This is a genomic window from Streptomyces virginiae, assembly GCF_040638905.1.
Taxonomy (GTDB): domain Bacteria; phylum Actinomycetota; class Actinomycetes; order Streptomycetales; family Streptomycetaceae; genus Streptomyces; species Streptomyces virginiae_B.
In genome coordinates this window covers 110,494-168,164 of sequence record NZ_JBEZYV010000015.1, presented here as the reverse complement: position 1 = coordinate 168,164, position 57,671 = coordinate 110,494, and the positions used below count along the sequence as shown (strand labels likewise).

Annotated in this window: 41 protein-coding genes (2 of these 41 only partly in view); 26 read left to right on the top strand and 15 right to left on the bottom strand. The window is 73.0% G+C overall.

Annotated features, from left to right (window positions below):
- The 3 genes from AB0F82_RS22170 to AB0F82_RS22160 form a co-directional block, all read left to right on the top strand.
- A protein-coding gene (locus AB0F82_RS22170; RefSeq protein ID WP_362630364.1) for an nSTAND1 domain-containing NTPase crosses the window boundary here: on the top strand, nucleotides 1-917 show its 3' portion. 2,941 nt of this gene lie to the left of the window's left edge; 917 of the gene's 3,858 nt are visible here — the last part of the coding sequence; the start codon falls outside the window, past its left edge; its stop codon occupies nucleotides 915-917.
- Nucleotides 918-1,221: 304 nt separating this feature from the next.
- Entirely contained in the window at nucleotides 1,222-1,773 is a 552-nt protein-coding gene (locus tag AB0F82_RS22165; protein WP_362630399.1) for a streptavidin, read from the top strand.
- A 205-nt stretch (nucleotides 1,774-1,978) separates the two neighbouring features.
- Nucleotides 1,979-3,223 carry a cytochrome P450 gene (locus AB0F82_RS22160; RefSeq protein WP_362630361.1) on the top strand — a complete coding sequence of 415 codons (1,245 nt, stop codon included), beginning with the start codon at nucleotides 1,979-1,981 and terminating at the stop codon, nucleotides 3,221-3,223.
- 87 nt (nucleotides 3,224-3,310) lie between these two features.
- Here AB0F82_RS22160 and AB0F82_RS22155 read toward each other — a convergent pair whose 3' ends face one another.
- The 6 genes from AB0F82_RS22155 to AB0F82_RS22130 form a co-directional block, all read right to left on the bottom strand.
- Nucleotides 3,311-4,510, bottom strand: a complete 1,200-nt coding sequence (locus AB0F82_RS22155; RefSeq protein ID WP_362630358.1) for a thiolase family protein — start codon at nucleotides 4,508-4,510, stop codon at nucleotides 3,311-3,313.
- Nucleotides 4,507-6,048 carry an AMP-binding protein gene (locus tag AB0F82_RS22150; protein ID WP_362630355.1) on the bottom strand — a complete coding sequence of 514 codons (1,542 nt, stop codon included), beginning with the start codon at nucleotides 6,046-6,048 and terminating at the stop codon, nucleotides 4,507-4,509. The genes AB0F82_RS22155 and AB0F82_RS22150 overlap by 4 nt, the downstream gene beginning before the upstream one ends.
- A gap of 51 nt (nucleotides 6,049-6,099) precedes the next feature.
- Entirely contained in the window at nucleotides 6,100-7,263 is a 1,164-nt protein-coding gene (locus tag AB0F82_RS22145; protein ID WP_356812359.1) for an 8-amino-7-oxononanoate synthase, read from the bottom strand.
- Nucleotides 7,264-7,279: 16 nt separating this feature from the next.
- Nucleotides 7,280-8,461 carry a beta-ketoacyl-[acyl-carrier-protein] synthase family protein gene (locus AB0F82_RS22140; protein ID WP_362630352.1) on the bottom strand — a complete coding sequence of 394 codons (1,182 nt, stop codon included), beginning with the start codon at nucleotides 8,459-8,461 and terminating at the stop codon, nucleotides 7,280-7,282.
- On the bottom strand, nucleotides 8,461-8,703 hold the full coding sequence (gene acpP, locus AB0F82_RS22135; RefSeq protein WP_356812355.1) for an acyl carrier protein: 243 nt from the start codon (nucleotides 8,701-8,703) through the stop codon (nucleotides 8,461-8,463). Before acpP ends, AB0F82_RS22140 begins: the two co-directional genes overlap by 1 nt.
- Nucleotides 8,704-8,805: 102 nt before the next feature.
- Nucleotides 8,806-10,032 carry an MFS transporter gene (locus AB0F82_RS22130; RefSeq protein ID WP_362630349.1) on the bottom strand — a complete coding sequence of 409 codons (1,227 nt, stop codon included), beginning with the start codon at nucleotides 10,030-10,032 and terminating at the stop codon, nucleotides 8,806-8,808.
- A gap of 953 nt (nucleotides 10,033-10,985) precedes the next feature.
- Here AB0F82_RS22130 and pabB point away from each other — a divergent pair.
- The 18 genes from pabB to AB0F82_RS22040 all read left to right on the top strand — a co-directional run bounded on the left by pabB (nucleotide 10,986) and on the right by AB0F82_RS22040 (nucleotide 39,018).
- Nucleotides 10,986-12,995 (top strand): aminodeoxychorismate synthase component I, encoded by a 2,010-nt coding sequence (gene pabB, locus AB0F82_RS22125; RefSeq protein ID WP_362630347.1) that lies wholly within the window; start codon nucleotides 10,986-10,988, stop codon nucleotides 12,993-12,995.
- A complete protein-coding gene (locus tag AB0F82_RS22120; RefSeq protein WP_356812351.1) occupies nucleotides 12,992-13,480 on the top strand; it encodes a GNAT family N-acetyltransferase in 489 nt (162 codons plus the stop codon). Before pabB ends, AB0F82_RS22120 begins: the two co-directional genes overlap by 4 nt.
- Nucleotides 13,477-14,418: a hypothetical protein gene (locus tag AB0F82_RS22115; protein WP_362630344.1), complete on the top strand. Its 942-nt coding sequence runs from the start codon at nucleotides 13,477-13,479 to the stop codon at nucleotides 14,416-14,418. Before AB0F82_RS22120 ends, AB0F82_RS22115 begins: the two co-directional genes overlap by 4 nt.
- Nucleotides 14,415-14,735 carry a chorismate mutase gene (locus AB0F82_RS22110; protein ID WP_053631241.1) on the top strand — a complete coding sequence of 107 codons (321 nt, stop codon included), beginning with the start codon at nucleotides 14,415-14,417 and terminating at the stop codon, nucleotides 14,733-14,735. The genes AB0F82_RS22115 and AB0F82_RS22110 overlap by 4 nt, the downstream gene beginning before the upstream one ends.
- Nucleotides 14,732-15,319, top strand: coding sequence for a hypothetical protein (locus tag AB0F82_RS22105; protein ID WP_362630341.1), 588 nt, complete (start codon nucleotides 14,732-14,734; stop codon nucleotides 15,317-15,319). The genes AB0F82_RS22110 and AB0F82_RS22105 overlap by 4 nt, the downstream gene beginning before the upstream one ends.
- Entirely contained in the window at nucleotides 15,316-16,476 is a 1,161-nt protein-coding gene (locus tag AB0F82_RS22100; RefSeq protein WP_362630338.1) for a LeuA family protein, read from the top strand. Before AB0F82_RS22105 ends, AB0F82_RS22100 begins: the two co-directional genes overlap by 4 nt.
- A complete protein-coding gene (locus tag AB0F82_RS22095) occupies nucleotides 16,473-17,249 on the top strand; it encodes a class I SAM-dependent methyltransferase (RefSeq protein ID WP_362630335.1) in 777 nt (258 codons plus the stop codon). Before AB0F82_RS22100 ends, AB0F82_RS22095 begins: the two co-directional genes overlap by 4 nt.
- Complete coding sequence (locus AB0F82_RS22090) at nucleotides 17,239-18,486, top strand: GNAT family N-acetyltransferase (protein WP_362630332.1); 1,248 nt, start codon at nucleotides 17,239-17,241, stop codon at nucleotides 18,484-18,486. The genes AB0F82_RS22095 and AB0F82_RS22090 overlap by 11 nt, the downstream gene beginning before the upstream one ends.
- Nucleotides 18,483-20,510: an aconitase family protein gene (locus AB0F82_RS22085; RefSeq protein WP_362630329.1), complete on the top strand. Its 2,028-nt coding sequence runs from the start codon at nucleotides 18,483-18,485 to the stop codon at nucleotides 20,508-20,510. The genes AB0F82_RS22090 and AB0F82_RS22085 overlap by 4 nt, the downstream gene beginning before the upstream one ends.
- Nucleotides 20,507-21,574 (top strand): isocitrate/isopropylmalate dehydrogenase family protein, encoded by a 1,068-nt coding sequence (locus AB0F82_RS22080; RefSeq protein ID WP_362630326.1) that lies wholly within the window; start codon nucleotides 20,507-20,509, stop codon nucleotides 21,572-21,574. The genes AB0F82_RS22085 and AB0F82_RS22080 overlap by 4 nt, the downstream gene beginning before the upstream one ends.
- Nucleotides 21,575-21,579: 5 nt before the next feature.
- Complete coding sequence (locus tag AB0F82_RS22075; RefSeq protein WP_362630324.1) at nucleotides 21,580-22,488, top strand: aminotransferase class IV; 909 nt, start codon at nucleotides 21,580-21,582, stop codon at nucleotides 22,486-22,488.
- Entirely contained in the window at nucleotides 22,485-23,855 is a 1,371-nt protein-coding gene (locus AB0F82_RS22070) for a hypothetical protein (RefSeq protein ID WP_362630321.1), read from the top strand. Before AB0F82_RS22075 ends, AB0F82_RS22070 begins: the two co-directional genes overlap by 4 nt.
- Nucleotides 23,852-25,123, top strand: coding sequence for an MFS transporter (locus AB0F82_RS22065; RefSeq protein WP_362630318.1), 1,272 nt, complete (start codon nucleotides 23,852-23,854; stop codon nucleotides 25,121-25,123). The genes AB0F82_RS22070 and AB0F82_RS22065 overlap by 4 nt, the downstream gene beginning before the upstream one ends.
- A gap of 73 nt (nucleotides 25,124-25,196) precedes the next feature.
- Nucleotides 25,197-26,414 carry a 3-deoxy-7-phosphoheptulonate synthase gene (locus AB0F82_RS22060; protein ID WP_362630315.1) on the top strand — a complete coding sequence of 406 codons (1,218 nt, stop codon included), beginning with the start codon at nucleotides 25,197-25,199 and terminating at the stop codon, nucleotides 26,412-26,414.
- 61 nt (nucleotides 26,415-26,475) lie between these two features.
- Entirely contained in the window at nucleotides 26,476-31,587 is a 5,112-nt protein-coding gene (locus tag AB0F82_RS22055) for an amino acid adenylation domain-containing protein (protein ID WP_362630312.1), read from the top strand.
- Nucleotides 31,588-31,607: 20 nt separating this feature from the next.
- Nucleotides 31,608-37,004 (top strand): type I polyketide synthase, encoded by a 5,397-nt coding sequence (locus AB0F82_RS22050; RefSeq protein ID WP_362630309.1) that lies wholly within the window; start codon nucleotides 31,608-31,610, stop codon nucleotides 37,002-37,004.
- A complete protein-coding gene (locus AB0F82_RS22045; protein WP_362630306.1) occupies nucleotides 37,001-37,753 on the top strand; it encodes a thioesterase II family protein in 753 nt (250 codons plus the stop codon). Before AB0F82_RS22050 ends, AB0F82_RS22045 begins: the two co-directional genes overlap by 4 nt.
- Complete coding sequence (locus AB0F82_RS22040; protein ID WP_356812334.1) at nucleotides 37,750-39,018, top strand: MFS transporter; 1,269 nt, start codon at nucleotides 37,750-37,752, stop codon at nucleotides 39,016-39,018. The genes AB0F82_RS22045 and AB0F82_RS22040 overlap by 4 nt, the downstream gene beginning before the upstream one ends.
- On the opposite strand, the gene AB0F82_RS22035 is transcribed toward AB0F82_RS22040, so the two are convergent.
- On the bottom strand, nucleotides 38,978-39,688 hold the full coding sequence (locus tag AB0F82_RS22035; RefSeq protein WP_362630303.1) for a 4'-phosphopantetheinyl transferase family protein: 711 nt from the start codon (nucleotides 39,686-39,688) through the stop codon (nucleotides 38,978-38,980). The two genes, AB0F82_RS22040 and AB0F82_RS22035, sit on opposite strands and share 41 nt — an antisense overlap.
- A gap of 131 nt (nucleotides 39,689-39,819) precedes the next feature.
- Here AB0F82_RS22035 and AB0F82_RS22030 point away from each other — a divergent pair, with 131 nt between their 5' ends.
- Nucleotides 39,820-41,175: a cytochrome P450 gene (locus AB0F82_RS22030; RefSeq protein ID WP_362630301.1), complete on the top strand. Its 1,356-nt coding sequence runs from the start codon at nucleotides 39,820-39,822 to the stop codon at nucleotides 41,173-41,175.
- A gap of 53 nt (nucleotides 41,176-41,228) precedes the next feature.
- Here AB0F82_RS22030 and AB0F82_RS22025 read toward each other — a convergent pair whose 3' ends face one another.
- From AB0F82_RS22025 to AB0F82_RS21995, 7 genes are all read right to left on the bottom strand, one after another.
- Nucleotides 41,229-42,938: an AMP-binding protein gene (locus AB0F82_RS22025; RefSeq protein WP_362630298.1), complete on the bottom strand. Its 1,710-nt coding sequence runs from the start codon at nucleotides 42,936-42,938 to the stop codon at nucleotides 41,229-41,231.
- Nucleotides 42,935-47,647, bottom strand: a complete 4,713-nt coding sequence (locus tag AB0F82_RS22020; protein WP_362630295.1) for an amino acid adenylation domain-containing protein — start codon at nucleotides 47,645-47,647, stop codon at nucleotides 42,935-42,937. The genes AB0F82_RS22025 and AB0F82_RS22020 overlap by 4 nt, the downstream gene beginning before the upstream one ends.
- Nucleotides 47,648-47,672: 25 nt before the next feature.
- Complete coding sequence (locus AB0F82_RS22015; protein ID WP_362630292.1) at nucleotides 47,673-48,515, bottom strand: SDR family NAD(P)-dependent oxidoreductase; 843 nt, start codon at nucleotides 48,513-48,515, stop codon at nucleotides 47,673-47,675.
- 31 nt (nucleotides 48,516-48,546) lie between these two features.
- On the bottom strand, nucleotides 48,547-49,695 hold the full coding sequence (locus tag AB0F82_RS22010) for an MFS transporter (RefSeq protein ID WP_362630289.1): 1,149 nt from the start codon (nucleotides 49,693-49,695) through the stop codon (nucleotides 48,547-48,549).
- Nucleotides 49,696-49,924: 229 nt separating this feature from the next.
- Complete coding sequence (locus tag AB0F82_RS22005; RefSeq protein ID WP_362630286.1) at nucleotides 49,925-50,500, bottom strand: streptavidin; 576 nt, start codon at nucleotides 50,498-50,500, stop codon at nucleotides 49,925-49,927.
- Between the two features lie 208 nt (nucleotides 50,501-50,708).
- Nucleotides 50,709-52,274 (bottom strand): hypothetical protein, encoded by a 1,566-nt coding sequence (locus AB0F82_RS22000; RefSeq protein WP_362630283.1) that lies wholly within the window; start codon nucleotides 52,272-52,274, stop codon nucleotides 50,709-50,711.
- Between the two features lie 132 nt (nucleotides 52,275-52,406).
- The gene (locus tag AB0F82_RS21995; protein ID WP_030820628.1) at nucleotides 52,407-52,601 is read right to left on the bottom strand and encodes a hypothetical protein; all 195 of its coding nucleotides are present in this window, start codon (nucleotides 52,599-52,601) and stop codon (nucleotides 52,407-52,409) included.
- Nucleotides 52,602-53,175: 574 nt separating this feature from the next.
- Between AB0F82_RS21995 and AB0F82_RS21985 the strand changes: the two genes are divergently transcribed.
- Together AB0F82_RS21985 and AB0F82_RS21980 are read left to right on the top strand one after the other, a co-directional pair.
- A complete protein-coding gene (locus AB0F82_RS21985; protein WP_362630281.1) occupies nucleotides 53,176-54,141 on the top strand; it encodes a fibronectin type III domain-containing protein in 966 nt (321 codons plus the stop codon).
- 64 nt (nucleotides 54,142-54,205) lie between these two features.
- A complete protein-coding gene (locus AB0F82_RS21980; RefSeq protein ID WP_362630278.1) occupies nucleotides 54,206-56,305 on the top strand; it encodes an ATP-binding protein in 2,100 nt (699 codons plus the stop codon).
- Between the two features lie 155 nt (nucleotides 56,306-56,460).
- Here the strand turns inward: AB0F82_RS21980 and AB0F82_RS21975 are convergent, their stop codons facing one another.
- Nucleotides 56,461-56,646, bottom strand: a complete 186-nt coding sequence (locus AB0F82_RS21975) for a DUF5999 family protein (protein ID WP_030820612.1) — start codon at nucleotides 56,644-56,646, stop codon at nucleotides 56,461-56,463.
- 154 nt (nucleotides 56,647-56,800) lie between these two features.
- Here AB0F82_RS21975 and AB0F82_RS21970 point away from each other — a divergent pair, with 154 nt between their 5' ends.
- Together AB0F82_RS21970 and AB0F82_RS21965 are read left to right on the top strand one after the other, a co-directional pair.
- A complete protein-coding gene (locus tag AB0F82_RS21970; RefSeq protein ID WP_362630275.1) occupies nucleotides 56,801-57,238 on the top strand; it encodes an SRPBCC family protein in 438 nt (145 codons plus the stop codon).
- Nucleotides 57,239-57,314: 76 nt separating this feature from the next.
- A protein-coding gene (locus tag AB0F82_RS21965) for an LppU/SCO3897 family protein (RefSeq protein ID WP_362630272.1) crosses the window boundary here: on the top strand, nucleotides 57,315-57,671 show its 5' end (the start). The gene runs 372 nt beyond the window's last position; only the first 357 of its 729 coding nucleotides appear in the window; its start codon is at nucleotides 57,315-57,317; its stop codon lies off the right edge, out of view.

The following is a 57,671-nucleotide window of genomic DNA, read 5'->3' as shown; positions in this document are numbered from 1 at the left end:
AGCTGCTGGCCACCGCGGAGGCGGATCACGCGGTGCGGTTGTGGGACGTCGCGGGGCGCCGGGTCGTGGCCACTTTCGAGGGGCACAGCGAGACGGTGTTCTCGGTGGACTTCTCGCCGGACGGTCGGACGCTGGCCTCGGCCGGTTCCGACGGCACGGTCCGCCTGTGGGACGTCTCGGCGGGGGGACCGGCGGCCACCCTGGCCGGCCAGGGCGGGACCGTGTTCGCAGTGGACTTCGCACCCGACGGGCGAACGCTGGCCTCGGCCGGATCGGACGGCACGGTCCGGCTGTGGGACGTCGCCTCGCGCCGTCGGCTCGCCACGCTCAGCGGGCATACGGATTTCGCCAACGACGTGGAGTTCAGTCCCGACGGGCGCACCCTCGCGAGCGCCGGCGACGATCTGACCGTCCGCCTGTGGGACGTGGCCGGCCGCCGGCCGCTGGCCGCCCTCACCGGACATACGGGTGCGGTCCGGGGGGTGGCCTTCAGCCCCGACGGACGGACGCTCGCCACCAGCGGCAACGACGGGACCGTACGGCTGTGGGACGCGCGGCGCCACCGCTTCGAGGCGTCGCTGGCCGGCCACACCGGCTCGGCGCGGGGCATCGCCTTCTCCCCCGACGGCCGGACGCTCGCGAGCAGCGGCAACGACCGGACGGTGCGGCTGTGGGACGTGGCCGACCGGCGCACGCTGGCGGCGCTTTCCGGACACACGAACGCGGTGTGGGGTGTTGCCTTCGCGCCCGACGGCGGGACGGTGGCGAGCAGCAGTACGGACGGCACCGTACGGCTGTGGAACCTGGACGTGGGGGCGCGGTTGGCGGTGGTCGACCGGTTGCGGGAAGGGCCGGCCGACGCACCCTCCCAGGGCGTCCGGGCCACCCGCAGTGGGGCCCTTTTCAGCCGCATTTGACGCAGCGACCATAAAGACTCGGCCAGAGTTTGGCTGAAACTCCTTTGCAGAAAACGTTGTTGAAAACCCGCCAATCGATAGTACGATTTACACCGAACATGTGCCCTTGGCAACCATCGACCGGGACCTCGACCATCCAGATCTTCCGCCAAAGGCGCATGCCGCATTGCTGTTCGTCCACCGGCACCGTCAGGTGCCCGGCCGAGGTCACAAACCTTGACGGGCGGGATGCGGGCGACGCGCACATCATGCACGCCGCCCGTCCCCCGCCGGCAACAACTAGGGGAGATTTTTCGTGTCGCACATGCGCAAGATCGTCGTTGCAGCCATTGCCGTTTCGCTGACCACCGTCGGTATTACGGCCAGCGCCTCCGCGGACCCGTCGAAGGACTCCAAGGCCCAGGCCGCCGTCGCCGAGGCCGGCATCACCGGCACCTGGTACAACCAGCTCGGTTCGACCTTCATCGTGACCGCGAACGCGGACGGCAGCCTCACCGGCACCTACGAGTCGGCCGTCGGCAACGCCGAGAGCCGCTACGTCCTGACCGGTCGTTACGACAGCGCCCCGGCCACCGACGGCAGCGGCACCGCCCTCGGCTGGACGGTGGCGTGGAAGAACAACTACCGCAACGCCCACTCCGCCACCACGTGGAGCGGCCAGTACGTCGCCGGCTCCGAGGCCCGCATCAACACCCAGTGGCTGCTGACCTCGGGCACCACCGCGGCCAACGCCTGGAAGTCCACGCTCGTCGGCCACGACACCTTCACCAAGGTGAAGCCGTCGGCCGCGTCCATCGACGCCGCCAAGAAGGCCGGCGTCAACAACGGCAACCCGCTCGACGCCGTCCAGCAGTAGAAGCGTCCGGGCACCCAGGGTGCCGAGACGCCGGACCGAACACGCGCGGGCGGTCCGGAGGCATGCCCTCCGGACCGCCCGCCGTCGGCGGACCGCCAGGGCGGCGTCCGCACGAGACGCGTCTCACAGGATTCTTCCCCGGCTGGTATTCAGCGTGATCGCGACGACTTGGTACCGTCGACCGGGGGAAGGTGGAATTGACGTGATGGCAATGCCCGTTGACAGTGTGGACCTGTTCGACCAGGGGTATGCGCTGGACCCGTATCCGGCGATGGCGGCGCTCCGAGAACACGAACCCGTGAAGTTCGACGAGAACACGGGGCTTTGGCTGATCAGCCGCTACGAGGACGTGCGCGCCATTCTGCTCGATCCGGAGAATTTCCTTCCGGACAATGCGATCGACGCAATAGGACGATTCTCCGTACAGACGCTCCGTGTCCTGGCGCGGGTCAAGTTCGACCTCCCGCAAACACTCGCAAACAACGGTTCCGACAGCCACGCCGGCTATCGGCGCATCATGACCAAGCTGTTCAACGCCCAGGCCGTGAGCGCCTCGGTGCCGATGGTCGAGAAGGTCGTCGCGGAGGCGCTCGACGACGTCGAGCAGCGGCTCGCCGCCGATGGCGTCTGCGATCTGGCGACGACCATCGCCCGGGACGTTCCGTTCCGGGTGATGCTGCGGCTGCTCGGCCTGGAAGCGGCCATCGACGTGGACATCGACACCCTCGCCCGCTGGAGCGACGCCTCCCTGGAGCTCTTCTGGGGACGGCCGCGCGGGGAGCGCGAGGTGGCGCTGGCCCGCGAGGCCGCCGAGTTCTACGCCTGGCTCACCGACCTGGTGTCGAAGCCCGCGTCCGAGGAGGGCACGCTCCTCGGCGCACTGGGCGCGCACCGGCTGCCGGACGGGGAGCCGCTGGGGGTGACCCAGAAGGCGGCCGTGGTCTACTTCATGATCATCGCCGGTCAGATGACGACCACCCAGATGCTGAGCACCATGTACCGCAGGGCGCTCCGGGAACCCGGCCTGTGGCAGCGGTTCGCCGCCGAGCCGGCGGCCGTGGAGCCGTGGACCGAGGAGGTGCTGCGGCGGGACCCGCCCATCACCACCTGGCGCCGGGTCACCGGCCGGCCGATGACGCTGTCCGGTGTCGACCTCCCGGCAGGGGCTCCGCTGCTGCTGATGCTGTCGTCCACCGGCTCGGACACCGAGGTCTTCGAGAACCCCGAGCAGATCTGTCCGCACCGGGCCAACGTGCGCAAGCACCTGTCCTTCGGCATCGGACGCCACCGCTGCTCAGGCGCCGAACTGGCCAGGATGGAGGCCGACGTGGTGATGCGGATGACCGCCGAGCGGCTTCCGGACCTCCGCTTCTGTGCCGAGTCCTCGCCGGAGATGCTGGCGCTGCTGTCCTTCCGCGCCCCTCTCCAGGTGCTGGTGCGGCGGGGCTGACCCCGCCGCGCCCGTACCGCCGTCCGGCCGGCCGGCACCCTCAGCCGGCCGCCGTCGGGCGGCCCCCCTCAGTCGGCCGGATGGCGTTCAGTCGGCCGGATGGCGTTCGAAGAGGGTGGCGATGCCCAGACCGCCCGCCGCCCCGAGCGTGGCCAGGCCGTAACGGGCCCGGCCCGCCACGGGGTCGGCGGTCCCGAGCATGTCCGAGAACATCCGGGTCACCAGAACGGCCCCGGAGGCACCCCAGGGATGGCCGAGCGCGAGTGCGCCGCCGCCGCGGTTGACGCTCTCCTCGGGGATGCCCAGCTCGTCCAGACAGGCCAGCACCTGTCCGGCGAACGCCTCGGTGAACTCCACCACCTCGATGTCGGCCAGCTGCAGCCCGGGGTTGCGCTTCAGCAGCCGCCGTACCGCCGGCACCGGACCCCAGCCGAGGATCACCGGGTCGACGCCGGTCACCGCGGAGTCGACCACCCGCAGTCCCCCCGACAGCCCCAGCTCACGGAACTTGCGTTCGGAGACCACCGCGACCATCGACGCACCGTCGTTGACCGGGCAGGAGTTGCCTGCGGTCACGGTGCCACCCTCGACGAACGCCGGTCCCAGCCGGGCGAGCTTCTCCATGCTGGTGTCAGGGCGGGGGCACTCGTCCGACGCCACCGCCACGGCGGCGGCCCTGCCCACCCGGACCTGAACCGGCACCAGTTCGGCGTCGTAGCGCCCCGCGCGGGCCGCCTCGACCGCCTTGCGGTGGCTGGCCAGTGCGAAGCGGTCCTGCCGCTCCCGGCTGATCCCGCCGCGCCGTGCCACGTTCTCGCCGGCGACCCCCATGTCGGGGTCCCCGTACTCGGCGGGCACGAAGTGCGGGCGGGCGTAGAAGCGCGGTGTCCCGTGGGGGACGGCGGGGCGCTCCACCCGCCAGGGCGCGGTGCTGGCGCTCTCCGCGCCGCCCGCGAGGATGACGTCCCCGGCCCCCGACGCCACGAGCCGGGCGGCGAGGTTGACGGCCTCCAGGCCGCTGCCGCACTGCCGGTCCACGGTCGTCGCCGGCACCTCGATGCCGAGGCCGGCGGTGAGGGCGGCGTAGCGGGCGGGGTTGCCGCCGGAGCCGCCGGCGTTCCCGACGATCACGTCGTCGACGTCCGCGCCGGTGATGCCCAGGTCCTCCAGCAGCGCCGTGAGGACGGGGCTGAGGAGCTCGTGGATCGGGGTGGTGGCGAAGGCGCCGCCGATCCGGCCGATCGGGGTCCGCCGCGCCGCCGCGACGATGGGCCGCTGCCCGTTCACAGAACCTCCCGCATGTCGTGCCGACCCTCCAGGAGGGCGCCGCGCACCCGCCCGTGGTCGATCTTTCCGCTCGATGTGTGGGGCAGCTCGTCCGTCTCGAAGAGCCGCCGGGGGCACTTCTGCCGCGACACGTGGGCCGATGCCCGGTCGCGTACCTCCGCCAGGCCGAGGCGGGCCCCCTGCCGCCACCGGACGACGGCGCACACCAGGTCGCCCCAGTGTTCGTCGGGCAGTCCCACGACGGCGGCCTCCTCGACCTCCTCCAGGCGGAGCAGGGCCGCGGCGACCTCCTCGGGGTGCACGTTGAGCCCGCCGCTGATCAGCATGCCCTTCTTCCTGCCGACGAGGTGCAGGTAGCCGCGCTCGTCGACGCGGCCGATGTCACCGACGGTGAACCAGCCGTCCCCGTCCGGGCCTCGGCCGTCCTCGTCGGACAGGTAGCGGGTGAAGAGCATGTCGCTGCGGACGTGCACCTCGCCCGGCTCGCCGGCACCGACCTCCTCGCCCGTGGGCGAGCGCAGCGACAGCTCCACTCCGGACACCGGCCGGCCCACGGACTCCTCCGGGCCGTCGTCGCCACCGTGCAGCACGGAGACGAGGCTGAGTTCGGTGGCTCCGTAGAACTCCACGGCGTCGGCGTTCGGGAACAGCCCTCCGGCGAGGGCTCGCCGGGCAGGGGACCATTTGGCGCCCACCGAGAGCAGCGAGCGCACGTGCGGGAAACTGCGGCCCGGGTGCCGGCGGGCGTGTTCGAGCAGTGCCTGGAACATGGTCGGCACCAGGTAGAGCCGGGTGACGCCGTGCCGCTCGATGTCTTCCAGCGCCCGGGTCGCGTCGAAGGCGGGCATGAGACGGACGGCCGCGCCGACGTGCAGGGCGTGCATCAGCCCGAAGAGGAAGTGCGAGTGCGCCAGCGAGCCGGGCAGCAGGACGGTGTCGGACGGGCCGATGTCGAACTCGGCGGTGTAGCGGTCGAAGGTGCGCAGCCAGGAGCGGTGTGAGCGGACCACTCCCTTGGGGCGGCCCGTGCTCCCGGAGGTGAAGCCCACGTAGAAGGGCCTGTCGTCCGGCACGGGCGGCAACTGCGTATGCAGGGACGGGCCTTGGGGCCTCCCGTGGCGGCGAAGCCACGTCTCGAAGCCGGGGCCGGTGACGTCCACCAGCGTGGCGGGGTCGGCGTACCGGGCGACCGGCCCTCCGGGGGAGTCGCAGAAGAGCCGTGCGGGCGGGGCGTCCCGCAGGACGGCGCCCAGTTCGGCGCCGCTCCATGCCGGGTCGAGCACCATCACGGGGATGCCGGCGAGCGCGCCGCCGAGGAATATCCGTGCGAACTCCTCGCGGTTGCCGAGGAGTACGGCGATCCGGACGCCGGGGCCGGGGTCCGGGCCGAACTCGGCGCGCAGGGCCCGGGCGACGGCGAGTGCGCCGCGCCGCAGCGCGTCGTAGCTCCACCGTCGTCCGGTCCCGTCGCCGACGGCGAGGGCGGCCCGGTCGGGTGACCGGGTGGTGTGCGTGAGGAACCCACTGGCGATCGTCATGACGCCCTCCGTCACTCGGCCCGGGCCGTCGTCCGCCCCAGGTCAGCTGCCCTACCAGGGACTGTGCTTGACCACCACGTCGATGGCGCGGTCGATCTCCGCCTCCGTCAGGTCGGCCCGGGAGGTGAGCCGGATGCGGGAGAACCGGTCGGGCACCGACGGCGGGCGGAAGCACGCCACCTTGACGCCGTCGGCCAGGCAGTTCTCCGCCCACTGCGCGGTCTGGGCCGCGGAGGGTCCGCGGACCGAGACCACGGCCGCCTGTGCCTCGGTCACCGGCAGGCCGGCCGCCGTGAGGCGTTCGGCGAGCGCCACCGCGACCGCGCGGGTACGTGCCGGACGGTCCGGCTCGGCGCGCAGGACCCGGAGCGCGGCCAGGGCCCCGGCGGCGGAGGCCGGGGCGAGCCCGGTGTCGAACAGGAAGCTGCGGGCCATGTTCATGACGTGGTCGACGACCCGGCGGGGGCCGATCACCGCGCCGCCCTGGGCGCCCAGGGACTTCGACAGGGTGATGGTGGTGACCACGTCGGGGCTGCCGGCCAGGCCGGCGGCGGTCACCGCGCCCTCTCCGCGCTCGCCGATGACGCCGAAGCCGTGCGCGTCGTCGACGAGCAGTCCGGCGCCTTGCCGGCGGCAGACGTCGAGGACGGCGCGGAGGTCGACGAGGTCGCCGTCGACCGAGAACACCGACTCGGTCACCGCCACCGCGCGCTGCTGCTCCCGTTCGGCGAGCACCCGTTCCAGCGCCTGCGGGTCGGCGTGCTCGGTGTCGATCACGTCGGCGCCGGAGAGGCGGTAGCCGTCGATCAGGGAGGCGTGGTTGAACGCGTCGGAGGCGATCAGGGTGCCCGGGCGGGCCAGTACGGTCACCGCGCCCAGGTTGGCCAGGTAGCCGGAGGAGAAGACCAGCGCGGCCTCCGCCCCGGTGAACTCGGCCAGTTCCCGCTCCAGTTCGACGTGCACCTCGGTGGTGCCGGTGGCCAGCCGGGAGCCGGTCGACCCCGCCCCCCAGGTCAGGGAGGCGTCGGCCACCGCGTGGACCACGTCGGGGTGGCGGGTGAGGCCGAGGTAGTCGTTCCCGCCGAAGTCGATCACGTCCGGGCGGGGGCCCCGGACCTGGACCCGGCGGGTGAGGCCCGCCCGGTCCCGGCGCCGGGTGCTGTCGTCGATCCACGCGAAGACGTCGTGCGGATCACTGTGTCGCTCTGTTTCCATCGCTTCGCTCCGAACGCTATCCGGCAGGGCCGAGGACGAGGACGCCGTTGTGGCCGCCGAAGCCGAACGACTGGGTGAGGGACGGTCCTGGCTCCCACTTCCTGCCCTCGCCGGTCACCACGTCCACGGCGAGTGCCGGGTCGAGCGCGGTCAGGCCGACGGTCGGGGGTATCACTCCGTGGCGCATGGACAGGAACACCGCGACCGCCTCGAACGCGCCGCCCGCTCCGAAGGCGTGCCCGGTGGCCCCCTTGGTGGAGGTCACCGGCGGGCAGTCCGCGAAGACGGACAGGATGGCGTTGGTCTCCGCCTCGTCGTTGCGCAGGGTGCCGGTGCCGTGGGCGTTGATCTGCCGTACGTCCTGCGGGCTCACCCCTGCGTCCTGGAGGGCCAGGCGGATGCAGCGGGCCGCGTCGGCGCCGGTGGGCGCCGGCATGGTGATGTCGTGCGCGTCGGCCGTGCTGCCCGAGCCGAGCACCTCGCCGTAGACGGTGGCGCCGCGCGCCACCGCCGTGTCCCATTCCTCCAGGACCAGCACCGCGGCGCCCTCGGCGATGGCGAAGCCGTCGCGTTCCGCGTCGAAGGGCCGGGTGCGGCCGGACGAGGACAGGGCCCGCATGTTGGTGAACCCGGCCACGACGGTCGGTGTGATGGCCGCCTCGGTGCCGCCGGCGAGGACCCGGTCGCAAGTGCCGTCGGCGATCATCCGTGCCGCGTGCCCGATGGCGTGGGTTGCGGCGGCGCAGGCGGTCTCCAGGCTCTCGCACGGACCCCGCCAGCCCTGGCGCATGGCCACGGTCGCGGCGGCGGCGTTGGCCATCATCATCGGCACGAGGAAGGGGGAGACCCGCCGGCCGCCGCGCTCGTGGTGGATGACGCTCTGCCGTTCGAAGGTGCTGACGCCGGCGAGGGCCGTGGCGACGACGACACCGCTGCGCTCGGCGTCCACCTCCGTCAGGCCCGAGTCGCGGTACGCCATGTCGGCGGCCGCGACGGCGAACTGGGTGAACCGGTCGGTGTGCCGGGCTTCCCGGACGTCCATCCAGGGTGACGGGTCCCAGTCCGCCAGTTCTCGGTGGCCGTCCGGCGGCGTCTGGAAGAGGCCCTCCCAGAAGGCCTCCGCCCCCGTGCCGCAGGCGCTCACGACACCGAGACCGGTGACCGCGACGCGGCGTGCGGACTGTGCTTCGCCGGCCATCAGGCGACCAGCGACAGGATCAGTCGGTGCAGGTCGCCCACGGTCTGGATCTCCTCGACGGACTCGTCGGGCACCGAGATGCCGAACTCCTCCTCGACGGCCATCACCAGCTCGACCTGGATGAGACTGCTGGCGCCCAGATCGTCGGTCAGGCTCGCGTCCGGGGTCACGGACTCGGCCTTGACCTGCAGGACGTCGACGGTGCAGGTGGTGAGCCGGTCGAAAACGTCGTCGTTAGCCACGGGTGGCCAACCTCCCCCAAAATCAGATGAATTGTCTAGGTTTCATACTTTTCCAGCTTTCGCGTCGCTGTGTCAGCGCCGGAAGTCCGGAAGTCGTCAAGGTCACACTTCGGGCACGGGCTCCCGCAGCACACCGGCGGGCTTCCCGGCCCGGCCCTTGCGGCCCGCGTGGACCCTGGGCAGGACGACCAGGGCCAGGGCGATCAACTCCAGGCCCGCCCCCGTCCAGGCGAGGGCGGCCGGCGAGAGCCGGTCGAGGACCGCGCCGCCGACCGCGCCGCCGAGGGCGACGCCGAGGTACGACGCGGAGCTGTTGACGGAGATGGCCACGCTCGGGGCCGTCGGCGCCAGGTCCAGCACGCGGTGGATGGCGGTGGGGGGTTCGGCCCAGTAGACCGTGCCCCAGGCGACCGTGACGGCTAGGAAGACGGCCACCACCGCCGCCGATCCGGAGGCGAAGAAGCTCGACAGCACCGCGAGCAGCGCCATGGTCAGTGCGACGCCCGACACCGAGGCGGTGAAGGTGCGTTCCGCTCCGATGCGGTCGCTGAGGCGGCCGCCGACCGCGTTGCCGACCGCTCCCGCGACGCCGAACACCAGCAGGACGATGCTCACCTTGGCGTCGTCCATGCCCGTGGTGGCGCGGGTGAAGGCCGCCAGGTAGGTGAAGACGGTGAAGCAGCCGGCGACCGCGAACAGGTTGGCCAGGACGGCCAGCAGCACCGGACGCTGCGCACCGATCCGCACCCGGTCCCGCATGCTGACCGCGGGCGGCTGCGGCACCGCGGGCAGGACCGCGAACAGGCCGATGAGGACGGGAAGGGCCAGCACCACGACCAGCGCCAGCGTGAGGCGCCAGCTGCCGAGTTGCCCGACCAGCGTCCCGCCGGGCACGCCGAGCGCCGTGGCCACCGTGAGCCCGCCGATGATCATGGAGACCGCCCGTCCCCGGTACCGCTCCCCCGCGAGCGCCGTCGCGGTGGCCGCGGCGGTGTTCATGTAGAGGGCGGCGCTGATCCCCGCCAGGATCCGGGCCGCCATCAGTACCCCGTACGTCGGGGCGAGTGCGCCCAGCAGGTTGGCGAGCAGGAAGGCCAGCATCGAGCCGCGCAGCATGACGCGCCGGGACAGTCCGGCGGTCAGGGTCATCAGGACCGGCGCGCTGATCGCGTAGCTCAGCGCGAAGGCCGTGATGAGCTGCCCGGCCATCGGCTCGGACACGTCCAGCTCACCGGCGATACGCGGAAGGATCCCACTGATGACAAAGCCGTCCGTGCCGACGGCAAAGGAGCCGATTGCGAGAAGCGCCAGAATCACCTTGTGGGGCATGACGCCTCCCCGGGACCCTGCGCGGGATCACGCATGTCAGGATCGTGAATTTCCCAGCTCCCCTTTCAAGTCGAGCCGGTCTCGTGAACCGGCTTTACGAACGGGGTTGTTCCGATCAACGTACCAGCAAGCATGTACCGACAAAAACGGCGCGGGCGTGAGGGCGATCACGCTCACCAGTGGCCGAAATCGCCCGCCTTGCCGCCGACTTGACCGGGAAGGAAAGTCGGTTTCCGGTCAACCTCCCCCCGGCCCCACTACATGCGGCTTGAAACTATCGGGTCGGTCGATATGTTCGGATCGGTTGTCAATACCCGATTCCGACGGAGTGCCCGCACATGGGCGAACCGCGAAGGAGGATTCCGTTTCCGGGCCCGGCGGCGACGCGGACGTGGCGGCGGCCTCGCGCGCCGCCGGGCGCGAGCGGGTGCGGTGCGCCCTACCGCGACGTGGTCTACCGCGCACCCCGTTCCCCACCGGCGACACCGACCTGGCCAGGATTGCGGCGGGCGTTCCGGCGGCCGCCGACGACGACTGATGGTCCATCAATATTCGCTTGCGGCGGGGACGTAGAGAGTGTGACAACTGACTCGGTTCACGACCGCGGGAGTTACCGCAGGTCGCAGTGGGTTGAGTCACACAAGGATGCATATTCGGCCCGGCATGACTAGCATCGAACGTTGGAACGGCCTTCCCGGACCGCAGTACCGGCCATCGACCAACGGCCATTTATGAACGTCCGGTGAAGATCCGAGCAGTGACAGACGCAACGGGGGCTTGAAAACATGTCACTTTCATCCGCATCGCCATGCCCGGCTTCCGCCTGAGCGTGCCGTCGTGCGCTCAATTCGGCGCAGTGGATTCACCGATGAATCACCACCGGTAGAAAAGTCGGTCAGCCGGTCCACCGTGCCCAAAAGGCCGGACCGGCCGTCAAGGAGCTCGACCACATCGTGATAGACCTGCGGATCCTTCTCGTAGACAACTATGACTCCTACACGTGGAACCTCTTCCAGCTGATCTGGAAGGTGGCGGGTGTGCCGCCCGTCGTCGTGCGCAACGACGAGGCGACGGCGGACGAACTGCTCCGGCAGGACTTCACCCACGTCGTGATCTCCCCGGGCCCGGGCACCGCGGCCAGGGACGAGGACTTCGGGCTGTGCCGGGACCTGCTGGAGCGGGCCACTGTGCCCGTCCTCGGGGTGTGCCTCGGCCACCAGGGCCTGGCCCTCGCCTTCGGCGGCGACGTGCGCCACGCGCCGGAGACCGTGCACGGGCAGACCAGCGGGATCACCCACACCGGGACCGGCGTCTTCGCCGGCATCCCGCAGGGCTTCCGCGCGGTGCGCTACCACTCCCTCACCGTCACCGAGCCGCTGCCGGAGCACCTCGTCGCGACCGCCTGGTCCGAGGACGGCGTCCTGATGGGCCTGCGCCACCGCGAACGTCCTCTGCACGGCGTGCAGTTCCACCCCGAGTCGGTGGACAGCGAGTACGGCGAGGAGATCGTCGCGAACTTCCTGGGCATCACGCCCGCGCTCCGCTGGAGCGAACTGGAGGCGGACCTCGACGCCGAGGGCCTCTTCCTGCGCGCCTTCGCCGACAGCCCGTACAGCTTCTGGCTCGACAGCTCGCGCACCGCCTATGGGATGGGCCGCTACAGCTACCTCGGCTCCTGCGCCGGGGACGGCCTGGAGGTCCTCCGGGCGTACGCGGGGGCGGGCGTCGTGGAACGCGAGACCCACGAGGCCGTGGAGCGGCTGCCCGGCACCGTCTTCGAGCACCTGCGGGCCGGTCTCGCGACCGCGCCCGTACCGGCCGGCGCGTCTCCGGTGCCGTTCGCGGGCGGCTACCTCGGCTACCTCGGCTACGGCGTGAAGGGGAGCGTCGGCATCGGCCGGGCCGGCAGCGGCGAGCGGCCGGACGCCGAGCTGCTGCGGGTCGACCGGTACGTGGCCTACGACCACGAGGCCGACCGGCGTTACCTGGTCACGGTGGGCCTGTCCGCCGAGGAGCACCATGCGTGGTGCGAGGAGGTGCGCACGCTGGCTCGCCGCCCGCTGGTGCCGCGGCCCCGGCGCGAGAGCGCCCCGGCCGTACTGGAGCCGGGCGTCGACCGGGAGACGTACCTGCGCCACTTCGACACCGTGCAGCAGTGGCTGCACGACGGCGAATCGTACGAGGCCTGCTACACGTACCAGATCAGCGGCACCAGCGAGGCCGACCCGCTGGAGACCTACCTGCGGCTGCGAGCCACGAACCCGGCACCCTACGCCGCCTACATCCGGCTCGGCGAGCGCTCGCTGCTGAGCTCCTCGCCGGAGCGGTTCGTCACGGTCGCGGGCAACGGCGAGGTGGAGGCGAAGCCGATCAAGGGCACCGCCCCCCGGCACGCCGACCCGGTGGCCGACGAGGCCGCCCGCGAGGCGCTGGAGACGGACCGCAAGATCCGCAGCGAGAACCTGATGATCGCGGACCTGCTGCGCAACGACCTCGGGCAGGTCTGCGACGCCGGCACGGTCCACGTGCCCAAGCTGATGGCTGCGGAGTCCTACGCCACGGTGCACCAGCTCGTCACCACCGTGCGCGGGAAGCTGCGCGCCGACCGCGGCGCGGTGGACTGCGTGCAGGCGCTCTTCCCCGGCGGGTCGATGACCGGTGCGCCGAAGAAGCGGACGGTGGAGCTCCTCGATGCCCTGGAGCCGGAGGAGCGGGGGGTCTACTCCGGCAGCCTCGGCTGGTTCGGCTTCGACGGGGCGGCGGACCAGTCCATCGTGATCCGCACCATCGTCTGGGAGGGCAACCGCGTGCGCATCGGCGTGGGCGGCGCACTGATCGTGCTCTCCGACGGCGAGGAGGAGTTCCAGGAGACGCGGCTCAAGGCCCGCGCGCTGCTGCGGGTCCTCGGCGTCGAGGAGCTGGACGGGGCCATATCGGGAACGGCTGCGAGGTGCCAGGGATGAGCACGGTGGAATGCGGGACGGGCTTCGAAACGGGGCCGGCCAGGCCCGAGGAGGCGCAGGCGGTGGCCGATGCCGTCACCGCGCTCCTGCGGGAGCTGCGCGGGGACGCCTCGCACACGATCCCGGGGCTCGGTGCGGCGGTGGCCGACGCCATCGCCGGCCGGGACGGCGCCGGGGTGCTGGTCGCACGGGACGGGCAGGGACGCGTGGCCGGCGTACTGGGGTACACCACCCAGACCGCGCTGCGGCTCGCCGCGCCGTACCGGCACGTGCAGGAGCTGTGGGTGGAGCCGGGTCTGCGGTCGAAGGGGGTCGCCGCCCTGCTGCTGGCCGAGCTGGACGCGCTGTGCGCCGCCGACGGCGTGCGCCGGGTCGAAGTCTGCCTGCCGGCCGAGCAGTTCCCCTCGTACCCGCGGACGCTGGCCTTCTACGAGCGCTCCGGCTTCCGCGTCATCGGCCCGCGCGTCATCAAGGATCTGTCATGACCCTGCATGTGGTGGTACCGGAGGAGTCCGAGGCCCTGCCGTTCACGGTCGAGCCGGGCGGCGCCCAGGTGGCCAGCAAGGAGGTGCCCGAGCGGATCCACCGGATCCTGGCCGGGCTGCTCGACGGCGGGGCGGTCCTCGCCCCGCCCGGCGGCACGGACGAAACGGTCCGGGCCGAGCGCCTCGCCGAGGCCGTGCACGGCAAGGAGCTGCTGGAACACCTGCGCCACGGGGTGCCCGCGGGCGCGGAGTCCGTCCTCGACGACGCGTTCGCGGCGCCCGGCCTGGAGCAGGAGACGCCCGTCACCCGGGGGGTCTGGCCCGCGGCGCTGGGCGCGGCGGCCGCCGCGGTCCGCGCGGCCGGGCTGACGGCCCGCCGGGGAGAGCACGCCTACGCGCTGGTGCGGCCCCCGGGCCACCACGCGGGGCCCGGCTGGTACGGCGGGTACTGCTTCCTGAACAACGCCGTCATCGCCGCCCGGGCCCTCCAGGAGGACGGCGCGTCCCGGGTCGGCATCCTCGACGTCGACTACCACCTGGGCAACGGCACGCTCGCCTGCGTCCAGGGCGACCCCACGCTGCCGTTCGCCTCGGTGCACTCCAGCCGGCCCGACGACTTCCCGTACGCCTTCGAGCCGGGCCCCGGCCTCTTCGGAGCGGGGTCCGACCCCGGCCCGGAGGGGTTCCTGGCGCTCGTCGGGGACGCCGTGTCCCACCTGCGCGGCCAGGACGTCGAGGCTCTGGTGGTCTCGGTCGGCTACGACGTGCTCGCGGGCGACCCGCACGGCTCCTGGAGCCTGGCACCGGAGGTCTTCGGTCCCGTCGCCGCGCTCGTGACGGAGCAGCGGCTGCCCACCGTCTTCGTCCAGGAGGGCGGATACGGACTCCCGTCCCTGCGCGGCGCGGCCCGCGCCCTGGCATTGGAGGCATCGCGATGAACGCGACTCCCGAAGAGGTCCTGCGGCCGTTCCGCGAGCGGCTGGAGGCACTGGACCAGCAGCTCGCGGAGCTCGTGGCGGCCCGCCTGGCCGTCTGCTGCGAGGTGGCCGAGGTCAAGCGGGCCAACGGCATCCCGATGATGCAGCCGCAGCGGGTCACCGCGGTCCGCGAGGCGTACGCGGCCCGGGGCGAACGGCTCGACCTCTCCCCCGACTTCATGCGCTCCCTGGCGACCCTGCTCATCGACGAGGCCTGCCGCCTGGAGGACGAGATCATCGACGCTCCCGCGGCGGCCGGCGCGGAGGCACTGCGATGACCCTGACCTTCACCACCCTCGGTCCCGAGGGAAGCTGCCACGAGAACGCCGTACAGCACTACTTCGCCTTCCAGGGCATCGAGGACGACGCCGAGATCGACCTCACCATCGACCTGCACGAGGGCCTGGAGCGGGTGCGCCGCGGCGAGTCCGACTACCTCGTGCAGTGCAGCGCGCACCCCGAGGTGCACCTGCTCACCGAGCGGTACTTCAGCGAGGTCCACGTGGTGGACACCTTCGTCCACCCCACGAAGGAACTGGTACTGCTCAGCCGCGCCGACGTGGAGCGGCCCCGGTCGCTCGGGCTGGTCCCGGCGACCGCCGGCTACGTCGACGTGTCGCAGTGGGAGGAGGTCGTGCCCGTGGCCTCCAAGCCCGTGGTCGGCGCCGAACTGCTGGCCGGGAAGTACGAGTCCGGGCTCACGCACCTGGAGTACCTGGAGAAGTCCGACGGGGCACTGCGCCTGGACCGCTACATCGGCGCGGTGACCACCACCTGGGTGGTCTACGGACGCCGCCCCCGGTTCTCCGGTGAAGTCATCGGCACCAAGTGCCGCGCATACCTGCTGGGAGAGGACGCATGAGCCGGACCGCATCCGCCGCGCGGAAGATCCGCGTCTGTGACACCACGCTGCGCGACGGCGAGCAGACCTGCGGCGTGGCGTTCCAGGTCGAGGAGAAGGTGAAGATCGCCCGTCTCCTGGACGAGATGGGCGTCGACGTCATCGACGCCGGTTTCCCGGCCTCCTCACAGGCCGACCAGGACGCCGTGCGCGGCATGGCCGAGCTGGGGCTGAACGCGCGCGTGGTGGCGTTCTGCCGGCCGAACCGTACCGAGATCGACCTGGCCAGGGCCTGTGGCGCGAACGCCATCTACACCTTCCTCCCCACCTCCGACGTGCACATGCGGGTCAAGTTCGGCGGTACGGACAGCTCGGTGCGCGACCGCCTCAAGCGCGAGATGGCCGACGGCGTCGCCTACGCCAAGGACCTCGGCATGTACGTCGGCTGCGGGTCCGAGGACGCCACCCGGACCCCGTACGACTACCTGGAGGAGGTCCTCGTACTCGCCCAGGAGAGCGGCGCGGACCTGGTCGGTGTCGCGGACACCGTGGGCTCCACCACTCCCGACGCCTTCCGCGCCCTCATCCAGCGGCTGCGCTCGCAGATCCACGTGACGCTCTCGCTGCACTGCCACAACGACTTCGGGCTGGCCACGGCCAACACGGTCGCCGGCATCCTCGGCGGCGCCGACGAGGTCCAGTGCACGATCAACGGCCTCGGCGAGCGCGCCGGCAACGCCTCCCTGGAGGAGGTCGTGGTGGCCCTCACCCAGCTGTACGGCTTCGAGACGAACATCGACCTGTCCCGGCTCAAGCCCATGTCGAACCTGATCGCCGACCTGTCCGGCATCGAGGTCAGCCCGATGAAGCCGATCGTCGGCGGGAACGCCTTCTCGCACGAGTCCGGCCTGCACGTGTCCTCCGTGATGAAGGACTCCACCGCCTACGAGCCGCTCCGGCCCGAACTGGTGGGCCACACCCGGCGGATCGTCATGGGCAAGCACTCCGGCAAGGGGATCATCTCCCACGTCCTGGACAAGCACGGGCTCGCCTACGACGACGCGGTCCTCGGCACGGTCCTGCGCGAGGTCAAGGAGGCGTCCGTGCTGACGAAGTCGAGTGTCACGGAGGCCCAGGTCGTCGCGATCTACCACGAGCGAACGGCCATGGCGGTATGAGCGAGGAGCACGACACCGGCGCCTGGTTCGCGGACCAGGCGTTCTGGAGGGACTTCTACCCGCACCTGTTCTCGGCGGAGCGCGCCGCGCAGGCGGTGCGGATCGTGGAGCGGTCCCCCCTGTTCCGCTTCCCGTCCGGTGCCCGTGTCCTCGATCTGTGCTGCGGTCCTGGCCTGTTCACGGTGCCCCTGGCCCGGGCCGGGCACGCGGTCACGGGCGTGGACCTGAGCGCGCCGCTGCTGGAACGGGCCAGGGTGAGCAGCCGCCACGCGGGCGTCGACGTCCGTCTCGTCGAGGCGGACATGCTCGCCTTCGCCGAGCCGGAGGCCTTCGACGCCGCCGTCAACATGTTCACCTCCTTCGGGTACCTGGACCGGCACGAGGACAACGTGCAGGTGCTGCGCAACCTGCACACCAGCCTCGCGCCGGGCGGGACCCTGCTCGTCGACGTCGTCGGCAAGGAGGTCCTCGCGCGCCGCGACGAACGCGTCTCGCTGTCCGAGCTGGACGGGAAGGTACTGGTCCAGCGCGACACAGTCCTCGACGACTGGAGCCGGCTGCGCAGCGACTGGTACTCCATCGAGGGCTCGCGCGCGGCCACGGGGTCGATGACCCTCCACCTCTACAGCGCCGCCGAACTGCGGGACATGCTGCACAGCGCGGGCTTCGCCGAGGTCCGCTTCCACGGGGACTACGACGGCGGACCGTACGACCACCGGGCCGAGCGCCTGATCGCGGTCGCCACGAAGGGCGTGGACGTCCGTGGGGACTGAGGTCGTCGTCATGCGGTCGGCGTCCGCCGTCGGCCGTGAGGAGTGGGACGCGCTCGTCCCGCCGGCCCAGGTGTACCTCTCGTACGACTGGCTGCGCGCGGTCGAGGAGTGCTTCGGGTTCGAGCTGGTCCTCTTCCTGCTGCGGGACGGCGGGCGCACCGTGGCCGGCGTACAGGGTCTGCTGGTCCGGGATCCGGACGCGTTCCCGTACCACGATCCGACGGGCGCCCTGTTCGGAGACTACGAGATGGACCACCTCCGGCAGGCGCTGGAGCGGGACCGTTCGCCGCAGGAGTCGGCCGAGGCGGGCGCGCTGCTCGCCGCCGTCGTGCGCGCCGAGGCCGGGCACACGCGTGCGGCGGGCTATCCGGCGCTCGTGATGACCAGCCCGTACGGGTACGCCAGCGACGTCCTCACCCTGCCCGGGACCGACCGGAAGGGGGCGATCGGCGAACTGCTCGACGCCGTGGACGCGTTCTGCCGGGCCGAGGAGATCCCCTCGCAGTCCTTCCTGTGGGAGTCCGGCGGGGACGCGGACCTGCACGGGGCGCTCGCCGGCCACGGATACCTGGAATTCCTCTCCGACCTGGAGTACGACCTCGACACCGGGTCCTGCGCCTCGCTGGAGGAGTACCTGGGGACCTTGGAGCGCAAGCGCCGTACGGTCGTCCGCGCCGAGATGCGCAAGTTCGGCGAGGCCGGGCTGCGCGTGGAGCGGATCGCGGACCCGGGCCCGGCGGTGATCGCCCGCTGCGCCGAACTGTCCGAGGGACAGCAGAAGAAGTACGGGCTGCCCGTGGACCGCGGCGCGATGGAGCGGCTGTTCACCGCGCTGCTGGCCGCCCCGGCGCTGGGACCCGCGCTGTACGTGGTGCGGCGGAGGGACGCGCAGGGGCCGGACGTGTCGGGCTTCCTGCTGTGCCTGGAGGCCGGGGGCGTCCTGCACCCCAAGTTCCTCGGCTTCGACGCCACCGCCGTGGGGGCTGGCTACGCCTACTTCAACCTCGTCTTCTACCACCAGGTCGAACGTGCCGTCGCGGGCGGCGTCCGCCGCATCGCGTACGGCATGGGTTCGGCGGACGCGAAGCGGCTGCGCGGCTGCCGCCCGGCTCCGGTGCGCGGATGGATCCGGTTCTCCTCGCCGGCGGCGCAGCGGCGGATCGAGCCGTACGTCGCCGTCTTCGACTGCCTCAAGAAACAGCTTCTCGGCGACCAGGATGGACGCGTTCAGCGATGACTCTCGTAAAGCAGCTCTTCGAGCACAAACTCGGCCGTCCCGTCAGCACCGGCGAGGTCGTGGACCTGCCGTTCGACCTGTGCTGGGGCAGCGAGATGACCGTCAAGTGGGCCCTGGACATCCTGCGCGACTCGGGCTTCGACGACGCGTACATCGCCGCGGGCCTCGCCGCGCAGCGTGAGAGGACCGCCTTCGTCTTCGACCACGTCGTCCCCACCCACACCGCTTCGATGGCGTCGATCCTCGTGGAGCTGCGCCGCTTCGCGCGCGAGCACGGGATCAAGGTGTTCGACGTCGGCTACGACGGCGGCATCCAGCACAAGATCCTCATCGAGCAGGGTCTGATCCGCCCCGGCGACGTCGCGGTCGGCGCGGACTCGCACAGCTGCACGGCGGGCGCGATCGGCTCGCTCGCCACCGGCATCGGCTCCACGGACCTGGCCATGGCGCTGGTCCGGGGCAGCTGCTGGATGCGGGTGCCCGAGGCGACCCTGGTCCGCTTCCGCGGGAGCCTGCGTCCGCACGTACAGGGCAAGGACGTGGCGCTGTACCTGTGCGGCCTGATCGGCGTGCACGGGGCGGTCTACCGCAGCCTGGAGTTCGGCGGCCCCGGTCTGGCCTCCCTGGCGATCACCGACCGTCTCTCGCTGAGCAACATGGCGGTGGAGATGGGCGCCAAGTACGGCCTGTTCCCCACGGACGGGGTGCTGGCCGACTACCTCGGCGACGAGGTGGAGTACCCGTCCTTCACCATCGACGAGGACGACGCCGAGTACGTCGACGTGATCGACGTCGACCTGGGCCTGATCGAGCCGACGGTCGCGCTGCCGTTCTCCCCGGACAACGCCGTGGGCACCCACCAGCTCCAGCACCTGCTGCGCAACTGGGGCGAGTACGAGGGCCGCGAGGACCTGATGACGGGCGTGGCGCCGCTGGCGCGGAGGGCCAACGAGAACGGCGAGATACCCGTTGACCAGGTCTTCATCGGTTCCTGCACCAATGGTCACCTGGAGGACCTGCGGGTCGTCGCGGACGTCCTGCGGGGCCGGCGCGTCCACGAGGGGGTGCGCACCATCGTCATCCCGGCCTCCCAGAAGGCCTACCGGGCGGCGATGAAGGAGGGCCTGATCGACGTCCTGATCGAGGCCGGCTGCTACGTGGAGTCCTCCAGCTGCGGACCGTGCATCGGCATCAAGTCCGGTGTGCTCGGCAAGGGGGAGGTCGCGATCTTCACCTCCAACCGGAACTTCCGCGGCCGGTGCGGCGACGTCGACGCCAGTGTCGTCCTGGCCAGCCCCGCCATCGCCGCGCGGGCCGCGCTGACCGGTGTGCTCGCCCCGATCGGCGACCGCGGCGACTACTACGCCGACGAGGACGCGGTTCGCGACAGCATCGACGAGCTGTTCGCGCTGCACTCGGCGCGCGAGGGCCGGGCCCCGCTCACGGGCGGAACGGACGAGGTACCCGCGGCGGCGCCGGAGGCGGGCGGTTCGGGGGGCGGCGGAAGCCTGGCGTGGGTGTTCGGCGACCACGTCAACACCGACGTCATCCTGCCGGGCGTGTTCTGCCAGATCCCCGACCCGGCCGAGTACAAGAAGCACATCATGGCCCACGCGGGCAACCAGCCTTTCCTCGACCACTACGCGGCGTCCGGGCACGACCTGCGCGGCTCGGTGATCGTCGGCGGGATGAACTTCGGCTGCGGCTCCTCCCGCGAGAACGCCCCGATGGGCATCAAGGCGTCCGGCGCGCCCTTCGTCGTCGCGCACAGCTTCGCGCGGATCTTCTTCCGCAACGCCCTCAACATCGGCCTCAGGCTGGTGGAGGTCGGTGACTTCGCGTACGAGATCCGGGAGGGCGACCGGCTGGTCGTCGACGACGAGCGCGGCGAGCTGGTCAACGTGACCCGGGGGACCTCCGCCCCCATCACCCCGCCGTCCGCGTTCGAGCGGGAGCTGCTCGCCGCGGGCGGCCTGGTGGCCTACGCGGGGGCGCAGGTACGGGCGGAGGCGTCGGCCGTATGAGTACCCTCGCGGTCATCCCGGGAGACGGCATCGGACCCGAGGTCATGGCCGAGGTGCTGAAGGTGCACGCGGTGGTCGAGGACGTCTTCGGCACCGGCCTGAAGACCGAGGTGCTGCCCTACAGCGCCGACTGGTTCCTGGAGCACGGGGACGTCGAGATCGACATCCAGGCGATCCGCCGCGACCACCGGGCGGTGCTGCTCGGCGCACTCGGTGACGCCCGGATCCCCGACAACCGGCATGCGATCCGCGTCATCGGCGGGCTGCGCCAGCAGCTCGAACTGGGCGTGAACCTGCGCCCGGTGCGCCTGCGCGCGCTCGCGCACTGCCCGCTCAAGCACGTGAGCGCCGTCGGGGACGTGGACCTCGTCATCGTGCGGGAGAACACCGAGGACGTGTACGTGGGCGTCGGTGGCACGGTCCGCGGCGGCAGGCCCGGACACGTCGCGATGGAGGTCGGCGTCCACACGCGCTGGGCCGTGGATCGGGTGGTCACGGCGGCCTTCGAGCTGGCTCGCTCCCGCCGCCGCCGGCTCACCCTGGTGGACAAGAGCAACGCGATGCCGAGCGCCGGCCCGCTGTGGCAGGGCCGGTTCCGCGCGATCGCCGCGTCCTACCCAGACGTGGAGTGCGACCACCTGTACGTCGACGCCGCCGCCATGGAACTGATCCGCAACCCGGCCCGCTTCGACGTGGTGGTGGCCGGCAACCTCTTCGGGGACATCCTCAGCGACGAGGCCTCCATGCTCGCCGGCGGTCTCGGGGTCGCTCCCTCGGCGAGCTACGACCCGGACGACACCGACTTCGCCGGCGTGTTCGAGGCGGTGCACGGCAGCGCCCCCGACCTCGTGGGCACGGGCCGGGCCAACCCGCTGGCCTCCGTGATGAGTTACTCGCTGATGCTGGACCGGATGGGACTGCGCGCGGCGCACGCCGCCGTGGAGCGCGCCGTCGACGAGGTGCTGCGCGGGGACCTGTTGACACCCGACCTGGGCGGCACCGCGCGCACCGGCGAGGTGGGCGACCTGATTTGCCGGGCGGTCGCCCGGCACGACAAGGACTGAGAAGGATGAACGAACCAGCGAAGCTCATGTGGTGGCAGGGCAGCGTGGTCCCTGCCGGGGACACCGCCCTGACGCTCGCCAACCACAGCCTCCACTACGGGCTCTGCGTCTTCGAGGGCGTCTCCGCCTTCCCCTCCGGGGAGGGCGGCCACCACGTCTTCCGGCTCGAGGAGCACATGACCCGGTTCGCCGAGTCGTGCCGCCTGGTGGGGATCTCCCTCGCACAGTCCCCCGCCGAGCTGGCCGCCGCCTGCCACGAGACGCTGACCGCCAACGGCCTGCGCCGGGCCTACCTGCGTCCCATCGCCTTCCTCGGCGACGGGGTGCTGGGCCTCGCGGCACCCGGCGCCGAGGCCCAGGTCGCGGTGCTGGCCTTCGACGTCTCGTCCTTCGACTCGGTGATCCGCGCGCAGCAGCCCCGCCTGACCCTGTCGCCGGTCGCCCGGCTCAGCCCGCACGCCTTCCCGACCAAGGCGAAGGTGTCCGCCGGCTACCTGGGCTCCCGGATCGCATGGACGGACGCCCGGCGGCGCGGCTACGACGACGCCCTGCTGCTGGACGACACGGGCTTCGTCGCCGAGTGCACCGTGCAGAACGTCTTCGGCGTGCGCGGCCGTACGCTGCTGGTGCCCGACTCCCCCGCCGCGCTCGACGGGATCACCGTGGCTTCCGTGATCGAGATCGCGGGCGGCCTCGGGTACGCGGTGGACCGGAGCCCGCTGACCGCGGCGGACCTGTCGGCCTGCGACGCGCTGTGCGTGGCCAGCACCGCCGGCGGGGTGCGCCCCGTGCAGTGCCTGGACGACGTCGCCTTCGACACGGACAACGCCGTGGTCGCCGAGATCGTCCGCGACTACCGGCAGGCCGAACTGGGCCTGCTGCCCGGTCACGAGGGGTGGGCGGCCCGCCCATGAGCGACGCACGCGGCGACGCACCCGTGGTCGACCTGTACGACACCCTCCCCGAGGAGGTGCGCGCCCGGATCGACGCGCTCGGCCGGGAGCACTGGCGGCGGGGACACGCCGGCGTGCCGCGCCTCGCGGACTCCTGGTGCCCCACCCGTCCCCTGCTGCTGGACGCCGACGCGTACGCACTGGTCGGCGCGGTCGCCGACCGTGCGGCGGGCCTGGTGCTCCAGGCGTGCCTGCGCCGGGTGTCGACGGCCGGGGAGCTGCTGGAGGCGCTCTCCATGCCCCGCAGTCAGTTCCCGCTGCTCGACCCGGCCGAGCCGCTCACCGAGCGGCTGCTGACCTCGATGCGCGCCGACGTGATGGTCGAGCGGGGCGTCCCCAAGGTCGTCGAGCTCAACATCGACGGGGCGATCGGCGGAGCCATCGAGGCCGACCTCATCGCCGGGCAGTTCCAGGAGCTCTACGCCGGCCCGGCGGCGGCCGGGGACCCGTCGGGAAGCCCGCTGCGCACCCCGCCGTCCGCGGTCGACGCGTTCTTCACCGAGCTGGTCTCCTTCCTCGGCCTGCCCGAGGGCGGCTGCCTCGTCGTGCCCGTCTTCAACGAGGACGGCCTCGACCACCTGGCGGACCTCGACGACTTCATCTCCTTCCTCGCCCCCATGGCCGAACGGGGCAGGGCGCACGGCATCACGGTGGTCGGCCACCCGCTGGACGGGCTGGCCCTCGACGACCGGCAGCGGCTGCTGGCCGGCGGGCACGTCGCGCACGGGGTGTTCCGGCTCTTCCTGCCCGTCGAGCAGGCCGGTCCCGGACTCGACGCCCTGGGCGCGGCCCTGCGGGCGGGCACGGCCCGCATGTACACCCCGGAGGCGACCAGCCCGGTCAGCGACAAGCGGGTGCTGGCCTGGATCTGGGAGGACCTCGACCTGCTCGGTCCGGACGACCGGGACTTCGTACGCCGGCACGTGCCGTACACCGTGATCGCCCGGGCGGAGGCCCTGGGCGAGGAGCGGACCTCTCTGGTGCTCAAGCCCGGTGACGGCTACGGCGGTGCCGGGGTGACCCTGGGCCGCTCGGTGGAGCAACGGGAGTGGCGGGAGCGGGTCCTGGGAGCCGCCGGATCGGGCGACCACGTTCTCCAGCAGGTGGTGGAAGCCGACCTCGTCACCTTCGAGTTCGCGCACGAGACCACCGGGGAGATCCGCAGCGCCGCCGTCGCTTGCGTCCTCGGGCCGATGATGTACGGCCGCAGGCTCTCGGGGATCTACGTCCGGCACGGCAGTCCCAAGCGGGGCGACCTCATCAACACGCACCAGGGCGCTGCCTCCAACAGCGTGCTGATCGTGGAGAGGCCGACGGTCCGACGATGAACGCCGAAGGGACCCGCGCCCCCACCCTGCTGGACCCGCTGCGGCAGCGGAACTTCCGCTGCCTCGCGGGCGGCCGGATGGCCACCTACTTCGCCAACGCCATGGCGCCGATCGTGCTCTCCTTCGCGGTGCTCGACCTGACCGGGTCGCTGATCGACCTCGGGATCGTGGTCGGGGCCCGGTCGGTGGCCAACGTGGCGCTGCTGCTGTTCGGCGGGGTGATCGCCGACCGGCTGCCGCGCAGGCTGGTGCTCCAGGGGTCGAGCGTGGCGGCCGGGCTGGCCCAGGCCGTGATCGCGGCAAGCGTGCTGTTCGGCTTCGCCTCGATCCCGGTGCTGGTCGTCATCAGCGTGATCAACGGCATGGTGTCCGCGCTGTCCCTGCCGGCGGCGGCCGCCCTGGTACCGCAGACGGTCCCGCACGAGATGATCCGGCCGGCCAACGCGGTCGTCCGGATGGCCGTCAACGCTGGCATGGTCCTCGGCGCCTCGACCGGCGGCATCGTGGTGGGCCTCGCGGGCCCCGGCTGGGGCATCGCCGTCAACGCGGCGGTGTTCCTGCTGGCGGGGCTGTGCTTCACCGGACTGCGGGCGGCGGGGACGCCCGCGGCGCCGGCCGGGCCGGCCCGGCCGCTGGCCGAACTGCGCGAGGGATGGAAGGAGTTCACCTCCCGCACCTGGGTGTGGGTGGTCGTGCTCCAGTTCCTGGTCATCAACGCGGTGGTCGCCGGCGGGCTCCAGGTCCTCGGGCCGACCATCGCCGACCAGTCCTTCGGGCGGACGACCTGGGGGCTGCTGCTCGCCGCGCAGACGGCCGGCGCGTTCGCGGGCGGCTTCGTCGCGGCCCGTACCCGGCCGCGCCACGCCCTGCGGATCGGCGCGGCCGTCGGAGCGTTCGAGGCGGTGCCGCTGCTCGCCCTCGGGACGACCTCGCACGTCGCCCTGCTGGTGGCCGCGATGTTCATCAACGGTGTGGCACTGGAACAACTGGCCGTCGCCTGGGACGTCTCCCTCCAGGAGAACATTCCGCAGGAGCGGCTGGCCCGGGTCTACTCCTACGACGCACTCGGCTCCTTCGCGGCCATCCCGATCGGGGAGGTGGCCGCCGGCCCGATCGCGCTGCACGCGGGCATCGACACCACGCTCGTGACCGGCGCCGTACTCGTCGTCGCGGCCACCGGCCTCGCCCTGTGCAGCTCCAGCGTGCGCCGCCTGACGGTGAAGCCGGCCGCGCCGCCGCACCTGCCCGCCGGGGAGGTGGCCGCATGACACGGACCACCGCGGCACCACCGCAACGACCAGCACCACGAGCACCACGAGCACCACAATCAGGGGGACCACCATGCCGCACGGCATATCTCTAGTCGACAAACCGGGCTGGTACGGAGGGGAACCGTATCCGGCCGAAGCCCTCGACCACATCGCCGCACTGCCCGCCCTGCAGCAGCCCGACTGGGCCGCTCACGAGGACCTCCCCGCGGCGCTGCGGGAGCTGCGCTCCGCGCCGGGGCTAGTCGGCCCCGGCGACGTGAACGACTTCGGTCTGCTCGTAGCCGGGGCCGCACGGGGCGAGGTGAACATCCTGCAGGCCGGGGACTGCGCCGAGGATCCCGCGGACAGCACGCCCGAGGCCGTGCGCGCCAAGGTCGGCATGCTCGACGCCCTCGCCACCGCGTTCTCGGAGGCCACCGGCCGACCGACGGTACGGGTCGGCCGCATGGCCGGCCAGTACGCCAAGCCGCGCTCCCGGCCCACCGAGCGCCACGGGGGCGGTGAACTGCAGGTCTTCCGCGGCCACATGGTCAACGGCCCGGAGCCGGACGCCGCCGCCCGCGTCCACGATCCGCGCAGGCTGACGGACTGCTACCGGGCGGCCCTGTCGGTGCACGCCGCGCTGCGACCGGACACCGGGTGGACCTGCACCACGACCTGGACCAGCCACGAGGCCCTCGTCATGGACTACGAACTGCCCCTGATCCGCGGGGACGGATCGGGACGGGCCTTCCTCTCCTCGACACACTGGCCCTGGATCGGTGAACGCACCCGCTCCGCCCGTGGGGCCCACGTACGACTGCTCGCCACGGTGGGCAACCCGGTCGCCTGCAAGGTCGGGCCGACGATGACCCCGGCGGAGCTGCTGGAGCTGTGCGGTCTGCTGGACCCGGAGCGGCAGCCCGGGCGGCTCACCCTCATCGCCCGCCAGGGGGCCGCCGCGGTGCGGCAGAACCTTCCCGCGCTCGTGGAGTGCGTACGCCGGGCCGGGCATCCCGTGGTCTGGATGTGCGACCCGATGCACGGCAACACCGTCACCACCGCGGCCGGCCGCAAGACCCGCCTCGTCGAGGAGGTCGTCCGCGAGGTCCGGGGCTTCCGGCAGGCCGTGGAGCGCGCCGGCGGGACCGCCGGGGGACTCCACCTGGAGGCCACGCCGGACGACGTGCTGGAGTGCGTGGCCGACACCGACGGCGTCGCCGGGCTCGACGGCCGGCCCAGACCGCTGTGCGACCCCCGCCTGAACCTGGAACAGGCTGCCGCGGTCGTGTCCGCCTGGCGCGTCTGAACGCCACCGACCACCTCTCACCAGCTGGTTCTTTCTTTTTTGCAACGGGGGAACATCCGAGATGGACCAACATCCCGACCAGACGGTCCGTGCTCTGCGCGGCCCGTCCGTCGACCATCCCGCGCCGTACGGCATCCCGGGCCTCATCCGCTCCGCGGGCGAGCGCGCACCCGACGCGGTGGCGTGCACGGGCGCCGGGGAGACCTGGACCTACCGCCGGCTGGAGGAGGTCTCCGACCGCCTCGCCGCCGAACTGCTGCGCCGCGCCCTGCCCGAGGACCGGCCCGTCGCGGTGCTCGCGGACCGCGGCCCCCACATGGTGGCCGCGCTGCTCGGCGTGCTCAAGGCCGGTCTGCCCTACCTGCCGCTGGCCACCGACGAGTCGGCCGAGCGGCTCGCGCTGATCCTGGACACCGCCCGGCCGGACCTGGTGGTGGGGACCACCGGGGCACTGGCCGGCTGGCAGGGGCCGGACGGGGTCGCCCTGCTGGACGTGGAGCCGCTGTCCGCCGGCCCCGACGCGGCCTACGTACCGGGCCCGCTGCGGCCCGTCACCGCGGACCAGCCGGTCAACATCATCTTCACGTCGGGTTCCACGGGCACGCCCAAAGGCGTCGTGGTGCCCAGCGGGGGCGTCACCAACCGGCTGCTGTGGGGCCAGCGCCACTACGGGCTGACGGCCGAGGACCGCGTCCTGCAGAAGACCCCGTACACCTTCGACGTGTCCGGCTGGGAGATCTACTGGCCGCTGATCGTCGGTGCGCGGCTCGTCCTGCTCGCGCCCGGCGAGCACGCCGACCCGGCCGCGATCATGAAGACGGTGACCGAACACCAGGTCACCGTCTGCCATTTCGTTCCGTCGATGCTGGACGAGTTCCTGCGCTGGCCGAACGCCGCCGACTGCACCAGCCTGCGGCACGTGTTCTGCAGCGGCGAGGCGCTGCCGGCCGCGCTGGCGCGGACGTGCGTCAAGACGCTGCCCGCCCGGCTGCACAACCTCTACGGTCCCACGGAGGCCTCGATCGAGGTGACCTACTGGGACAGCCCCGAGGATCCCTCGCTGATCGACGACGTGCCCATCGGGCGGGCCGTCGACAACTGCGCACTGCTGGTGCTGGACCGGCGGGGGCGACCGGTCGCCGAGGGTGAGACCGGTGAACTCTGCATCGGGGGCGTGCCGTTGGCACTCGGCTACCTCGGCCGTCCCGACCTGACGGAGCGGGTGTTCGTCCCCGCCCCCGAGGGCAGCGGCCTGGAGCGCGTCTACCGGACGGGGGACCTCGTCCGCGTGGTGGACGGCCAGATCCGCTACCACGGCCGGATCGACGAGCAGGTCAAGATCCGGGGTGTGCGCGTGGAGCCCGGCGAGGTCGAGAGCGTCCTGCGCGAGCACCCCGGGGTCGACGAGTGCGCCGTGGTCGTCGCCGGTGACCGGGCGCCCCGCCTCGTGGCGTTCGTCCGCCCGCACGGCACGGACCCGAACGCGGATCCGGGCGGCGCGGACCGGCAGGAGGAGTACCGCTCCCACGTCGCCGCCCGGCTGCCCTCCGCGTACGTCCCCACGCACTTCGTCGCCCTGGACACGATGCCGCTGACCCGCAGCGGCAAGCAGGACCGGGTGCTGCTGCGACAGCGCGCCGCCGAACTCCTCGCGCCCCGGGCCGGCGGGCCGGCGGCCGTGGAGGGCGACCCGCTGGCCCGGCTGTGGGCACAGGCGCTCGGGCTCGACTCCGTCGACGAGGACGCCGACTTCCTGGCACTGGGCGGCCACAGCCTCGCCGCCGTCCGGCTGCGGGGCGAGCTGCTGCGCTCGTACGGGCTGCGGATCACCCTCGCGGAACTGCTGCGCGAACGGATCACCCTGGCCGGTCTGCGCCGGCGCGCGGCCACCGCGGCCACCGCCTCCACCCCGGCCGGTCCTCCTGGGGGTCCTGCTGCCGGCGGCGCCCTGCCCAGGCGGCCCGACCCGGCCCGCGCGCCCGTCTCCGGCGGGCAGCGCCGGCTGTGGCTGATGGAGCAGCTCTACCCGCGGCTGAGCGCCTACAACGTCGTCGCCGCGCTGCGCGTCCCGGGCGGTCTGGACGCGGCCCGGCTGCGCGAGGCCCTCGCCCTGGTCGTCCGGCGGCACGAGTCCCTGCGTACCGCCGTCGTCAGCGACGGGTCCGGCCCCTACCAGGCGGTCGCGGAGCGGGTGGAGCCGCCGCTGGAGACCCGGGTGGCGGACGGCGCCCTCACAGCGCAGCACTGCCGGGCACTGGCGGCCCAGGCCGCGGCCGAGCCGCTGCCCGTCGACCGCGCGCCACTGCTGCGGGTCCTGTACGCACAGGACGGTGACGGTGACGGCTGCCTGGTCGCCGTGCTGCACCACGCGATCGCCGACCAGCGCTCGGTGGACGTCTTCCTCGCGGAACTGGCCGCCGCCTACGACGGCTTCCCGCCCGCCGACGAGCCGCCGCACTTCGGCGACCTGCTGGTGGACCGGGCGGGCCGCGAGGACGCGGCGGAGCAGCAGGCGCACCTCGCGTACTGGGTGGAACGGCTGGGCGACGCCCCGCGCACCCACGGGCTGCCCTTCCAGGCGCGCCGTCCGGCCGTCACCACCTTCGAGGGCGGCGCCGTCGACTCCACGGTGGGCGGGGCGGACGCACGGCTCCTGGAGGAGGTTGCGCGGCGCACGGGGGTCACTCCCGTCGCCGTGGTGCTCGCGGCCTTCACCGCCGTGCTCACCTCGTGGAGCGGGCAGGACGAGGTCGTCGTCGGCGTCCCGTGGTCCTCCCGCGACGGAGGCCCCAGCGAGGACGTCATCGGGTTCCTCATCGACACCCTGCCCGTCCGGGTCGACGTGGGGTCCGCGGAGAGCTTCTCCGCGCTGGTCCGCCAGGTATCCGACACGATGGTCGACGCCCACGGCCACGCCGGCGCGGACTTCGAGCAGATCGTCCGGGCGCTGGGCCTGCCCCGCAACCTGAGCCGCAACCCGCTCTACCAGATCTGGTTCAACGACCTCACGCACGCCGCTCCCGCCCCCTCGTTCGACGGGGTCCAGGCCGAGCCGGTGGAGCCGGGCACCACCGGCTCCCTGTTCGACCTCGGCCTGTACCTGCACCGGGACGGCGAGTCGGGCTACCGGCTCCAACTGGTGCACGCCCTGGACGTCTTCGACGCGGAGACCGCCCGGCACCTGCTCGGCCAGGTCGTGCGGCTCCTGCGGGAAGCCCCGGCCGACCTCGGCCGGGCGCCGTCCGGGTGGCTGCTGGGCGGTGACCGGCCGCCCGCCGGACCGGTCCCGCGTCCGGCCCTCACCGGCGTGGCCGAGGCCTTCGACCGGGCGGCCGCGCTGCACGCCGACCGGGTGGCGCTGAGCCACCCCGGCGGCCGGATGACGTACGGGGAGCTGCACGACCGGGTCGTGGCGCGCTCGGAGGCCCTGCGCGAGGCCGGCTGGTCGGGGCGCGCCGTGCTGCTGCCGGGCGACCGGTCGCCCGCGACCGTCGTCGAACTCCTGGCGGCCTGGCACTGCGGGTGCTCGGTGGCCCTGGTGGACGCGGCCCTGCCCGCCCGCCGGCTGCTGGCCGCGCTCGCCGGCTGCGGCGCCGAGGCGGTGCTGACCGGCGACGGCGCCGACTGGCCCGTACCGGTGCTCACGGGACCGGACCTGCCGCGTCCGGCCACCGAGCCGGTGGTCCTCGACTGGGGGCACGCCCTGTGCACTTCGGGCACCACCGGGGAGCCCAGTGTGGTGTTCGCCCCGCGCGAGGCGCTGCCCGAGGCACTGCACTGGTACCGCGAGGCGTTCGGGACCGGCCCCGACGACCGGTTCCTGATGCTGTCCGCGCCGGGCCACGACCCGGTACTGCGCGACGTGCTGGTGCCCCTGACCAGCGGCGCGGCCCTCCACCTCCCGGCCGCGGGCACCGAGCCCGGGGCACTCGTGGAGCTGCTGGCGGAGCACCGGATCACGGCCGTGCACGCCACCCCGGGCCTGGCCCAGCTGCTCGCCTCGGCGGCGCGCGGCACGGGCAGGCGGCTCGACCGGCTGAAGCACGTGGTGCTCTCCGGGGCGCTGCTCACCGACCCGGTGGCCCGGGAGCTGCGGCGCGTCGCCCCCGCCGCGGAGATCCACCACGGCTACGGGTCCACCGAGACCCCGCAGTTGAGCTCCTGGCTGCGCTGGCGCGACCCGGCGGGCGACCCCGTGCGACGCCGCCGGGACCGGGCGGGTGTGCCGCTGGCGGCCCACAGTCCCTGGCGCGAACTGCTCGTCGAGGGCGCCGGCGTCGGACAGCTCGGGGAGATCGTCGTACGCGGGCGCGGGCTGGCGATCGGCACGAGCCCGGTGCAGGAGCCGTCGCCGTTCGGGCCCGACCCGTACGGGCAGCCCGGGGTGACGGCGTACCGCACCGGCGACCTCGGCCGGTACACGCCCGACGGACTGATCGAGTTCGTGGGGCGGCGCGACCGGCAGGTGTCGGTCGGCGGCCACCGGCTCGAACCGGCCGAGGTCGAGGCCGCGTTGCGCGCCCATGCGGCGGTGGCACAGTGCGCCGTCGTGGTCTCCGGGACGGAGATCACCGCGTTCGTCGCGGCACCGGGCGCGGACCCGGTGCTCGGGGAGGAGCTGCGCCACGAGCTGGGCGCCGTGCTCCCGGCCTGGGCGGTGCCGGGCCGGATCGCCGTCATGGACGAACTTCCGCTCGACCGCAACGGGAAGGTCGACGTCCGCGAGGCCGCGGCCGCCCTGGCACCGCGGACAGCGGCCGTCGGGCCGGCGCGGTCGGCCACCGAGGACGTGATCGTGGCCGCCCTGCGGGAGCAGCTCGGCGAGGGGAGCGCCGTACAGGGCGAGGGGCTCGGATCGCCCGATCCGCTGGACTCGGCCACGAACTTCTTCGACGCCGGTCTGACCTCGCTGTCGCTGCTGCGCATGCACGAGCGGCTGCGGGAGCAGGGGCTCCCGGTCGAGGTCGTGGACCTGTTCCGCTTCCCCAACCCGCGGCTGCTCGCCCGCCACCTCCGTGGCGACGGCGCCGGCCCGCCGGGCGTCGTGCCGCCCGCCCCCGTGCGGCACGCCGCACCGGCCCTGGCGGCCGGGGCCGCACCGACCGGCACGGCCGCCGCGCGGCGTGCGGTCCGCCGACGCATGAACGACCAGAAGAGGACCACTCAGCGATGAACCCGCCGGAGAAGCAGGACATGGACGCAACGACCGACGAACAGACCGCAGCACCCGTCGCGATCGTCGGTATGGCCGGCAGGTTCCCCGGGGCGCGGAACCTGGAGGATTTCTGGCTGGCCCTCTCGGAGGGCGAGGACTGCTTCAGCACCCTCGGCGACGAGGAGCTGCGGGCCGCCGGCGTCGAGGAACGGCACCTGGGGGACCCGCACTACGTGCGCCGCATCCCGCTGCTGGAGGACGCCGACCGGTTCGACGCCGCGTTCTTCGGGATGACCCCGCGCGAGGCCTCCATGCGCGATCCGCAGCAGCGGCTCTTCCTGGAGCTGGCGCACTCGGCCCTTGAGGACGCGGGCTACGACGCCTTCGCCGTGCCCGGCACGGTGGGCGTGTACGGCGGCGCCGCCTCCAACCGGTACGCCGAGTTCAACATCCGGGCGAACAAGGAGCTCGCGGCCCGCGCCGGCGCCCTGTCCCTGGACATCTACAACAACAACGACTACGTCGCCAGCACCGCCTCCTACCGGCTGGGCCTGACCGGGCCCGCCCTGTCGGTGGCCACCGCCTGCTCCACCTCCCTGGTGGCCGTGCACCTGGCGTGCGAGGCGTTGCGTTCGGGCGAGTGCGACGTCGCCCTCGCGGGCGGTACGGAGATCGAGCTGCCGTACGGGCACGGCTACCGCTGGGCGCCCGGCAGCATCTACTCGCAGGACGGCGTGTGCCGGCCCTTCGACGCGAAGGCCAACGGCACGGTCTTCGGCAACGGCGGCGGTGTCGTGGTCCTGAAGCTGCTCGCCGACGCGCTGGCGGACGGTGACCCGGTGCGGGCCGTGATCCGCGGCTCGGCCGTCACCAACGACGGTTCGGACCGGGTCAGTTTCAGCGCGCCGGGCGTGGACGGGCAGATGCGGGCCGTGGTGGAGGCGATGACCGTGGCCGGGCTCGCGCCCGCGGACATCGACTACGTCGAGGCGCACGGCACCGGTACGGACATCGGTGACTCGATCGAGATCGAGGCGCTCACCTCGGCGTACCGGTTCCTGGCCGACGGCGGCGGGCTGACCCCGTCGAGCGTGGCGCTGGGGTCGGTGAAGTCGAACATCGGCCACCTCGGTCCGGCCGCCGGCGTCGCGGGGCTCATCAAGACCGTCCTGTGTCTGGAGCACGGCGAGCTGGTGCCCACGGTGCACTTCACCGAGCCCAATCCGAAGTTGAACCTGGGAGCCACGCCGTTCCGGGTCGTGGGCCAGCGCGACGCCTGGCCGGGCGGGGGCGAGCGGCCGCGGACCGCCGCCGTAAGCTCGTTCGGCGTGGGCGGCACCAACGCGCACGTCCTGTTGGAGCAGGGGCCGGCCGCCCGGCCGGGCACTCCGGCCGACGGGCCCGAGCTGCTCGTCTGGTCGGCGCGCACGGAGCCGGCCGAGGCTGAGGTCCGCGCGCGGCTCGCCCGGCACCTCACCTGGCGGGGCGAGGACGCCTTCGTGGACACCGTCTCGACCCTGCGCGGCGGCCGGACCGCGCACCGGGAGCGGCGGGCCGCCGTCGCCGGGTCGGCCCGGGACGCGGTGGACCTGCTGTCCGACGCGGAGGGCCGCGGCGTGATCCGCCCGGCGGAGGGGGCGGCCGCCCGCCCGGTCGCGCTGCTCTTCCCCGGGCAGGGCTCCCAGCGGCCCGAGATGGCCGCCGGCCTGATGGGGTACGACGCGACGTTCACCGAGACGATGCACCAGTGCCTGGACACGGTGGCGGGGCTCGGCCTGGACCTCGAACCGGCGTGGCGCGGGCCGCACGCCGCCGAACTGCTGGGGCGCACCGAGTACGCGCAGCCGTTGCTGGCGTCGGTGGGAGTCTCGCTGGCCGCGATGTGGCGGGCGTGGGGCGTGTCCCCCGTCGCACTGCTGGGCCACAGCGTCGGCGAGCTGGTCGCGGCCGTGGTGGCGGGGGTGACGGGCCTGGAGGACGGGCTGCGGCTGGTGACCGTGCGGGCGCAGGCCATGCAGGCCATGCCCGCCGGCTCGATGCTCGCGGTGTCCCTGGGTGAACGGGAGGCCCGGGAGCTCCTGGGCGCCGCCGACGGGGTGGTGTCGGCGGCGGTGAACGGCCCCCGCCAGAGCGTCCTCGCGGGCCCCGCCGAGGCGATCGCCGCCGTCGAGGCCCGGCTGGTCGCGGACGGCGTGCAGTGCAAGCTGCTCGCGACCTCGCACGCCTTCCACAGCCCGGCCATGGCCCCGGCCGCCGAACGCTTCCTGGAGGCCTTCGACGGGGTGTCCCTGTCCGCGCCGCGGATCCCGGTGGTCTCGGCCGCCACAGGCCTGCCGATGACCGACGGGCAGGCGGTGGACCCCGCCTTCTGGGCCGGGCAGTTGACCACCCCGGTGCTGTTCGGGCCGGCGCTGGCGCGGCTCCTGGACGGTCAGCGGCTCACCACGCTGGAGGCCGGCCCCGGACGCGCCCTGTCCACACTGGCGCGCCGGCACGGCGCGGACGTCCTGGCCGTACCCGGCCTCGGCCCCGCCGGGAGCGACCGGGAAGCCGTCCTGGCGGCGGCCGGAGCGCTGTGGACCGAGGGGCACGACCTGCGCTGGGAGGCGGTCGGCCCCGCCCGTCCGGCCCGCCGGATCTCCCTGCCCGGCTATCCGTACCAGCGTGAGCGGCACTGGATCAGCCCGCCCGCGCCGACGGCACCGCAGGAGTCGGCCACGGCGACCGGGACCACGGTGACCGAGCCGGAACGGCCCAGGACGGCGGACACGCAGGATCAGCCGGCCGCGGCCGCGCCGACCGCGGCCGTGCAGGAGGCCGCTGCCGTACCCGCGCCCTCTCCGCTGTCGGTGATGCGATGGGAGGAGTTGCCCACCGGGACGCGGCCGCCCCGCCACCGCAGCAGCGTCGCGCTGGCGCTGCTGCCGCAGGACCCGGACGCCGCCCGCCACGTGACGGCCGTGCTGGGCCGGGCCGGGCACCGCGTGGTGCCCGCCCGGCCCGACAGTCTGCGTTCCGTGCTGGACGGCCTGCTGGCCCGGGGCGAGGAGCCCGCCGTCTACGTGCACGCCCTCGCGGCGCAGCCCTGGCCGCAGGCCACGCCGGACACGGTCGAGGAGCAGGCCGCCGCGGGCGTGGAGAGTGCGTACGCCCTCGTCCAGACCGTGGTCCGGCACTCCCGGCTGAGGATGCCCGCCCGGTTCCTGCTGCTCGCGGCGCATGCCGCCGACGTGTCCGGCGGCGAGATCGTCAATCCGGCCAAGGCGGCGCTCGCCGGGCTGGCCCGGACCGTACCGCTCGAAGTGCCCGGCGCGCAGTGCATGCTGCTCGACGTCTCGCCGGGCACGGACGCCGATCTGATCACCCAGCAGGTGCAGGAGCCGCAGTGGCCGGCGGTGGTCGCCCTGCGCGGCGACCGCCGCTGGGTGCCGGTGGAGGTACCGGTCCCGCACGAGCCGGCCACGGAGCCCCCGGTCCGCCCGGGCGGGACGTACCTGATCACCGGCGGGTTCGGCGGCCTCGGGCTGGCCGTGGCCCGCGGGCTGGCCGAGACCGGTCTCGCGCCCACCCTCGTGCTGGTCGGCCGCTCCGGTCCCACCGACGCCGCGGCCGAGGAGGTGGCCGCTCTCGAAGCGCTCGGCGCGACGGTGCTGGCCGAACGCGGGGACGTCACCGACGAGCAGTCCATGCGGGCCCTGGTGGAGCGCGTCGAGGGTTCGGCCGGGCAGGTCCACGGGGTCCTGCACGCGGCCGGGCTGCCCGGCGAGGGCATGATCGCCTTCCGTACGCCCGAGCAGGTCAGGGCGGTGCTGTGGCCCAAGCTGCTCGGCACGCTCGTGCTGGAGCGGCTGTTCGCGGAGCGGCCCCGGCTGGACTTCTTCACGTCCTTCTCCAGCCGCGCCTCGATCTCGGGGCTGGTCGGCAGCGCCGACTACGCGGCGGCCAATGCCTTCCTCGACGCCCACGCCGCCGTCTCCCGGCACCGCTGCGTCAGTGTGAACTGGCCGAGCTGGGCGAGCGTCGGGATGGCCGCCCGGTCCACGGTGGACCCGGGCAGCGGTGAGCCGCTCTCCGCGTGGACGACGGAGCGGCGCCGGGCTCCGGAAGCGCTGGTGTACGAGGAGGAGTTGACGGAGAAGGACTGGGTGCTCGACGAGCACCGGTTCGCCGGGCGGGCGGTCCTGCCGGGCACCGGTCATCTCGACCTGGTGGTCCGCGCGGCCCGGGACGTGTGCCCGCGGCTCGCTGGCGTACCAGTGGATTTGGGGGAAGTGGTGTTCCGCCGGCCCCTGTTCGTCGACGGGTCGCAGCGGGTCCGGGTCGTCCTCGAACCGCGTGGCGCCGATGCCTGGGCCTTCTCGGTCCTGACCGGCTCCACCGTGCACTGCGACGGCCGCATCGGCGTCGCGGCCGAGCCGTCCGCGCCCGAGGTGGACCTGGCGGCGGTGGCCGCGCGCATGACGGAGACCGTCGACGCGTCCGGGGCCGGGGACCTGGCCGAACTCGGGCCGCACTGGCTCAACGTCACCGGACTGCGCCGCTCCGCGGACGAGCAGCTGGGGTCGCTCGCCCTCGACGAGCGCTTCCGCGCCGAGACGGACGGCCGGCCGCTGCACCCCGCGCTGCTCGACAGCGCGACGGCGCTCACCCGGCGCCGCGAGGACGCGCACCACCTGCCGCTGCTGTACTCCGCGGTCACGGTGTACCGCGACCTGCCCGCCGAGTTCACCAGCCACGTACGGCACGTGCGCGGCGGCGGCGACGGCGGAGTGCTCGTGTCGGACATCGACCTGGTGGACCGGGACGGGGTGGTGGCGGTCTCCGTGCGCGGCTTCACGATGCGCAAGGTGGAGGGCAATCCCTTCGGGGCCGGTCCGCCGTCCGGGCAGCGTCCCCCGGCGGAGCCCGCAGGGATGCCGTCCTCGGACGGCATCCCGCCCGGGGAAGGCGTGGCCCTGCTGTTCGACGTGCTGAGCGGGCGTCCGGCGCGCCAGGTCACCGTACGTCCCTACCGCGACGGGGCGCCGGTGCCGCCCGGGACGCCGCGTGCGCCGCTGGCTCCGCCGGCGGCGGCGACCGCGGCGCCGAGCCCGGTGCCGGCCCCGGCCGCACCCCCGGCGCTCGTTCCCGTCCCTGCCCAGGCGGCGCCGCCCGGGCCGGTCCCCGTCCCGGCCGCCGGCAGCGGCAGCGGCGCCGGTGCCCCGGACATCGCCGAGATGCTGGAGGAGACCTGGCGGGCGGCCCTCGGCATGAGCTCCATCGACCACGGCGCGGACTTCTTCGACCTCGGCGGGGACTCGCTCAGCGCCGTCGGTCTGATCGCGGAGGTCCGGGACCGGCTGGGCGTCGAGCTGAGCATCGGCATGCTCTTCGAGTTCCCGACCATCTCGGCCCTGGCCGCCCAGCTGCGCGGCCGGACGGAGGGAACCCGGTGAGCGCGCCCGGACGGGACGACACAGAACCGCGCTGGTCCGTCCGCGGGGAGCACCGCGAACGGGCGCGCCTGCGGCTGTACTGCTTCCACCACGCGGGCGGGTCCGCCTCCGAGTTCGCCCGCTGGCACCGCTACCTGCCCGAGGACGTCGACGTGTGCGCCGTACAGCTCCCCGGCCGCGGGGCGCGGGTCAAGGAGCGCCCGCACACCCGCATGCGCCCGCTCGTGGAGGAACTGGCCGGGCAGCTGGAGGCGGACCTGCCCATGGTGTTCTTCGGGCACAGCTTCGGCGCGCTGGTCGCGTTCGAGCTGGCCAGGGTGCTGACGGAGGCGGGCGGGCCCGCGCCGCTGCACCTCTTCCTCTCCGCCCGGCCCGCCCCCGGCCTGGTCACGTACCGGGGCCGCATCCACGACCTGCCCGAGGAGGAGTTCCTGGACGTGATGGACAGCCGCCACGGCGGAGTCCCGGCGGAGCTGCGCGAACATCGCGAACTGCGCGGGATGGTGCTGCCGTACTTCCGGGCGGACTACGAGGTCATCGAGACCTACCGGCCGGCCGCGGCCGCTCCCGTCCCGGTGCCGGCGACCGTGCTCGGCGGTACCGACGACTCGATCCCGCTGGAACAGCTGGAGGCGTGGCGGGAGCACCTGTCCGGCCCGTTCGGGCTGCGGATGTTCCCCGGCGACCACTTCTACCTCCGGCCGCGGCGGACTGCCGTGCTCGGCCTGGTGCGCGCGGTGGCCGGATGAGTACGGACGTACGCGCCGCGCTCGCGAAACGGCGGCTCGGCGCACCGTATGAGCTGCTGCTGTTCGCCTTCGTGGTGTCCGGGCTGGGCAACTGGATCTACCGCCTGGCGCTGCCGCTGATGGTGTTCGAGCTGACCGGCTCGGCCCTGAACACGGCGGTGGTGTACGCCCTGGAGTACGCGCCGCTGCTGCTGCTCTCGCTGCCGGGCGGCGTCATCGCCGACCGGTTCGAGCGCAGGCGGATCCTGGTCGTGGGCGACCTGGCCGCGACGGTGCTCGCGGGGATCCTCGCGCTCGTCGTGACGTCGGGGTCCTCGTCGGTGCTGCTGGTCTACCTGGCGGCGTTCTTACTCGCGTGCGTGGAACCGCTGTACTACCCGGCGTTCCAGGGGATGGTGCCCGACCTGGTCCGCGACAAGGACCTGGAACGCGCCAACGCCTGGATGCAGATGGGGGACAACGTGATGAGCCTCGCCGGTCCCGCCGTGGCCGGCGTGCTGATCGCGGCGGTCGGCTACGAGGGCGCGATCTGGGCCGACGCGGGCACGTTCGCCGTGTCGGCCCTGGCCATGGTCGCGATCAGGACCAGGTCGAAACCGCCGGCCGCGCGGCCGGCGGGGACGGAGCCGGTACGCCGGGACCTGCTGCGGGAGGTGAAGGACTCCCTGGTGCACATCACCCGGGACAACCGCCCCCTGCTCAGCGGGGCGGTCCTGTTCGCCCTGGCCAATCTGGGCACCTGGCTCGTGCAGGCCAACCTCGTCTACTACCTGAGCGACTACCAGTCGATGTCGCCGGCGCTGATCGGGGTGGTCTTCGCCGCGCAGGGCGCGGGCGCGGTGCTGGGGGCCGCCGTGTGCCCCTGGCTGGGCCGCCGCTTCGCACCCGGGCGGGTCGTCATCGCGGGCACGGTGCTGGCGGGCGCCGGCATCGTCCTGCTGATCCCGCTGCGGGACGTCGTGAGCATCTCCGTGCTGTGGGCGCTGATCTACGGCATCGGGACCGTGAACATGGTGAGCTGGTTCGTCCTGCGCCAGCGCACCGTGCCCCCGCAGATGCTGGGCCGGGTGGTCGCGACCACCCGGATGATCGCCTTCATGTCGATCCCGGTCGCCTCGGTGCTGGGCGGTGTGCTGGAGCAGCGGTGGCACAACATGTACCTGATCATCGCGATCGCGGGTGGGCTGCGCCTGCTCGTCGGCCTCGGGGCGCTGCTCTCGCCGCTCAACTCGTCGGCGGGATGGCGCAATCCGGCCGATTCCTGACGGCGGCGGGGCCGGCCGGTACGACGACCGCGGCCAGGATCAGTCGCCGGGCGGCCGCCCAGCGCCCCTCGTAGACGAGGGGCGCGGGCGGCGGCTCCTCCCCCGTCCCTCCCACGATCTCGGCAAGGAAGGTCCCGCCGGCAGGATCGAAGGTGACCGAGGCGTCCCGGAAGCCGAGCCGGCGCCTCGTCATCGGGAACCACGCCTTGTAGACGGCCTCCTTCGCACAGAACAGCAACCGGTCCCAGTGCACTTGGGGGAAGTCGGAGGCGAGGGCGGCCAGCCGCTCGCGCTCCGCGGGGAGGGTGATCGCCCCCAGCGTCCGCCCGGGCAGCGCCGCGTGGGGTTCGGCGTCGATCCCGACGGCCCGCACGTGGTCGCTGAGCGCGACGGCCGCCGCCCGGTACCCGGCGCTGTGCGTCATGCTGCCGACCACTCCGTGCGGCCACAGCGGGGCGCCGCGCTCGCCGGGCAGTACCGCGACGGGCGGTACGCCGATGTCCGCGAGGGCCTGCCGGGCACAGTGCCGGACCGTCGTGAACTCCCGTCGGCGCCCTTCGTGGCGCGCCGCCCCGAGTGCTTCCAATTCCTCGGGAAGAAGAGTGGATTCGGGTACGTCGGCATAGCTCTCGGCACATGCCACGGCGGCCGGAAGGATCAGTTCGAGCACTTCAGGACCCTAGCGACCGGAACCGTTCTTCCGCCATTTCTGCGGGTCGTTGCGGCTGCTAGCGTGAGTCGGGACCGGCAATTGCATTCGAACGAAACCCAGAAGTTCGTTCACCGAGGGGGATTTCCGCAATGACCAGCGGTATCGATGATCTGCCGACCTCCATATCGGCGCCCGTCACCGGCCAGACGAAACGCCCGCCCGGTCTGCGGCTGCCCGCGGTGGTCCAGACCCTGTTGTTCGCCCAGTACCGGCACCGGCTGTTCCCGTTGCTGAAGCGACGGCACGGGGACGTCTTCACGCTCCGGCTCATGACGCCGACCCGCCATCTGGTGATCCTCACCAAGCAGGAGGACATCAAGACGGTCTTCGGTGGTCCGGTGGAGGTCCTGCACGCCGGCGAGGGCAACGCGATCATGGGGCCGGCGCTGGGAGAGCACTCGGTGCTCCTCACCGACGAGGCCGAGCACCGCAGGGCCCGCCGGCTGCTGATGCCCGCCTTCACGGGCGCGGCGCTCGCCGGCTACCAGGAGATGGTCGGCGGGCTGACGCGGGCGGAGGTGGAGAGCTGGCCCGAGGGGACGGTGTTCAGCTCCCACGAGCGGATGCAGGCGCTGACCCTGGAGGTGATCCTCCAGGTGGTGTTCGGGGTGACCGACGAGGCGCGGCTGAAGCGGATGCGCCCGCTCGTGCGCGGCATCGCGGACATCGGTCCGGTCACCCTGCTGGGGCTGCCCTATCCGCTCCTGCAGCGCTTCGGGCCGTGGCGCCGTCACATCGGGCTCCAGCGCGGGCTGGACAAGCTGCTGTACGCGGAGATCACCGCCCGGCGCCGGGCCGCGGACCTGCACAGCAGGACCGACGTGCTGTCGCGCCTCCTGCAGGCCGCGGAGAACGAGGAGGGCGGCGGGTTCAGCGACGCGGAACTGCGCGACCAGCTGATCACCCTCCTCCTCGCCGGGCACGAGACCACGGCCACGGGCCTGGCCTGGGCCCTGCACGAGCTGGTCCGCCGGCCCGAACAGCTGCGCCGGGCGCAGCGCGCCGCGGACGAGGGCGACGACGCGTACCTCACGGCCGTCGCCAAGGAGGCGCTGCGCCTGAAGCCGGTGGTGTACGAGGTGGCCCGGCAGCTCACGCAGCCGCTCACGGTCGGCGGCTACCGGCTGCCCGCGGGCGCGACGGTGATGCCCGCCATCGGCATGGTGCAGTCGGACCCGGCCTACCACGACCAGCCCGACCAGTTCCGTCCGGAGCGCTTCCTCGACGGCCAGCCGCCGGCCAACACCTGGATCCCGTTCGGCGGTGGCGCCCGCCGCTGCATCGGCGCCGGCTTCGCGCTGCTGGAGGCGACCGTGGCGCTGCGCGAAGTACTCCAGCGGTACGAGATCCGACCCGACCGGCCGGCTCCGGAGCAGCAGAAGGCCCACCACGTGACGCTGATCCCCGCCCGGGGTGCGCGCCTGGTGGTGAGCCGCCGCCGCTGAGCCGGCTGTCCCGCGCCGGGGCCGCCCCGCGCCGGGGCGGCCAACGGCCGGTGTCAGCGGGCGACTTCCGCCAGGACCTCCAGGCGACCGGTGAGGTACCGCTCCCGGCACAGGCCGCGCTGGACCTTGCCGGAGGAGGTGCGCGGGATCGTGCCCTTGTCCATGGCCACGACCTTGTCGGGGGCGTGGCCGAGGTGTTCGCGCAGCCGCTTCATCACTTGCGCGGCCACCTCCTCGTGGTTCTCCACGCCCTTCGCGGACTCGAAGGCCACGATCATGCGCTCGGTGTCCGGCACGGCGAAGGCGGCGCACACGGGACGTACGCCCTCGACCTTGGCGGCCACGTGCTCGTAGTCCTCGGGGTACAGGTTGCGGCCGGAGACGATGATCATGTCCTTGATCCGGCCGCAGACGACGACGCCGCCGTCCTCGGTGCGGTAGCCGAGGTCGCCGGTATGCAGCCAGCCGTCGCGCAGGACGGCCGCGGTCGCCTCCGGGTCCTGCCAGTACCCCTGCATCAGCGAGGGGCTGTGCACGCAGATCTCGCCGACCTGCCGCTCGCCCTGCGGCTTGCCGTCCGCGTCCCTGATCTCGACGCGGACGCCGGGTACCGGCGGCCCGCAGACCGCCAGCGCGCGGGCGTCCGGGGCGCCGGCGGGCACCGGACGGGCGACCCCGCCCGCCTGCAGGCCGTCGCGGGAGACATGGTCCCAGACCAGCGGCCGGGTCGCCTCCCCCATGGCCACGGCCAGCGTCGCCTCGGCCATCCCGTACATCGGGGTCATGGCCCGGGGCGTGAGCCCGTAGACCGCGCCGGCCTCGACGAACTGCTCCAGCGTGCCGGCGCGGATCGGTTCGGCGCCGTCCCCGCACACCTCCAGCCGTGACAGGTCGAGGTCGCGCGGGCGCAGCCGCATGCTCTGGGCGGCGAGGCCGTAGGCGAAGTTGGGGGCGACCGTGCTGGTGGCCTTGAACCGGGACAGCGCGTCCACCCAGGAGTCGGGGCGGGCCAGGAAGTCCTCCGGGGGCTGCAGGACGAGCTTGATCCGGTAGGCCATGCCGGACAGGACGGAGATCAGGCCCATGTCGTGGTAGAGCGGCAGCCAGCTCACGTGCACGCTGCGGTCCCGCTCCAGCTCCAGCCGCTCGCAGCACACGGCGGCGTTGGTGAGCATCTGCCGGTGGGTGAGCGCGACCGCGCGGGGCAGACCGGTGGTTCCCGAGGTGAACTGCAGGTACGCGAGGTCGTCGGGCCGCGTCTCGACCGGCCCGCTGATCTCCTCGCGCTCCGCGGCCAGGTCGCCGCAGGTCAGTACGGGACGCTCGCCCGTGATCCGACCGGTCACGAAGTCGCCGAAGGCGTCGGCCACCACCACGCAGCGCGCGTCGACGTGGTCGAGCCGGCGGTTGACCTCGGCGACGAACTCCGGCAGGTCCGACAGCCGGTGCGGCAGGGGCAGGATGACGGGCACGGCGCCCGCCCGCCAGGCACCGAACAGGCTGAGCAGGAAGCCGGGCGAGGTCGAGGAGACGATCGCGACGCGGTCGCCCTTGTTCACGCCCGCCCTGACCAGTCCGCCGGCCACCCGGCGCGCCCCGGCGGCGAGCAGGGCGTAGGGCAGCGGGGTCTGGTCGAGCTGCCGGTTCACGACGGTGATGCCGCGCGGGGTGGCGGCGGCCAGCTCCAGCACCTCGGGCACGGTCACCGCGCCGAACATGTCCTCGGGACGCGGGTGGTCCATGGTCTTCTCTTCCCCGTTCATCCGGCGCTCCGCGCCAGCGTGTGCAGTTCGTCGATGAAGCGGTCGGCCAGGTCCCGGACCGTCGCTTCCGTGTGCAGGTTGGTGCTGTAGGTCCACACCAGGCGCAGGGTGCCGTCCGAGGCCATCGCCATCAGGTCGAGGGTCCGGGTGCGGTGCCCGAGGCCGCTGCGGTGGTGGCCGAAGGAGTCCACGACGGGACGGGCGTCACCGGTGAAGTACTCGCTGACGTCGCCCCAGTAGTTGAAGCCGATCTCCGGGACGGGGATCCGGGCCATCCGGGCCCGTACGGCGGGGTCGGGGTGCAGATGGCGCAGGAGGCCGTACCCGACGCCCTGGTGGGGCATCTCCCGGATCTGGTCGCGGACGTCGGCGAGCTCGCCGGGGCGCAGGACCAGCGGGGACAGCGTGGAGAAGCGGGCGACGGTGCGGGAGATGTCCAGCGGGCCGAAGGCGCTCTGCCGGCCGTGTCCCTCGATCTCGACGACCAGTTCGGGCTGCCCGGTCCATGCGGTGACGGCCCGGGCCAGCGCGGTGAGCAGCACCTCGCGGATCTCGACCCCCAGCCGCCTCGGCAGCCCGGTCACCACGGCGGCGGCGGTGTCGCCGGCCACCTCGGTGAAGTGACGGACTGCGGAGGCCTGCGTGTTGGGGCCGAGGCGGTGGTCGACGGGCAGCGGCAGCGGCGAGAGGTCGGCGAGCCTGCTCCAGTACGGCAGTTCCGCCTCGACCTGCTCGCTCGCGGCGTGCGTGTGGAGCTGCTCGGCGGCCTGCGGCAGCGAGGCGGTCTTGGGAGGCAGGTGCGGTTGGTCGCCCCGCTCGATGGCGAAGTAGGCCGTGCGCAGGTCCTCGTAGAACACGCGGGAGGAGTAGTAGTCCATGACCAGCCAGTGGGCGCTGACCAGCAGCCTGGGCCTGCGCCGCGGGCCCAGGTCGAACTGGGTGAGCTGGACGGTCATGCCGTCGGCCAGGTCGAGGGCGCTGTTGCGGAGCGCGACGTGCCGGGCGATCTCCGCCTCCACGTCGGCGTCGGCGACGTGGCCGAGGTCGACCTCCGAGACCCGGGAGGCGTCCGGCGCCCGCATGGCGGGCAGTTCGGCGTAGGGGCCTCGGGCGTCGATGCGGAAGCGGGCGCGCAGTCCGTCGTGGTGGGCGAGGACGGTGGCCAGTGCCCGCAGCAGCGCACCGGGCTCCAGCCGCCGGTCGAGCTCGAAGACGGGCCACATGCCGTTCCAGTGGTCGGCCGCGGCGAAGTCCTGTTCGAAGAACCAGAGCTGGCTGGGCGACAGGCCGGCGCGGCCGGTGATCTCCGACTGGTCGGCCGCGGCCGCGGGCCGGTCGGTGGCGCACCCGGCCTGTTCGGCGATGGTCGGACGGGCGAAGAAGTCGGCGAGCGTGAGGTGGAGTCCCTGCTCGGCCGCCTTGGCGACGGCGCGCACGCCGAGGAGGGAGTCCCCGCCGAGCGCGTAGAAGTTGTCGTGGCGGCCGATCCGCTCCACGGGGAGCACGGACGCCCAGGCGCGGGCGAGCGCCTCCTCGACGGGGGTCGCGGGCGGCTCGTCGCCCGGCGCGACGGCCGCCGGCACCGGCAGGGCCCGCCGGTCGAGCTTTCCGTTGGCGCCCGTCGGCAGCCGGTCCAGGGTCATGACGACGGCGGGGACCATGTACGAGGGCAGCTTGGCGGCGAGGTGCTCGCGCAGCTCGCCCTCGGCGAAGTCGGCCCCGGTCTCGGGCACGGCGTAGGCGAGCAGCCGCTTGCCGTCCTGGGCCACCACGACCGCGGTGCGGACGCCGGGGTGTCCACCGAGTACGGCCTCGATCTCGCCGAGCTCGATGCGGTGACCGCCGATCTTGACCTGGAAGTCGTCACGGCCGAGGAGTTCGAGGGTACCGTCGGGGAGGTAGCGGCCGAGGTCGCCGGTCCGGTACAGGCGTTCGCCGGTGGCCGGGTGGACGATGAACTGCGCGGCGGTGCGCTCGGGGTCGCCCCAGTAGCCGCGGGCCACGCCCACGCCGCCGATGTGGAGTTCGCCGGTGACGTGGTCCGGCTTGTCGGTGAGGTCGGAATCCAGGACGTGGAAGGTCTGGTTGCGCAGCGGGGTGCCGTACGGGATGCTGCGCCACTCGGGGTCGATGCCCTCGATCGGGTGCCAGATCGACCAGATGGCCGCCTCGGTCGCGCCGCCCAGGCTGATCAGTTCGGGTGCGCCGGAGGAGACGGCCCGGACCCGCCCGGGCAGGCTCAGCGGGATCCAGTCACCGCTGAGCAGTGCCGTCCGCACCGATCGGGGGAAGGCCGCGCCCTGCTGCTCGCAGTGTTCCACCAGCAGTTCGAGCAGCGGCGGGACGGTGTTCCACAGCGTCACCCGGTGCTCGTCCGCGAGGGCCGCCCAGCGGCCGGGGTCGCGGGACTCGCCGGGCGCGGGCAGGACCAGCGCCCCGCCCGCTCCGAGCACGCCGAAGACGTCGTACACCGACAGGTCGAAGCTCAGCGAGGACAGTCCGAGGACCCGGTCCTCGCGGCCCACGGCGAAGCGGGTGCTGATGTCGTCGACCGTGTTCACCGCGGCGCGGTGGCTGATCATCACGCCCTTGGGGCGGCCTGTCGAGCCCGAGGTGAAGATGACGTAGGCGAGGTCGTCGGGGCCGGTGGCCGCAGGCGGGACCGGTCCGTCCGCCGCGTCCCGCCCCGGCTCCCGCTCCACGGTCAGGGCGGTGACGCCCTGCGGGACGTAGGCGCCGGGCTGGGTGACCGCGACGCTCACCCCGCCCGCCGCCAGCAACTGCTCGACGCGCTCGCGCGGCAGGCCCGCGTCCACGGGCAGGTAGGCCGCGCCGGCGCGGAGCACGCCCAGTACGGCGGGGACCTGCTCCCATCCCTTGTGCATGAGGACGGCGACCAGGGTGTTCGGCGCCGCGCCCAGTTCGCGCAGCCGGCGGGCGATACCGTCGGCGCGGCGATCGAGTTCACCGAAGGTGAGGGTGGCGTCGGCGCTGATCACGGCCGGCGCGTCGGGGTGTGCGGCGGCCTGCCGGCCGATCGCGGCGTGCAGGAGTTCGCCGGGCTGCGGGCCCGTGGTGTCGTTCACGGACCTGCGGACGGCGGCCTGCCGTTCCGGCAGGCCGACCGGTGCGGGATCCTCCTGCTCCGCGATGCGCCCGACCAGGTCGACGTAGGCGGCGAACATGTCGTCGAGCACGCCCTCGGGGAAGACCTCCTCGACGGCGTCCCAGCTGATCAGCAGGTCGCTGCCGCGGGCCACGACCTGGTTGTCCAGGTAGACCTGGGGGGTCTGGGAGACGGCGTACGCGGTCTCGAAGACCATGCCTTCGAGGGAGCCGAGGCTGTCCTGCTCGCGCAGCAGGCTGGTGAAGACGACGGGCATCCGCGCCTGGGTGCCGTCCCCGCGGCGGGCCAGCTCGCGCTGCACCTCGACACCGCTGAAGCGGGCGTGGGCGAGGTCGCGGCGCAGCTGCCCCTGGATCCGGGTCGCGGCGGTGGCCAGGTCCGGTGCGCCGCCGAGGTCGCACTCCAGCAGGATCGTGCTGGTGAAGTCGCCGATCAGCCGGTCGATGTCGACGTGCCAGCGGGGCCGGTCGGCGAGGGTCAGGTTGAGGGTGAACCGGGACGAGCGGCTCCAGGTGCGCAGCACCTGTGCGTACGCGGCGCACAGCAGCACCGAGGGCGTGACGCCCAGGGCGTTCGCGCGGTCCCGGATCTGCCGCCACACCCGGCCGGGCAGCCGGCGCTCGCGGCGTACGAAGGCGGGCGCCTGGGCGTGGGCGACGGCCCGCACGGGCAGTTCGGGAGCCGGCGGCAGCGTGTCGACGCGGTCCAGCCAGTACGCGCGGGCCTGCTCGTGGCCGGGCTGCGCGCGGTGGGCGGCGACGCCGTCGAGGTAGTCGCGGAAGGCGACCGCGGGGGCCGGGCCGAGAGAGTCGGCGTCGAGGATCAGGCGGATCCACTCGGCCAGCAGGACCTGGATGCTGCCCGCGTCGATGAAGAGGAGGTCGACACTGATGTGGAGGCGGAGCCGGCCGGCGTCCAGCTGGTGGGTGCGTATGTCGTACAGGGGCCAGGTGTGCGGGTCGAAGACCTGGGCGGCCATCTCCTCGCGGGTCTCTTCCAGGCGACATCGTCCGTCGGCCTCGGGGAGCCCGCTCAGGTCGCCGTGGCGGAAGCGGTAGTAGGGGACCTCCCGCGCCACCTGCTGACGGCCGTCGGGCAGCAGCGTCGCACGCAGCATGCCGTGGCGGCCGATCAGGGTGTTGAACGCCTCCTCGACACGGTCGCGGTCGGCGGTGAACAGGTCCACTTCGACGTAGAAGTGGGCGGAGCGCCCGCCGAGGTCGAAGCCCCGGCTGCCCAGCCAGTACGCCTGCTGGACGTCGGTCAGTTCGAAGGGCTCGTGCTCGCGCCCGGGTGCCGGAACCAGCTGCGGGACGGCCCCGGCGTCCGTACCATGGTTGAGCAGCGCCGAGGCGAGCGTCTCGAGCGTGCAGTGGCCGAAGAAGATCTCCAGCGGGAGGTCGGTCGTACAGGCGGTGTCGATCGCGGACTTGAAGCGTACGGCGTCCAGCGAGTCGAGGATCAAGGGCTCCTGCGGATCGACCTGGCGGTCGTAGTCACTGTTGACCCCGGCCAGCAGGTCGCGGAGCCGGGTCAGGCCCTCGTCCTGGTCGGGAGCGGGCACAGCGGAGAGTTCGGACATCGGTTCCCCCGTATCGACCAGCGGGTCAGGCTGGTTCAGAGTGTTGTTGCGAACGTGTCTGCGCGTCGGCGACCCCGCGCAGGTACTTGTAGATACCACCGTTTCGGGCGATCCAGGCGGTGAGCCGCGGGGACAGGGCGCTGACCACGTCCGCGACCTTCTCCATGACGGGAGCCACGGTGATCTCCACCTTGTCCTCCCTGATGCACTTCAGGACCGCGCGCGCGACCTCGTCGGGCCCGACCCGGCCGAGCAGGGCCGGGCGCCGGCCCGCCTGCCAGCCGGCGGAGATGCCGACGTCGGCGATCAGCGTCGGGTACACCGCCGACACCCCCACCCCGGTCCCCCGCAGTTCCTCGCGCAGGGACCAGGTGAAGCCGACGAGACCGTGCTTGGCCGAGGAGTTGATCGTGGCGTACGGATAGGCCGTACGCCCGCCCACGGACCCGATGTTGACCACGTGCCCGCGCCCGGCCCCGAGCATGTCCGGCAGCACCAGCCGGGTCATGGCCTCGGCGCCGAACAGGTTCACCAGCAGGACCTGCCGGATGGTCTCGACCGAGGCGTCCTGGAACCGGGTGATGTGCTCGATCCCGGCATTGTTCACCAGGATCCCGGCCGGCCCCAGTTCACGGCGGACAGTTTCCACGATCCGCCTCTGCGCCCCTTCGTCGGAAACGTCGGCGGGCACCACGAGCGGCTCGGGACCGAGCCGGCCGATCTTTTCCGCGGTGGCCCGGAGTCCTTCCTCGGACCGGGCGATGAGTGCCAACCGGACACCCGCCCCGGCCAATTCCGCGGCGATGTACGGGCCGACACCGCGTGACGCCCCTGTGACGATTCCCACAACATTGTTCAATTCGCGCACGGACGTCGTCCTTTGCCGAGAGGGACAGATTTCAGCGGGTCGGCTGCAGGGCAGCGCGCCTGCCGGAGAGCACCTGGATCAGCACCGCGACGCAGCACAGCAGCGCCCCGGTCAGCGCCACGGCGGCGATGCCGGCGTGGTCGAGCACCGCGCCCCCGACGACCCCTGACAGGCCGATGCCCAGGTAGAGGGCGGAGGCGTTGAGCGCCAGCAGCAGGCCGCCGGCGTCCGGGGAGAGTTCGAGCAGCCGGCGCTGGACCGGCGGGTTGAAACCCCAGCTCGACACCCCCCACACGAACAGCAGCACCGCCGCGATCGCCGTGCTGTGCACCGCGGACAGCGCGGACAGCGCGACGACGCTGCCGGAGACGGCCACCAGCAGCGGCATCCGGTAGCCGTAGCGGTCGGCGGCGAATCCGCCGACCACGTTGCCGACGGCGCCGCCGAGCCCGTACCCGAAGAGCAGCAGGCTCAGTCCGGTGCCGTGCGCCCCGACGGTCTCGGCCAGCACCGGAGCCGCGTACGTGTACACGGTGAACACCCCGAGGCTGGCCGCGAGGGTGATCCCGAGGACGGTGACGACCCGGCTGTCCGAGGCGACCGCGACCCTTTGGCGCAGGGTCACCCTGGCGGGCGCCGCGACCTCGGGCACGGCCACCGCGACGGCCACCGCGGAGAGCGCGCAGAATCCCGCGACGAGCCAGAAGACGCCCCGGTGTCCGAGCGGACCGACCAGCAGCGTTCCGGCCGGCACGCCGACGATGGTGGCGGTCACCAGCCCGCCGAAGACCCAGGCCGCCGCGCGGGCCCGGCGCTCGGGGCCGCTCAGCTCGGCGGCGACCGCGGTGGCGGCCGGCGTGAACACCGCGGCGCCCACGGCCGTGACGATCCGGGCGGCCGTCAGCACGGCGAAGTTCGGCGCCAGCGCGGCGAGCGCGTTGCCCGCCGCGGCCACCAGCAGCGCCGCGATGATCAGCGGTCGGCGGCGCCACCCGCCCAGGGCCACGGCCAGCAGCGGGGAGCCGATGGCGTAGGCCACCGCGAAGGACGTGGTCAGCAGTCCGGCCGTGGACAGGGAGACGGACAGCTCCTCGCTCAGCTGCGGCAGCACACCGGTGACGACGTAGCCGCTCGTCCCCACTGCGAACGCTCCGAGCGCGAGCGTAGAGATCTTGCGCAACACGAAATGAACCCCCTGCCCCCCGGCTGGTCAGTGCCGAACGTGATCATGGCACGGGTCTCGAAGGCCGCGCGAACCGGAGTCCGTTCCACACTCCCACAACAGAAGTTGCAGGCCAACAGAGGTTTTGCGCCATGATCACATCACCGGGCACGGACATGGGCGACCCGCCCGCCGCGGGAAACCTCCTCGCTGCGGACGGATCGCACGCTCGGCCGGTGCGGCCGGATCACTCCCCGCCGGAGGCCGGCGGATTCGCAGATGTCACGCCCAGCTGACGCGCCTTCTCGATGTCGGCGGCGGAGGGCTTGACCCGGGTGAACTCGTCGTGGCCGAGGAAGGTGGACTTCCACTGGTCGGCCGGCGCCGTGCCGTAGCTCAGCAGCCACTGGGTGACGATCCGCTCCTGGCTGCCCCCGACGTACTGGCCGCTCCAGGTGGCGACGGAGTGTGCATTGCGGTGGGCGTTGCGGTAGGCGACGGTCCATCCGACCGCGGTCCCGGTGCCGTCGGCGGGCGCGCTGTCGTAGCGGCCCGTCATGACGTAGCGCTTCTCGGCGTTGCCGACCGCGGACTCGTAGGTCCCGACGAACCCGCCGTCCGCGGCGCGCGTCACGACCATGACCGAGCCGAGCTGGTTGTACCAGGTGCCCAGGATGCCGGGGCGGGACTCGGCCACGGAACCGGTCTCCGCGGCGTCCGCGGCCACGGCCCCCCGGGGGTCCGCCGAAGCGCTCGCGGATACGGTGACGAAGGTCAGGGACAGGGCGCACAGTGCGACTAAGGCTTGGCGTACTCGCGTCACGAGATGATTCCCCCTGTGAGGGCCGAAGGGCCCGCCGATCGCCCGTGATGGTGGAAGGCCACGGGCGCTTTCGGGGAAGAGCGTAGTGTCGTGACCGGCGGTAAGCCGGGGTCGCACCCGCGAATTGTCGGAGTTCATGCGGAGAGTCGGCGTGATGTGTTCGCCCGCCGGCCTCCGGCGACTTGCGGAGGCCGGCGGTCCGCCGATGTCAGCGGTCGCGGACCGCGACGATGCCGTTGAAGACGCCGACGTACGCGGTGCCGTCGGGGCCGAGCGTGATGGGCGCCCAGTTGTTGTCGTAGAGCGGGCCGGTGCCGGTCAGCTGCCGCCAGCGCCGCTCCCCGGTGCGGAAGTCCACGGCCGTGAGGTACCAGCCGTCGATCCCCCAGGCGTTCGGCTCCTTCTCGTAGAAGTAGAGGAGCCCGTTCGCGGTGGAGAGCTTGGGGACCACCGACGGCGCGCGGACGGCGCTCTGCCACACCGTGTCGCAGCCGCTGCCGTCGGCGCGGACGTCGATGCGGGCCACCCCGCCCACGACGGACTTGCCCAGCAGGAGGCTGGTGGGGTTCTCGTATCCGTAGTTGTTCTCGACGACGATGCTGTTGCCCCACGTGATCAGCGAGTTGTCGGTGGTCGACGCGCCGGAGCCGAAGACGGGCACCTTGCAGACGAGCCTGCGGTCCGCGGCGACGTCCGCGCCCCGCCGGTGGACGAGGACGTTCATCCGGTCGTCGGCGTTGTCGGTGATGGCGACGTAGCCGTCGCCGAAGAGGTCCGGAGTCGTGCCCGAACCCTGGTTGACCGAACCGGGCTTGGTACCGGTGCCGCGGTCGTAGGTCTGGCGCCACTGCACCTCGGGGGTGCCGTCGGCTCCGGCCCGGAAGCTGTAGAGGGCGTGGTCGGAGACGATGGAGACACCGTCCTCGGCGACCGAGAAGGAGTTCTGGATCTCCTCGCCCTCCAGCCGCAGGGAGCGGATCTGCGAGGTCGCGGGGTCCACGGTGCCGACGCGGCCCTGGCGGGTCACCCACCAGATCCGGCCGTCCCAGTCGGGCATCACCGAGGTGACGGGGTCGCAGGTGCCGCTGGGCCGCAGGTTGGTCCAGGTCACGCAGTCGTGCGGGACGTGGCCGGTTAGGTCCCAGTCGTCGTCGACGGTGAACTTCCAGCTGCCGTCCGGGTTCTGGGAGTGGGCCAGGCGCAGGACGTGCTGGCGGGAGTCGGCGAGCACCGCCCGGTCCTGGTCGTCCAGGTAGAAGTAGGCGCCGCCGGAGGTGTCCTTGAAGATCTTCGCGAAGTCGAGCGAGGTGATCGCCTCGACGGTCGAGGAGCGCTGCGGGAGCTGGTGCTCCGCGAGTGTGGCGAGCGTACGCGGCTCCAAGAGCTTGACCTTGAAGCCGGTGAATGTGCCGCACACCGTGACCAGCCGGCCGCCCGAGTCGAAGGTGGCGGTGGCGCATTCCCCGCCGAGGGCCGCGATCTTCTCGCTGGTCACCCGGGGGTTCCTGCCGAGCGGCCCCGACCAGGGGGAGGTGGCGCTGCCCGCCGCGTCCGAGTGCATGCCGCTGCGGCCGTTGGGCGCGAGGTGCGGGTGTTGCGGCGGGGCCTCGCCCGGCAGCGGGGCGGCGGACGCGGGGCCGCCCTCGTAGTGGGTGATCAGCCGGTGGCCGGGGGCCTTGGGTATCTCATCGCCCTGGGCCGGGGCGCCGCCGTGGAGCACCGCGAAGGCGGCCACGACGGGCAGTACGGCGCAGTTCAGCGCTCTTCGGAACATCCGGACTTCCTCCGTGTCACCACAGGTCTCTGTCGACATTGCGTCTGACATCGCGCCGCCGCCAGACGCTAGAGCGCAGTGCCGGAGGAGTCCATGGATGCGCCGGATGCTTCACGAAGGCGCAACAGTCGATCAAGGATTGAGGCTGGAGACCACGTTCGCGGTGGCCGTCAGGCCGTCGTGGATGGTGGCGGCCATGCTGCTGCTCGCGAGGTAGAAGCCGAGCAGGACGCAGACGAGGGCGTGCGAGAACTTCAGCCCGCCGCTGCGCAGGAAGATCCAGGCGAGGATGAGGAGCAGGACGACCACGGAGAGGGAAAGCACCATCGAGACCTCCTGAGTCACCGTCATGGTGGCGCAGAGCCGGGTGCTACCGGGCGAACGACGTGTCCGCCGTACGGGTGTTGACCGTCCGTGACGGGCGTCAGTCCTTGACGCTCTCTCGTTCCAGTGGGTGGTGCGCCCGCACCAACGCGACAGCAGCACCGGGTCGTGGCCCACCGCGAGGAGTCCGGCGTCCGTCTCGGCACGACGGTCCTCCACCACCGCGACCGGGGCCGCCGTGGTGGAGGCGTCCGGCATCGCCGTCGTCTCGTCGCAGACCGGCCGGCGCGGCCGCAGCGCCAAGGCCCCCGTCGGGCAGGTACGTTGCAGCCGGCCGTAGCCGACCTCGCGGGGGCGGCTGGGGAGCAGGTCCGCGCCCGAGGCCCACCCGTTTCCGCCAACTCGGCGAGCCGCGGCTGCTGGAAGACGGCGCCGACGGCGGTGCGCGCCAGCTGGATAGACCAGAAGTCGACGAATCGGGTCGTGTAGCCGGTCCTCGGCGCACAGGTCTTGTCGCCCTCCCGCCTTCCGTGCCATATATGTCTAGACCTTTACGGAAGCCGAGGAAGGCCACCCCGTGCGACGCAGCGCCCCCACGCTCGCCCTCTTCCTGGCCCTCACCGGCCCCACCGGCCTCTCGAGCCTCACCGCGTGCACCGCGCCCGACACCGTGCCGCCGCCCGCCCCCACCGGGCTCACCGCCCAGGCCGGCAGCGCCACCTCCGTCCACGTCATGTGGGACGCCGCGGCGGACCGGGCAGGGGTGACGCGCTACCAGGTCTTCGAGGGCGGACGGCCGGTACGGGAACTCCCGGCCGAGAAGACCATGGTGGACATCACCGGCCTCGCCCCGCAGACCGGCTACTCCTTCACGGTGCGGGCCGAGGACGCGGCCGGGAACCTCTCCGCAGCCGGCCCCGCGGCGCTCGTGACCACCCCGGCGGCCAAGGCCGAAGACCGCCTGGCCCCCACCGCCCCCGCCACCACCACCGGTGGCGCGACCGGCCCCCGGTCCGCCCGGCTGTCGTGGGCTCCCTCGACGGACGACACCGGCGTCACGGCGTACGACGTCTATCAGGGCGGCGTGCGCATCCACACGGCCGGCCCCGGCGACGAGGAGACCACGCTGACCGGCCTCCAGCCGGACACCGTCTACACCTTCACGGTCCGGGCCCGCGACGGCGCGGACAACTCCTCCCCCGACGGCCCGGCCGTGGACGTGAGCACACCGCCCGCCTCCGGCGACGGGCCGCCCACCGCCCCCGCCGATCTCACCGCGACCGCCTCATCGGGCGCCGTCACCCTCACCTGGACCGCCCCGGACACCGGCCGCGCGACCACCGAGTACGAGCTGCACGTCAACGGACGGCCCACCACCGTCATCCAGTTCGGCGCCGGCGCCCTCCCCGCCGGGCGAGTGGAACACCGCCTCACCGTGGCCGAACCGACCGGCACCGAATGGGCCGTGAAACTGCGGGCCAGACTCCCCGACGGCAACTGGGGGGCCTTCTCCGCGGAACGGCGGATCACCCTCGTCGCGTGAACCGGGCGGCACGGATCCCGCCCCAACGGCACGGTGGGATAAGAAGATCACGCACAATACTCCCGTGTTCGGTGAGTACTCGGTCAATGACAATCAGCCAGATTCCACGGACGGCGTGCCCCAGCCGGGCGCCGGGACACCGCCGGGAAACCTGCCGCCGGAACCGGCGAGCTTCATCGGCAGGGAGTCCGAACTGCGCCTGCTCGAAAGGCTGTTACGTGAGCGGCGACTGATCACCCTGACCGGGGTGGGCGGCGTCGGCAAGTCCCGGCTCGCCCTTCGCGCCGTCGCCGCCGCCGCCCACCAGGCCCGGGCCGACGGCGTCTGGTGGGTCGAGCTGTCGCCGCTGCGCGACCCCGCCCTGCTGACCGCGACCGTCGCGCACGCCGTCGGCCTCGCCGACCACTCCCCGCGCCCGCTCGACGAGGAACTGTGCGCGTGGATGGCCGACAGGGAACTCCTGCTCGTCCTGGACACCTGCGAGCACCTCGTCTCCGAATGCCGCCACTTGGCGGGCGAACTCCTTCAGTCCGCGCCCGGGTTGACCATTCTGATCACCTCGCGGGAGCCGCTGCGCTGCGCCATCGAGGAAGTCGTCGAGGTCCGGCCGCTGCCCTGCGAAGGACCCGACAGCGACGCCCTGGCCCTCTTCCGCGCCCGCGCCCTCACCGCGGCCCCCCGCGCCGCCGCCGTCTTCGCCGACCCGGAGCGGACCGCGGTCGCCGCCGAGGTGTGCAGGCGCCTGGACGGCATCCCCCTCGCCCTGGAACTCGCCGGAGCCCGGCTGCGGTTGTGGACGGTCGAGCAGATGGCCGAGCGGATCGGCGAGCGTTTCGAGATGCTGTCGGACGTCCGCGTGCCACGGCCGGCCCGGCACCAGACGATGCGGACCACGATCGGCTGGAGCCACGAGCTGTGCGAGCCGCTGGAACGGCTGCTGTGGGCCCGGCTCTCGGTGTTCACCGGCGACTTCGACATCGCCGCGGCGCGCGCCGTGTGCGCGGGCGGCCCGCTGCCCGCCGCCCGGGTGGAACGCGTACTGGCCGGCCTCGCCGCCAAGTCCGTGGTCCTGCGCTCCCAGGAACGGGGCGCCGGCGCCCGCTACCGGCTGCTGGACACGATCCGCGAGTACGGGCACGACTGGCTGTGCGAACTCGGCGAGACCCAACTGGTCACCGACCGGCACGCACACTGGTACGCGGCGCTCGCACAGGCCGCCGACCGGGGCTGGATGGGCCCGGGACAGGTCGACTGGTACCGCAGGATCACCGCCGAGCACGCCCAACTGCGCACGGCCCTGGAGCACCTGCTCGCCGCCGACCCGACGGCGGCGCTGGAGATGGCCGGAAACCTGTGGTTCTACTGGTTCGCGTGCGGGCACGTGCACGAGGGCCGGGCCTTCCTGGAACGGGCCCTGAGGCTCGCTCCGCGCACGGAGGCCGCGTACAACCAGGCCCTGTGGTCCCTCGGGCTCACGATGGTGCTCCAGGGCGACATGGAGCAGGCGCGGCGCCTCGGCGAGGAGTGCGCGCGGGACGCCGCCCGCCTGGCCGACCCCGAACGGGAACTGCGCGCCGCCTACCTGTACGCGGCCTCGGTCCTCATGCCGGGCGACCCGGTACGGGCCCTGGAGCTGTCCGGCCCGCGGGCGCGGGCCGCCCACGGCGGGCGGCCCACCGGGCCGGGGTGGCTCCTGTGCAAGCTTTCCACCAGCTACTCCCTGTGCGCCCTGGGGCGCTTCGAGGAGGCGACCGAGGAGGCGCGCTCGCTGCGGGAGGCCTGTGCGGAGCTGGGCGAGCGGTGGATGCGGGCCTACGCGGACTACATTCTGGCGGTGGCCGCGCTGGGTCTGGGCGACCACGGGGAGGCGGCACGCCACGTACGGGCCATGCTGTCCGGCAAGCGGCTCCTCGGCGACCGCCTGGGCATCGCACTGGGCCTGGACCTGCTGGCCACGGCGGTGGCGGGGCTGGGCGACGGCGAGCTGGCGGCCCGCCTCCTGGGCACCGGGCACGCGTGGTGGCGGACCGTGGGCCGGCCGCAGATGGGCTCGCCCTCCCTGACGGCCATGCGGGACCAGGGCGAGCGGCAGGCGCGGGCGGCGATCGGTGACGCGGCCTTCGAGGCGGCGTTCCGGGGCGGGGCGGCGGCGTCCACGGGCTGAGGGCGTCAGCCCGTGAACGGCGCGGTGTGCAACTTCGTCGGGGCTCCCGTCAGTACGGGAGGGGTCTGCCCGACGGTGTGCGCAGGTCCAGGTCTCGGGGGGCGGGCTTGGGGACGGGCTTGCGGATCAGCTGCTGGCGCATGCTGCCTCCTCGCTCAGACCAGGGCCGGGCGGCGGGGTTCCACCGCGCGGCTGTCGGGGAGCAGTTCACCGGTGTCGTCGAAGATCACGACTCCGTTGCAGAGCAGGCTCCAGCCCTGTTCGGGGCGGGAGACCACAATGCGGGCGGCGTCGTGGTCGGCGCTTTCGGCGGCTGGGCAGGGGGGCTGGTGGGAGCACATGGCGCACCTCCTCGCGATGTGGGGCGGGAGGGCCGGTGGTCACCCGGTCGAACCGCGATCCACGGTGGCGGCGAGTATTACTGATCGCCACCCCCGGACGGAACCCATATTCGCCGTCCAGTTCACGGTGTGTATGCCCGATTACCATGCGCTCATGCCCGTTATCCGGATCGTTCACCGTACGTCCGCACCGGCCGCCGAGGCCTGGTCGAGGCTCACCGACTGGGAGCGCCACGGCGCGCAGGCCCCCCTCACGCGGACGATCATCGAGACGGCTCCGCCGACGCACGCGGGAACGATCTTCACGGCCCGCACGGGTGTGGGCAGGATCACATTCGACGACCGCATGGAAGTGGTGGCCTGGCGCCCACCCGCCGAAGGCGCGCCGGGATTCGTCCGGCTGGAGAAGCGCGGCCGGACGGTGACGGGCTGGGCGGAGATCGAGATCCGCCCCCTTCCCACGGGCGGCTCGGAGGTCCACTGGCGCGAGGAACTGCGCCTGCGCGGCCTCCCCCGCGCCCTGGACCCCGCGGTCACGGCGGCGGGCCGCCTCCTGTTCACCCGCGCCATCGCCCGCCTGCTGGCCCGCTGAGGGCGCGGGCAGGACGCTCCTCTATGGTTCCTTGATCACCGCGCCGGTGATCACGAAAGCGAACGAGGAGAGATCCGTGGCCACTCCGCCACCGCCGCAGCAGGCTCCCGGTCCGTACGGCCCGGCCGGGGGGCCCGTGTTCACGGGGCCACAGCAGCCGTACGGCGCGTACGGCGCCCACCCGCAGCCGGGCCGGTACGGGTGCAGCCTGTGCGGGTCCTGGCCGGCCGCGCCCGCCACCGTACGGGGCCACCAGGGCATGGTCGTGCTGGCGCGGTTCCTGAGCCGCCGCGGCCCGTTCTGCCGGGACTGCGGCCTCGCCACCTACCGCGGCATGTCGTCGGACACCCTGTGGCAGGGCTGGTGGAGCCCGGTGTCCCTCTTCGTCACGCCCGTGACCCTGCTCATGAACCTCGGCCCGCGCGCGGCCTTC

Coding starts and splice junctions, on each gene's coding strand:
- AB0F82_RS22085 (WP_362630329.1), top strand. CDS start 18,483: ATGACTCTCGTAAAGCAGCTCTTCGAGCACAAACTCGGCCGTCCCGTC.
- AB0F82_RS22065 (WP_362630318.1), top strand. CDS start 23,852: ATGAACGCCGAAGGGACCCGCGCCCCCACCCTGCTGGACCCGCTGCGG.
- AB0F82_RS22055 (WP_362630312.1), top strand. CDS start 26,476: ATGGACCAACATCCCGACCAGACGGTCCGTGCTCTGCGCGGCCCGTCC.
- AB0F82_RS21995 (WP_030820628.1), bottom strand. CDS start 52,601: ATGGTGCTTTCCCTCTCCGTGGTCGTCCTGCTCCTCATCCTCGCCTGG.
- AB0F82_RS22130 (WP_362630349.1), bottom strand. CDS start 10,032: ATGCCCCACAAGGTGATTCTGGCGCTTCTCGCAATCGGCTCCTTTGCC.
- AB0F82_RS22080 (WP_362630326.1), top strand. CDS start 20,507: ATGAGTACCCTCGCGGTCATCCCGGGAGACGGCATCGGACCCGAGGTC.
- AB0F82_RS22060 (WP_362630315.1), top strand. CDS start 25,197: ATGCCGCACGGCATATCTCTAGTCGACAAACCGGGCTGGTACGGAGGG.
- AB0F82_RS22140 (WP_362630352.1), bottom strand. CDS start 8,461: ATGGCCGGCGAAGCACAGTCCGCACGCCGCGTCGCGGTCACCGGTCTC.
- AB0F82_RS22145 (WP_356812359.1), bottom strand. CDS start 7,263: ATGGAAACAGAGCGACACAGTGATCCGCACGACGTCTTCGCGTGGATC.
- AB0F82_RS22165 (WP_362630399.1), top strand. CDS start 1,222: ATGCGCAAGATCGTCGTTGCAGCCATTGCCGTTTCGCTGACCACCGTC.
- AB0F82_RS21970 (WP_362630275.1), top strand. CDS start 56,801: ATGCCCGTTATCCGGATCGTTCACCGTACGTCCGCACCGGCCGCCGAG.
- AB0F82_RS22160 (WP_362630361.1), top strand. CDS start 1,979: ATGGCAATGCCCGTTGACAGTGTGGACCTGTTCGACCAGGGGTATGCG.
- AB0F82_RS22025 (WP_362630298.1), bottom strand. CDS start 42,938: ATGAACGGGGAAGAGAAGACCATGGACCACCCGCGTCCCGAGGACATG.
- AB0F82_RS21975 (WP_030820612.1), bottom strand. CDS start 56,646: ATGTGCTCCCACCAGCCCCCCTGCCCAGCCGCCGAAAGCGCCGACCAC.
- AB0F82_RS22110 (WP_053631241.1), top strand. CDS start 14,415: ATGAACGCGACTCCCGAAGAGGTCCTGCGGCCGTTCCGCGAGCGGCTG.
- AB0F82_RS22020 (WP_362630295.1), bottom strand. CDS start 47,647: ATGTCCGAACTCTCCGCTGTGCCCGCTCCCGACCAGGACGAGGGCCTG.
- AB0F82_RS22095 (WP_362630335.1), top strand. CDS start 16,473: ATGAGCGAGGAGCACGACACCGGCGCCTGGTTCGCGGACCAGGCGTTC.
- AB0F82_RS22120 (WP_356812351.1), top strand. CDS start 12,992: ATGAGCACGGTGGAATGCGGGACGGGCTTCGAAACGGGGCCGGCCAGG.
- AB0F82_RS22040 (WP_356812334.1), top strand. CDS start 37,750: ATGAGTACGGACGTACGCGCCGCGCTCGCGAAACGGCGGCTCGGCGCA.
- AB0F82_RS22000 (WP_362630283.1), bottom strand. CDS start 52,274: ATGTTCCGAAGAGCGCTGAACTGCGCCGTACTGCCCGTCGTGGCCGCC.
- AB0F82_RS22075 (WP_362630324.1), top strand. CDS start 21,580: ATGAACGAACCAGCGAAGCTCATGTGGTGGCAGGGCAGCGTGGTCCCT.
- AB0F82_RS22100 (WP_362630338.1), top strand. CDS start 15,316: ATGAGCCGGACCGCATCCGCCGCGCGGAAGATCCGCGTCTGTGACACC.
- AB0F82_RS22105 (WP_362630341.1), top strand. CDS start 14,732: ATGACCCTGACCTTCACCACCCTCGGTCCCGAGGGAAGCTGCCACGAG.
- AB0F82_RS22150 (WP_362630355.1), bottom strand. CDS start 6,048: ATGACGATCGCCAGTGGGTTCCTCACGCACACCACCCGGTCACCCGAC.
- AB0F82_RS22050 (WP_362630309.1), top strand. CDS start 31,608: ATGGACGCAACGACCGACGAACAGACCGCAGCACCCGTCGCGATCGTC.
- AB0F82_RS22115 (WP_362630344.1), top strand. CDS start 13,477: ATGACCCTGCATGTGGTGGTACCGGAGGAGTCCGAGGCCCTGCCGTTC.
- AB0F82_RS22070 (WP_362630321.1), top strand. CDS start 22,485: ATGAGCGACGCACGCGGCGACGCACCCGTGGTCGACCTGTACGACACC.
- AB0F82_RS22030 (WP_362630301.1), top strand. CDS start 39,820: ATGACCAGCGGTATCGATGATCTGCCGACCTCCATATCGGCGCCCGTC.